Genomic DNA, 57,671 nt, shown 5'->3' on the forward strand with positions numbered 1-57,671 from the left:
GATTTTGAAATCGCCAATCACAGTTACAGGCACGGCTCTCATCCCCATATCCCAGACCTGCTGAGCAAAATCATCGTTCTGCTCGATGTTGCGCTCCTCGTAGGAAATGCCTTTCTCGCCGAGGAAGCTTTTTACCTGACGGCAATGCGGACAGTTGGTGGATGTGTACACAATTACGTTTTCCATCGTATGATCTCCTCCTGTTCAATATGGGGCGACAGCCCTCTTTTGTACCCAATATAACATCATCTATTGTAGCACCGCAGTGCGTAATATACCAAGTTACAGAATAACTGCGCTGTGCTCCAGACTCTCGATGTATTTCTCAGCATCCATAGCTGCCATACAACCACTGCCTGCTGCTGTAATAGCTTGTCTGTAGCGGGTATCCTGCACATCGCCGCAAGCGAATACGCCCGGGATGTTTGTTTCGGAGGTACCAGGATTAGTCACGATATAGCCGTTGCTATCCGTAGTAATCTGTCCGCCGAGGAATGCTGTATTCGGGTGGTGGCCAATCGCCACGAACACGCCGCTAGCTTCGATGATCTCTTCTTGTCCGGTCTCATTGTTCAGAACCTTCAATCCGTTCACGCCGTTGTCACCAGAGGTTACTTCCAGCGGATTACGGTTCAAGGCCCACTCTACTTTAGAGTTAGCGCGGACACGGTCCTGCATGATTTTGGAGGCACGCAGCTCATTCCGGCGATGCACCAAAGTTACTTTCGAGGCAAAACGGGTCAGGAAGCCAGCTTCCTCCAGCGCGGAGTCACCGCCGCCGACAACCACGATCTCTTTACCACGGAAAAAGAATCCGTCGCAAGTAGCGCACGTGCTCACGCCGCGTCCAACATTATCCTGTTCTCCAGGAATACCGAGGTATTTGGCTGTTGCACCGGTGGACAGAATCAGGGTATCCGTCTCCAGAACGCCCATACCTTCCACGTTCAGCTTGAATGGACGCTCGCCCAGTTCCACGCTGTTCACCCATCCAGTGCGGAATTCTGCACCGAAACGTTCAGCCTGCTTGCGCATATTGTCCATAAGATCCGGACCCATAATTCCTTCCGGGAACCCCGGGAAGTTCTCTACTTCAGTAGTTGTAGTTAATTGTCCGCCCGGTTGCGGTCCTTCGATAACCAGTGGGTTCAGGTTGGCACGGGCCAGATAAATTGCAGCAGTCAATCCGGCAGGTCCAGTACCCACGATAATAGATTTATACATGACTATATCCTCCTTATGACGGACGGCATTAGCGTCAGTTCTTATTTAAAATAATTATAATGTAGTACTTATTATGATAAAAGAAAAGGAATCTGTCAATATGCCAGACTCCTCCCTCGCGGACTATTTTGTGAACAATTCAATTTCTAGAAATTAATAGGCTGAACAAGGTGCCTTTACGTTATTTTCACAAGTTCAATTTAGGGTCAATACCAACATCAGAACTTGCCAGAACAACGAATTCAGTAGGAATCTTATTATAAAATATCCTCCACCCTTGACCTCAGCGCAGCAGCCGCAGTCCGTTCAGAATAACCAGAATGGTGCTGCCTTCATGGCCCACAACCCCGAGCGGAAGGGCGATGCCCTGAATCAAGTTGCTGATCACGAGTGTGGCGATTACTGTTACGGCAAAAATCATGTTCTGCTTCACAATGCGCTGAGAACGCCGGGCCAAAGCAATGGTCGAGGCAATCTCTTCGATATTGTCATTCATCAGAACAACATCGGCAATCTCCAGGGCAGCACCACTGCCCTTCATGCCCATCCCAAGACCCACCGTTGCCGTTGCCAGTGCAGGCGCATCATTCACACCATCACCGACCATGACCACATGTCCGTATTGTTCACGCAATGCCTGAACATGAGCCACTTTATCCTCTGGCAGCAGATCGGCAAAAATCAGATCCACTCCCGTCTTCGCCCCGATCGCTTCAGCCGTTGCTGACCGGTCGCCGGTAAGCATCGCCACTTTGATCCCAAGCTGCTGCAACTTCCGAACCGCTGCCTCCGCTTGTGGACGCAAGGAATCCTGCAATGCGATCATTCCCGCGATCTGCTCCCCGTCCATAATTAGTGATACCGTTTTGCCTTCGCCCTCCAGTCTGCGGCGTGTAGACATCCATTGTTCCAGATCAACACTGACCGGGGATGAAGACAACTCATCCATCAGATTGGACTTGCCGATCCGCCAGCTTTTTCCGTCAACTGTTCCTTCAATGCCCCATCCCGTCAAGGATTTACTGTCCTGCACGCCCCGCAGCTCCAACCCTTCTTCCTCGGCCTTGCGCACAATCGCCTCCGCCAACGGATGGCGGGACATATTCTCGATCGAAGCACTAACCATCAGCAGTTCTCGCTCGTCATACCCCTCTCCAGCAATGAAATCCGTCACTTGTGGCACGCCTTCGGTCAATGTCCCTGTCTTGTCAAAAGCAACAACAGCGGTCCGGGCCATATTCTCCAAGTGCAACCCGCCCTTGAACAGAATACCTTTGCGTGCGCTCTTGGAAATGGCCGACAGCATCGCAGGCATAATGGAGGACACCAATGCACAGGGTGAAGCCACAACCAGGAACACCATAGCTTTGTAAAAAGTATCGCTCCAGCTCCAATCAAGCAAAAACGGAGGGGCCAGCATCAGAACCAGGGTTGTTCCTACAACCACCCGGGCATACACCGCCTCCAGACGTTTAATGAAACGCTGCGAGTCCGGCACCTCGGTCTCTGCTTCTTCTACCATTTTGATGATTCTGGCAAAAAGAGTGTTCCCTGCAGCTTTGGTCACTTCAATATACAGCGGGCCTTCCCCGTTCACCGTACCAGCAAACACCTCATGCCCTGAAGACTTCTCTACAGGTAGCGACTCTCCTGTAATAGAGGATTGATCGACAGCTGATTCCCCCCGGCAAACCAGACCGTCGGCAGGGATCAGTTCGCCAGGGCGAACCAGCAGCAGGTCGCCGATCGACAGCTGCTCGATATCCACCTCGTTCATAGCACCCTGTTCAATCCGTACCGCAGTGGCTGGCTTCAAGGCCATGAGTGAGGAAATGTCTTTTTTGCTGCGCTCCATCGTATAGCTCTCCAGCGCTCCGCTCAAGGCGAAAATGAAGATTAGCATAGCCCCTTCGTTCCAGTATCCAATGGTCGCAGCACCCAGCGCCGCAGCAATCATCAGCAAGTTGACGTCGAGGTCGCGTTCCTTGATCAGTGTCTCCACGCCCTCCTTAGCCTTGATCCAGCCGCCGATCGTATATGAGATTACGTAAAGAACAATAGACAGAATCTGAGACCAGCCGCCTACTGCCCAAGCCAGCAGCATGATCAGCCCGCTGCCTAGCGCGGCTTGCATTTCTGTGTTGCTCAGCATGGCCCGGGGATCGAATCTCCGGGGTTGTGGTGCACCCGGTGGCTTAGCACCTCGAGATAAAGCCCCTTCGCGGGGTAAATGTTTAGTTGCTTGCATAGTAATCACCTTCCTGTAAAGTTTTGTGAAGCATAAGCTTCCTGTGTCCCTTCGCAACAAAACTTGCTTCGGGAGCATGCGCCCGCCTCTCACTGAGAATGAGAGCCATTCTTATGACCCCTAAAATGACACATGCTGCCCCGGCTTAGCCGGGACAGCATGTTAAAAAGAATATGGAATTGTATTCAGGTTGTCATTTGCCATAAGTCATGATGAGAACGCCATTGAGAACGATAATCATTGTTGCAACAGTACAAATATATTTCCTCGGTGCAACTTAAGGTCATAATACTCCTTTCCGCAAAAGAAGTAAAGCGCTAGATGATCCGAACAAAAGAAATTCACAAAAAGCAAAGATGTGCGAACAGGGAAGTTTGGAACTGTAGGCGTATAGCGCTTGCCTGAACGCTTTCCATAGGAGAGATAGCAACGGGTCATAGACTGTCGACTGATTTCAACCACCAGAAGCAGCCGCGCGCGGGGAGGCGCACGCAGTGCGGAATTCCCCCTTCATCAGTCGTCTTAACAGTAAGAAAGAGAGGTCATCTGCCCAACTAACGGCATTTTTGTACCTTATTTTTCTTAGATATAGACAAAATATTCAAATAAGGGCATTATTGTATCTTATTTTTCGGAAAAGCACGGTATACAGGGTATTCTGGAAGATTTAAGGTACAATATTGCACTTAATCTCCAATAACCCGTAGCTGCGGAGGATTTTAGGTACAAAAATGCCGTTAATTACACGTCGATGCTTCTTCTTATGCAGGCTCTCTTATTTCTTGGCTATGTTTGTTTTTTAATGCGTTCTATTATAGATGCGCCTATTTTATGTAGGCGTTATTGTACTGTTGAACGCAAAAAAAAGCAGGTCCATGGTGCCCGGACCTGCTCTTGCTCTGCTACAGCCCGCCTCCGGCAGCTGTATCCATGATGTCCTGCCGCGCGATCCACGTCAGGCAGGCCGCCCGCAGCAACGCCTCGGTCCGCTGACCGGCGCTGCAAAAGATCCCGCTAAGGCCGATCTCATACAGATCGGCCAAGGCCGGCGCCGCCGCAGCTCCGGCGGCGAACACCACAGCCGCCGGCCGCACGCGGCGCACGGCGGCCAGGACCTGGCCCGCCGCGGCGACGAAGTCTTGCGCGGCGTTCTCCTCCGGCGCGGCTTCGCCCGCCGCGCCGTCCAGCACGAGGAAATCGGCGATACGCGCGATTTCCCCGGCGGCGGCACGCTCGGCATCGGGCGCGATAAGCGCCCCGATGCGGCAGGCCGCCGCAAAAGCGTGGCCGAGTGTCTGATCGGCCACTTCCTCGATGAATTCGCGCTGTGCCGCGAATTCGGCCGCGCTGGCGGGTGATGGCGCCAGCAGATCCAGGCGGCACTCGCCGCCCTGGCGCTGCCGCTCCGCCACCGCAGCGAACAGCGCTTCCAGCTGCGCATCCTGAAGCGCGGTCAGCCGGGACCGCCGTCCCGCAAGCTCCGGCGGGGACAACAGGGTGACGACAGCCCAGTCACCGTCCGCAGACTCCAGCAGCTCGGCGGCTTCAGCCCGCAGCCGATAGTAAATACGCTGGAGCGCACGATCCGCAGCTGGACCATTCTCACTGACCAGCCAGCTGTCGTATAGGCTGGCCAGCTCCGGGGCCAGCAGCCATTCCTCGCTGCGGATCAGGCAAGGCCCTGCAGGCATGGTCCCGCCCTCCGGACGCGGGGCCGGGCGATCGTTCCTACCGTCACGCAGCACCAGAAAAGAGGGCTGCAAGCCGGTACGCTTGAAATACGTGCGGTTCAGCGGCAGCGCGGCTTCTCTGCGCACACTGCCAACTTCAGGTTCTGCAGGTGATGGAACTGCGGGACCCTTTCGAGCCAAGTCCCCTTCGCGAACCTGCTCATCTGCGCTATTCTTTAACGGGCGCTCCCCATTCTTTTGGATTTGATCCTGCTGCTGACGTTCACCCTTCATTTCCGCACCCACCTTTTCAGCTTTTGATTCCTGCCGGCACCTCACAGGACAACTTCCGGATTATCGGCAGTTTCATGCTTCACTTATAAATACTGGAATGCAGCCGGAAATATGCAAGCGTTACCAAATCCACCTGGAGCGGACAAAACCAAAAAAAGCATCCGGACTACGAAGAATCTTCCTTCTTCCGAAAGAGCCGGCAGGTCCCTCCCCCCCGAAATCGGGGCGAAGACTGCCAGCTGCTTGGAAAAAAGGCTGATAACCAAGTAGCACAGGATGCTTGGTGGAAGAGGATTACTGCTGACTTGCAGCGATGGCCTGTTCCAGATCATATAGAATATCGTCAATAGATTCAGTACCTACCGACAAGCGAAGCAGTTCAGGTGTTACTCCTGCCGAAGCTTGCTCCTCATCAGACAACTGCTGGTGCGTGGTGCTGGCCGGATGGATAATCAGCGACTTGGAATCGCCGACATTCGCCAAGTGTGAGAACAGCTTCACGTTCTCGATCACTTTGCGTCCAGCATCGCTGCCGCCCTTGATCCCAAACGTAAGAATGGCACCTTGGCCCTTCGGCAGATACTTCTGCGCCAGCTCGTAGGAAGGATGACTCGGTAGACCAGCGTAGCTGACCCATTCTACCGCATCATGGGCTTCCAGATACTGTGCCACCTTCAGTGCATTTTGACTATGGCGTTCCAGTCGCAGGTGCAAAGTCTCCAGACCTTGCAAGAGCAACCAGGAGTTGAACGGCGAGATCGATGCTCCCAAATCACGCAGCAATTGAACGCGTGCCTTGATAATGTAAGCGATTGGACCTACGGCTTCCGTATAGACTACACCATGGTAGCTTGGGTCCGGCTCGGTCAGGCCCGGGAATCTGCCGCTAGCCTTCCAATCGAACTTACCGCCATCTACAATGACGCCACCGATAGATGTACCGTGACCACCGATAAACTTGGTAGCGGAATGAACCACGATATCCGCACCATGTTCAATCGGGCGCAACAGATACGGGCTCGGGAAGGTGTTGTCAACGATCAGCGGAAGACCGTGTTCATGGGCAATCGCCGCAACCGCTTCGATATCCAGGACATTCCCCTGTGGATTACCAATGGTCTCCGCAAAGATAGCTTTAGTCTTGTCATTAATCGCACTGCGGAAGTTCTCCGGGTTATCGGAATCCACAAAATGCACCTTAATGCCCAGCTTCGGAAGCGTGGTTGAGAACAAATTATATGTACCGCCGTAAAGACTGGCAGAAGAAACAATCTCATCTCCCGCGCCTGCAATGTTCAAGATGGAGAAGGAAATAGCCGCCGAGCCAGAAGCTGTCGCCAGCGCGCCTGCTCCGCCTTCAAGCGCCGCAATCCGCTGCTCAAATACATCAGTAGTCGGGTTCATGATACGGGTATAGATGTTGCCGAACTCTTTCAGTGCGAACAGGTTCGCAGCATGCTCCGTATCGCGAAAGCCGTAAGAGGTTGTCTGGTAGAGCGGTACGGCACGGGACAAAGTAGTTGGATCGATCTCTTGGCCGGCATGAACGGCCAACGTTTCAAAGGACTGCTTGCGTTCTTCTGACATAGGTATTTCCTCCTTATAATTTAAAAAGTAATGAATTCAAATAATTGGTTGGACTTATTTTCTCACAAACCTTGTCATTTGAAAAGAAAAAAATCTTATTATTCCGGTGTGAATTATTGAATTTTATAAAAGTATCCCCTTATTCCTTCCAAAGGCCAAAACGCGTGGACAAAATTTAGATTTCCACCTAAAAGAAACCGTTATCATGAACCGGTTATAGAAGTCCTGCTGACAGGAGAACTTCAGACCTGCATGGCAGATAATTACTAAAGAGGTTGAATACATGTTACAACAGGCTGCAGTGCTTGTCCAACCTTTATGTTAGAGGTTGATTTCCCCCTTAAATTCATAGATAACAGAAAAGGCTGTCCCCGCCCCCTCCCAGGCATGCGGGACAACCTTCCATATAATCTATCGCGATCGGATTCAGATGCCTTACGGATTCTGTTGTGTGAGAGACTGAACATCCACGAACGGGGTAGCCCCTCCTGTCACGGTAGGCAGGACACCATTCCATTTATCCAGTGCCTTCTCCTGCACTTCGATTTGCTTCAACTGCACCAGTTCGGGAGTAACCTCCTGCTTCTTGAGCCGCAGCGATTCTGCTTCGGCTTGTGCTTGCGCAACCTTCTGCTTGGCCTCAATCTCGATCCGCCGCAGATCATTCTCGGCCTTGAGCGCCTGTTGCTGGGCAACCTGCTTAGCTTCAATCGATTGGTTGAAAGCGTCGGAGAATTTAAAGTTGACGATGTTAATATCATTAACGATCAGATCGTATTTGGCCAAACGGGTCTTGAGCTGGTCGCTAACCTCCCCGGACACCACATCACGGCGGGTGATCAGATCCTCGGCAGGATATTTGGCGGTAACTTCTTTGACAATCTCCTGAATGGCCGGACTGATAATGACTGTATCATAATTACCACCGATATTGTTCATCAGGTGAAAGACCGAAGCTTTGTTGACAGAATAGTTGACCGCTACATGAGTTGATACCGGCTGCAAATCTTTGGAAGACGCAGAGGTATCGGTCTCAGATTTGGTGACTTGTGTATTGACCTGAATGACAGTCTGGATAAACGGAATTTTAAAATGAATACCCGGTGCCAAGGTGTTGTCATTTAGCTTCCCGAAGGTTTTGTACAAACCGACATGACCATATTCCACCGAAGCGTATGCATTAGTTCCAAGCACAGCTACAACCAGTACAGCGACAATACCACCAATTAGTTTGCCAGGGTGGAACTGCTTTGTCTTTGGGTTCAACTCCACATTCATTTAATCTCCTCCTGCTTATCATGAGCAGCCGGTAGCCCAGCTGCTGGCTTAACCCTCTATACGGTGGTCGTAACTGATCAGTTTCAATAAATTGGATCTCAACAAAAACAGCCCTTTCCCCTAAGGAAAGAGCTGTTTCATTCAGGTCTGAAAATAGTAACACCTGATGTTCATATAGTCTAATGACCGCCGGATAAGAATAAGCCAACCCGCTTAAGCAGGCGCGAGCTTTCTTCATTCAGTCCTGTGATGATAACCTTCTTGTCATGCTGAGCATATTTGCCGATGATCTTCGCAATTGCACTCACTGCTGACTGGTCCCAGACATGGGAATGCGAGAAGTCGATGATGATCTCCGCCGGGTCGGCTTCATATTGAAAATGCTGAACGAAATGACTTGTTGTGCCAAAGAATAATTGACCGGATACCCTATAGGTTCTGGAAGAAGAGGCTTCCTTAACGGTAACACGGATAGAGGCGATTTTCCAGGCAAATGACAAGGCACTAAGCAATACACCGAACAACACACCTATGGATAAATTGTCCGTAGCTACAACCGTTACCACGGTTACAATCATCACCAGGGCATCGCTTACAGGTACGCGGGCCAATGTCTTGAGCGCACCCCACTCAAACGTGCTGATCGAGACCATAAACATTACACCAACGAGTGCGGCCATCGGGATCTGCTTGACGACATCCCCGAGAACGAGGATCAGGAACAACAAGAAGATACCTGATACGAACGTGGACAGCCGGGTGCGCCCGCCGGACTTCATGTTAACCATGGATTGGCCGATCATCGCGCAGCCTGCCATACCGCCGAAGAATCCGGTTACGACATTCGCCAGCCCCTGGCCTTTCGCTTCCCGGTTCTTGTCGCTCCCTGTACCGGTAATGTCATCAATCAGCGTTGCCGTCATTAGCGATTCAAGCAAGCCAACAACCGCGAGCGAAAGGGAGTAGGGCAAGATAATCAGTAACGTATCTAGTGTAAAAGGCGCCTGTGGAATATGAAATAACGGCAGAGCCGCCGTAATATTGCCCATATCCCCTACGGTTTTTACATCTAAATGCAGTGAGATGCTGAGGACCGAAACGGCGATAATTGCAAATAAAGCGGATGGAATGACTTTAGTAAGCTTTGGTACCACATAGATAATAACCAATGTCAGAGCTACCAGACCGTACATGATCCAGCCTTGTCCTTTGAAATGCGTGAGTTGGGCCATAAAAACCAGGATCGCCAAAGCATTTACAAATCCGGTCATCACCGGCTGTGGCACAAAAGTAATGAACCGGCCCAGCTTCAGGGTACCCATCAAAATCTGGATCAGACCTGTCAATACGGTAGCAGCGAACAGGTACTCGATTCCGTACTGTGCCACCAACGTGCCGACCAGAAGCGCCATCGCTCCCGTGGCTGCCGAGATCATGCCGGGTCTTCCTCCCGCAAATGCTGTAATCATTGCAATGCAAACGGAAGCGTACAGTCCCACCATCGGACTGACTCCCGCCAGAATGGAGAAAGCGATCGCTTCCGGAATGAGCGCAACGGCTACCGTCATTCCGGAAAGAATATCGCTGCGGGTGTTGGAGAACCACCCATTATTCAATGTAAGCTGCTTCAAGTGTCTGTGATCCTCCTATGATGTTAAGGGTATTAAGGACTTATCCTATAAGTCCGGGTCCGGTGCAACGCTGATGCTGCTTATTGTACCCGACTACCCGCCACCTTCACAAAAAGTCATTGCTGTCTTGTAAGCGCTTATAGTTCTCCTTCTCTCGCTTATTCTGCGAATTTATCTCAAATTCAATATATTTAACGGCGTTACATAAATTGATCTAAATAATTTATTGTTTGTACAAACCCGAAGCCTTCACTTGATCGAAGAACGTATTGAACTCATCAATATTCAGCTGCTGCGCCGCATCGGACAATGCTGTGGCCGGATCGGGGTGCACCTCAACCATAATGCCGTCGGCACCGGCAGCGAGCGCAGCCTTGGCACAAGGCACCAGAATGTCCTTACGTCCTGTGGAGTGGGTAACATCCACCAGCACCGGGAGATGGCTCTCCTGCTTCAAGATCGGCACAGCTGAAATATCCAGTGTGTTGCGAGTCCACTTCTCGTACGTACGGATGCCGCGCTCAATCAGCATGACCTGTGTGTTGCCACGAGACATGATGTATTCGGCTGCATGCAGGAATTCTTCCATGGTCGCTGCAAGTCCACGCTTCAGCAGCACCGGCTTATTCAGCTCTCCCGCCGCCTTCAACAGCTCGAAGTTCTGCATATTGCGGGCACCGATCTGAATAATATCCACATAATCCAGCGCTGGCTCCAGATGGGCCGGGTCTACAATCTCGCTGATCGTCAGCAGCCCGTATTCGTCTGCCGCTTCACGCAGAATCCGCAAGCCATCCATACCAAGGCCCTGGAAATCATACGGAGAGGTCCGAGGTTTGAAAGCTCCGCCTCGCATAACGCGGATTCCGGCTTTTTGCAAGGCTGCCGCTACGGTACGGGTCTGAAGCTCGCTTTCTACCGAACAAGGTCCGGCCACCATCAAGGAAGACAAACCACCCACAGTTACATCTCCAGGAAGAGTAATGACTGTATCCTCCTGCTGGCTTTTCCGGCTGACCAGAAGGGTCTTCTTATGTTCTGCTGATTGTAGATCAAGGGAGGCTGAGAATATTTGCTTGAACAAGCTGCGGATCGTACTGTCGGTAAACGGTCCCTTATTGCTCGCTACCAGCTTCTCCAGCATTTGCTTCTCCCGCTCAGGATCGAACTTCGGCACGCCCTGCTTTTCCTTCAAAGTACCAATCTCCTGAACAATCTTTGCCCGATCGGAAATCAGCTCTAACAATTGACCGTTAATTCCATCCAGACGCTCTCTCAGCTCATCCAATTCCACATTACTCATACCTTCCACTCCTCTTCTTCATCATATATTTGGAACGCAAAAAAGGCCCCCGTCGCAAGGGACGAGGAGCCGTGGTACCACCCTAATTTAGAATGACCTCCGGTAATCGGCATTTTCAAAGAAACCTGGCGGTTGCTTCTGCCGCGAAAGAACATTCTGTCTTTCACCCGGTAACGCGGGGCGCGGGCCACCCTACTCATGCTTGTGCCGATGGGCAAAACACTTCAGGGGCCGACTCGGAAGTGAACTTCAGCGCAGGCCGTCTCATGAGGGTGCTCTCAGTCTCCGGCACGCCTTCCCTGTTAAGATCCGCTTCTTGCGCTTACTCTCTTCGTCATTGTCCTTGCCTGTATATCAGTACTTTTATATACTGGTTGCTGCAATCTTAATCAAAAATCAAGCCGGTTGCAAGTGGTTCATTTAACGCTTTGTCGCTTCACTCAATCCTCTTTCGTATACATATTCTGATCCTGCAATCGAATTAGTACTTTGCCAAAACGTCCACCCTCATGAATGACCACTTTGCCGGAGGGATAGGCTTGCTCCAAATAGTCAGCAATAATGTTGCGATTCCGTTCATCTACAGGTAGACGGTGATTACGGAGCCAAGTCAGTGCTTCCTGCAAAGCCGCTTCCCTGGTGACTTCCGTTGTTTTCATTTCCCGCGTGATTAGCGATTCGTATGCATAACCTTTAAGATATAGCAGATGCAGCAAGTATCCCATTTCCATATGTTTCGTATGGAACGGCTGACCGGTGACGAGCGGCCAGATTTCATTCACTAGACTGTGCTCTGGGGGACTTGCCGGCATACTGATATAACAGAACTTCCGAGCGCATTGGAGTATCTTCTCCACGCTATCCCAATTGTGAATGACCGGGCACATCGAGACAAAGACGAGATCGAAGGCCTCGTTCCAGCCCCTGGTCTGCACATCAATATTTTCAAAAGGCTCGGGCACAATCTTTACCTGATCTTCGGCGAACTTCGAGATGTTTTCTTTCAGCAATTCCACCTGCGGGGGAGAGGTCTCTACGGCAGTTACATGAGCCCCTCTCTCCGCAAACGGCACCGAGAACACTCCAGATGCGGCGCCAATATCCAGAACGGAGGCGTTTTCGAATTGGACCCCTTGCCCTTCAAGCCAGTTCATGATCCGTTTGGTTCGTTTTCTTCCCTCTTCGCTAAACGATTGTTCGTTGAAAGTCTTGGCCTTATGGTCAAATGATCTCGTGGGATCGACTCCCGCCTTCTTCATTTTCTTTAAAAGAGAATCGTCTTTCCACGCTTTTTCCCAGTTAGCTGCATCAAAAAAATTATTCATGATCATTCCTCACATTTCTTTATGGGATATGGATTTTCCTAAACCGGTATCCCATGTTCGCGTTCGTCGCAGTGCTGCTGTTCGTGCTTTTGATGACCTTCTTCTCGTCGGCAATCATGCTTCCAATGTTTATGCAGGGCGTGCTGATGATGACGGCGTTCAAGTCCGGCTTGATCCTGCTTCCCGGTGGGGTCGTAAACGGGATTATGGCTCCAGTCTCAGGCAAGCTGTTCGACAAGTTTAGGCCTCGCGTTCTTGTTATCCCCGGGCTTGTCATTGCTGCCGCCTCAAACGCCCGTAAATCCATAATCGGCTCTTTAAGCAGTAATTGCCGCCACACGAATAGCGCCAAGGCGACGCCACCTGCCGCAATTGGCCAAATCACCTCCGGCACCGACCAGCCGAGCTCACCAGCCTTGCTGAACCCGTAGACAATTCCCCCGAAGCCAATCGTTGACAGTACGATGGATAAGAGGTCAACCCGTGGTTTTGTGACTTCTGACACATTTTTCAGGACAGCAATCCCCACGATAATCGAGAGCAGCGCAAACGGCAGTACAAGATAGAACAGCCAGCGCCATGAAAGTCCGTCAACGATCAAACCTGAAATGGTCGGACCGATAGCCGGCCTATTGATTCACCCTAATAGTTCCCACGTCGAAAAGCTTTATATCCATTTCAAAACAAAGCCTATATAGATCGACAATATCCATAATTAAAATAAAAAAATTCGTGCCTCTTCTCGATACTACTCCATGTAAATCAACATATATATTTATGCAGATCTATAATATCCATAATTAGAGCACAAGAAGCTCATCACTTCTTGTTTACATCGTGACTGCAACGCTTAAACGCCTCATCCAATACTGACTGAATCGTATGTTCCCGCAAATATTGGTGCAACTGTTGTTCCGCGCCGTTCATAACTTTTTCAACCAAACATGCTTTTCCCGGATACTTCTGATCTCTCTGTACAGCCCCTTCTTCCGCTAACAACTGGTGCTGCTGCGAACTCGAATTCGAACATTCGAATAGCTGCTGTCTTCCTTCAATCACTTGAATCACATCAAGAAACGTAATCTGATCCGCTGGCCGGGCAAGCTCGTAACCACCGTTCACCCCTGGCACAGCACGTACGATTCCATCCTGTCTCAGCTTGGACATGATTTTGGATAAATAGCTTTCGGATACACCTAGTATCCCAGATAACTCCCTAATCCCGACATTGTTGCAGCGCTGCGAGTGTCCCAGATGAATTATCGCATGTAGGGCGTAATCTGTACTTTTGGAAAACTGCAAGTCTTTCTCCTCCCTCCTCAATATCATCATTATTATAGATCTTTATTGTCCATAATAAACAATTAAACTCCAAATAGCAATGATATTTTTGGCTTATGGAACGCTGAAGGATAGGATAAGCCAACTTCTCGGCCCATCCTATCCTTTCCTTGTGCGCCCGCTTAAAAAAACTTTCGGATCACTCCCGTTAAGGTCTCACTCGTGACCGGCTTGCTAATATATTCATCCATACCTGTTGCCAGACATAGCTCCCGGTCGCCTTTTAGTGCATTAGCCGTTACCGCAACAATAATCGGCTGCTTCTCCGGCGGGAGCGTCTCTTTAATATATTTCGTAGCCTCTAGGCCGTTCGTCCGTGGCATCTGTATATCCATAAAGACCAGATCGAAGGATTCACAGGTTATCCGCTGCATGACGACGGTTCCGTCAGATGCCAGCTCCACAGAGTGCCCGCGTTTCTCCAGCATTTTTTTCAAAACAACCTGGTTAATCTCGTTATCTTCGGCAACCAGAATCCGCAAGGGACGATCCTCCGAGCCTGTCAAAGATTGTGTGTCATTCTGCCCTACTTCGGCCATTGTTACATTGGCGTCATCCAGAAAAACCGCAGTGAATACGAACGTCGCCCCTGGCTCCGCTCTCCTGTGTAAGGTAATTTGTCCACCCATAAGCTCCACTAGCTTCTTCGTGATGGCCAGCCCAAGTCCTGTCCCCTCATGCCGCCGATTCATAAAATGATCGAGTTGGTAAAAAGGCTCAAACAAGCGGCCCTGCAGCTCTTCCGGGATCCCAATTCCGGTATCGGAAACGGAGAATTCCAGCATACTTCTGCCTTCTTTCTGCTCTACGACCCTTACCTCGAGCAGGATGCCGCCGGTATAGGTGAACTTGACCGCATTGCCAACCAGATTGAGTAACACCTGCTTAAGGCGCTCCCCATCACCCACCAAATGTGTCGGCACCTCAGCATTGACCTGGGTCTCGATGTACAGTCCTTTAATCTCCGCTTTATGACTCAGCACATTCATTACAGAAGCAATGCAGAGCCGCAAGTCGAAACGATCCTCATGCAGCTCTGTCTTACCAGCTTCGATTTTGGAAAAGTCCAGAATATCGTTAATAATTGCCAACAGCGTATCTCCGCTCTGGCGAATAATCTCCAGGTATTCATGCTGTACCGATTGCGGTTCGCTCATCTCCAGCAGCAGATCGGTCATTCCAATCACTCCGTTCATCGGGGTGCGGATTTCATGACTCATCATCGCCAGAAAATCGCTCTTGGCGCGGTTCGTATGTTCAGCCGTTTCTTTAGCAATCATCAGCTTTTTCTGTTCAGTAATATCCTTAACGATAATGTAGAACCCTACCCGGCTTCCACTAATAACAATAGGCGCTATACTAGTCAGCACCTCGACCATATGACCATCCTTGTGCCTGATCTCTTCGATGTTCCGCTCTCCCCAGTGATTCCCGGAAGAGTGATCCAGAATGTCTTTCAGGTGCTCTGCGCCCACAATGCTCGATACGTTCATTCCGGCCAACTCGGAGATCGTATATCCCGTAAGTTCGCACGCCTTGTCGTTCCCGTTGATGATATCGCCTTCCAGCCCCAGGGAAATTACCGCATCATGGTTGTACTTCTTAAGAGATGTGTAGCGCTCTACCGATTCCTGCAACTTCCGTTCAACCATCTTACGTTCGGTAATGTCACGGCCTACTGCAACAATGCCCCGACCGCCTTCATCCTCTAGCACCCGCAGCGTATACTCAATCCACAAATAATGCCCCTCTGCATGCCGGGTACGCAACTGAACACTGCTATAAGCTAACGCGCCCGGCATCTGGAGCGCATTGAGATCATCCGGATGAATATAGCTGCTGACATTCTGCCCTACCAGTTGTTCCGGCTCATAACCCAGCACTTCATGAACTGAGGGTGAGCAATAGCGGCAGAGGCTGTCTGGTGTCGCCACGTATACGATATCCCTGATATTATCTGCAATGAGCCGGAACAAGTCAGCGCTATCCGATAGAAAATCCTCCTTGCACCCAGGCCCGGTTAGTCCCCTTAACAGCACCGTATAAAAGAGCAGCTTCCCCGTCGACGGTTCATTGATCCGCGTAATCCGAATGATTAAAGCTACAGGGTTCATTGCCTGGTGCACCAGCTTCAACGTACACTCGAAAAAAGAGATCTCGCTTGCTGCCAGCGCTCCCATCTGTTTGTGGTAAAGCTCCTTGTAGTCTCTGTGTAAAAACTCACTCAATGGCCGCCCCAGTAGTTGCTCTTCCGAATAACCCAGCAATCCAGTTACACCAGAATTAACACTTGTCCAAGTTTCTTCCGGGGAGAGAAAAGCCTCACCTGCTCCTACCCCGTCTTGCACATCTTTCAACCGGGAATCTTCTTTATCCGACTGATGCCCCAACATCTGTCCCACCGCCGTTTCGTGGAGTAAGGCTAGCATTAAGCAAGCTATTTAATAGTTTAATTCTTTACTATAAATATCTGGTATAACTGCATGAAAGTCAATGTGAATAGAGGAGTTTATCTGTTCAGAACAGACGCTGGCGATTACGCTCCAAATGTACGATAATAATTCCATTCTTAAGTATCGACGGACCGAAAGATCAATATGCGAAATAAAACAATAACTCAGAAACTTACAATTCGTAAGTGATTATGATATAATGCATGTATTCCATCCATACGGACATGCTTAACCAATTAATCTATGAATAGCAAGGGGTTCGGAAGTATGAGTAAGCCTATACAACAAGAGGCAGTTCCAGAATTTGAATTTGGCATTTATACACTTGGAGATATTGTGACCGACTGTCACACTGGAAAAACAATCACCCCGCGGCAGCGGCTGGATGAGGTGATTGCCGCTGCCAAGTTAGCCGATGAGGCGGGACTTGATGTCTTTGGTGTCGGTGAGCATCACCGGCTGGATTTTGTCATCTCCTCAGTGCCTGTCGTCCTGGCAGCTGTGTCGCAGGTCACGCGCCGAATCAAGCTGACCAGCGCTACTACTGTGCTTAGTACCATTGATCCTGTCCGGGTCTTCGAGGACTTTGCCACACTTGATCTGCTATCTAATGGACGAGCCGAGATCATTGCTGGACGCGGTGCTTTCCTGGAATCTTTTCCCCTGTTCGGCTATGATCTTGAAGACTATCATCGCTTGTTCGCCGAGAACATCCAGCTACTCCAGGAGCTAAATCAGCATGAAATTATTAACTGGGAAGGCTCGTACCGCTCCTCCCTCAGAAATGCGGAGATTGCGCCTAGGCCCGTACAGCATAAGCTCCCGCTCTGGGTTGGAGTGGGCGGTTCACCCGAGAGTGCAAAGAAAGCTGGAGCACTGGGCACGGGGCTTGCCATTGCCATCCTGAACGGAAATCCAGCGCCTTTCAAGGAGCTTGCCGATAGCTATCGCCGCTCCGGCATGGAGGCCGGTCATTCCCTTGAATCCCTGAAGATTGCTATTACAAGTCATGGCTATATTGCAGAAACTACACAACAGGCGCTTGATGAATTTTATCCATACTATTATAGCTACCGTAATTCCATTAGTCCGAGCCGAGAGCAGAGATATACAGTATCCCGCAGCGAGTTCGATCAATGTGCTGCCTTCGATAATACCTTAGCGGTGGGCAGTCCTCAGCAAATTATTGAGAAGATCCTTTACCAGCATGAGCTATTCGGACACAACCGCTTCATGACTCAACTGGATATCGGCGGACTTCCATTCGCCAAGGTGGCATCAGCCATCGAACTGCTAGCTACCAAAGTAGCCCCTGTCGTACGACGGGAAATTGCCAAAAAGACCTCTTCAGTCTCCCTTTAAAAGGGCCTTCTGCCGGATTTTTTTGTAGCGTCTCCATGGTATAATCTAAAGCTTCACGGGCATTATCCAATTCTTTCGTTCATGAATTGGGTAATGAGCCTAAGGCTGATTCTTTCAGATTCAGCCCCAGAATATTTCCCGGAAGCGAGGTACCTATGAAGAAACTATTAGGCATTGCTATGCTAGCCTTATGCATATTCAGCATAGGGCTGCAGCCTCCCAAAGCCGCTGCCGCGGTCAGCTATACTGCCAAAGTAAATGCTGATTCCTTGAATGTGCGCAGCGAGCCGGCCAAGAATGCAGTCATCACGGGGTCACTGAAGAACGGTACGGTGGTAAGTGTCACAGACGAACAACATGGCTGGCTGAAGGTCAAGTCCGGTTCAACTTCCGGCTGGGTTGCTGGCTACTATCTTCTGAAGACCAACGGAACGCCTACTGCCGGAACGACCGTAGCGGTCAAGGCAACGCCGGCGGTTAAGACATCCACCGGAAACAGCATGAACGCCAAAGCCACGGTTACCGCAAGCTCCCTGCGAATCAGGAGTGGCCCAGGCACCAGCTATAGCGCGCTGGGCTCACTGAAAGCACAGGATACGGTAACCATCCTGCAGCGCCAGAACGGATGGCTAAAAATCCGCACAGCCAGCGGAGATACCGGCTGGGTCTCGGACCAATACATCCGCAGCGGAGCAACGGTCACAAATAGCGCTCCGCCTCCTTCTTCCGGCGGCCTGAAGGGCAAGCTGATCGTGGTGGACCCCGGCCATGGCGGGAGTGATCCCGGCATGCTTGGCACCACCTACGGCACGCTCGAAAAAGATTTGAATCTGCAGACAGCCTTCTATGTCCGCGATTACCTGCAGGCGGCCGGCGCCCGGGTCGAGATGACCCGAACGAAAGACGTGAAGCCTTCGCTGGCTCAGCGTGCCCAGCTCGGCAAGACGCTCGGAGCGGATGCCTTTGTAAGCATCCATTATAATTCCTCACCGAAGAAGATATCCGGAACGTTGACCTTCTTCTATTCCGAAAGCACTGACCTGAAGCTGGCTCGGGCAATTGAAGCCCGGCTGGGACAAGGCATCGGCCTGAAGAGCAACGGCGTGTCCTTCGGCGATTATCACATCCTCAGGGAGAACTCGATACCGTCAGCCCTGATGGAGCTGGGCTTTCTCTCCACCCCCTCTGATGAGGCGGTGGCCCGCACAGCCTCCTATCAGAAAAAAGCCGCCCAGGCTATAGCCAACGGGCTGGCCGATTATTTCAGGCGCTAAGGCATTCGCGCCATGGCATATCAAAAGCCCAGGCCTCTTATCCGTTCTACAAGGATAAGAGGCCTGGGCTTTTTTGATCTTTTCATTTTAATACAACATTTCAAAGACTAAGAACAAGTTCAGCAGAACCACCAGAGCCGAGATAATCCAGCCTGTGATGGAAGTAATCCGCAGATTGACCAGCCCGCCCATAATTTGACGATTGCTTGTGAAGATAATCAAAGGAATAAGTGCAAAAGCAATCCCGAACGACAGCACCACCTGACTCATGATCAAGGCGTCTGTAGCGTTCACACCGGCAATAATAATCGCAAGTGGGGGAATTGTAGTGATCGCCCGGCGCAGGTACAGATTAATTCTTTTATTGATGAAGCCCTGCATAACAACGTCTCCGGCCATGGTGCCCACTGAAGAGCTGGATAATCCGGCAATGAGCAGCCCGAGTCCAAAGGAAACGGCCGTAACAGGTCCGGCTAATTCGCGGAACTGATGAAAGGCTACATTCAGATCCTCAACGACCATGCCGTTCTTGAAGAACAGTGCGGCAGAGACTACAATCATTGCCATGTTGACTGCACCCGCAATGATCATGGCGATGATAATATCCGCCAGTTCCAGCTTGAAAATCTTCTTCTTCTCCGCTTCATTCCGGCCGACCACACGGTCTTGCGTCAGCGAGGAATGCAGATAGATCGCATGCGGCATTACCGTTGCGCCCAGAATACCTGCGGCCAAAAGAATGCTGTCCACACCATCGAATCTGGGAGTAAACATGCCCACGGCTACTGCGCCCATATCCGGCTTGGATACAATCACTTGGAAAGTAAACGCCAGCACGACGATTAATACCATGGCGCCGATTCCCGCTTCCAATGAACGGTACCCGCGCCGCTGTAGCTCCAGTATGGCAAACGACCCAACGGCGGTAATCAAAGCGGCTGGCAGCATAGGAATGCCAAATAGTAAATATAACCCTAACGCCGCTCCTATAAACTCAGCTAAGTCTGTAGCAATAATTACAAGTTCACTTTGTATCCAGAGAAAAATCGATACGCCTTTGGGGAATCGGTCATGCGCAATTTCAGGTAAATTCTTACCGGTAGCGATGCCCAGTTTGGCTGACAGAGATTGGATCAGTACCGCCATCAGATTAGAGGCGACAATCACCCATAGCAGCAGATATCCATACTTGGACCCTGCTGTAATATTTGTAGCAAAATTACCGGGATCGAGATAGGCAACCGCTGCTATAAAAGCAGGTCCGAGAAATGGCAACAGCCGTTTCAGACCTTTGACTTCTCCGTCCAATACAGCTTGGGCAGATATCTTGACTTTCTTTTCTTTGATCAGTTTTTGTTCCGCAACTTGTTGCTCCAACATGTCTATCCCTCCTCTTGCCCGGGAAAGTTGTCTATATACACGAAAGTTTCCTCGATGCAACTTTATAGTTGAATTATAGTCCCTTCCATGTAAAATGTAAATAGATTTTCATTTCAAATCTTTTCATTTTAAATTCATTTATTTCTTCTGCAAAGAAAGCTTATCGATCATATAACTGGTCAGAGCATTCAGATGGTTGCCGATGGTGATGCCTGTTTCCTGCTCTGCCTGCCGGGCCGCAGGAGCCATGGAGAGCTGGGCAGCAACGATACGGATACCGGGATTCTCGTGAGCCGCGCGCTTTAATCCAGACGACACCAGCGCGGTATACTCATCTTTTTTCCCCTGCATAATCAGACTGAACGTATGCTCCAGCACGCTGGATTCTACAAGCACCTTACGTCCTGTGGCCTTACAATAATGCTGGAACTGCTCCATCGTCCCTGTAACCGTATTTGGATTGGTGAAAACGAAGCGAACAGGTTCATCAGACCGGCAGGCATCCTGAAATAATGGGTCATCTATCTTTATGACGGGAATAGGCAATGGGTGAAGACTTTCCCGATATACCGCGGTAAAAAAAGTGCAAGTGATCAGGATAGCATCGACATGGCAGGCTGAAATCCAGCTCAGGGTCTCCCTCACCTTGGTCTCCACAGTTTCATTATTAAAATCGGCGTCCATTTTTATGCGATCCAGACCTGGATCTACAAAATGTACCAGTTCCACTTCATGGCCAGCCAAAGCTTTCTCGATGTGCTCGATATTGGAATAATGCGCATGATAACAGCCTATTCTTGTCATGAGCTTGTTTCCCCCTTTTTCAATACATAAATCCTAAAACAAAAGGTCCCCTTCACACAAGTGAAAGGAACCTTACAAAGCCTAAGCATCATCTATAGGTGAACTCCATAATTTTAACTGAACAAAAAGGATGTACGGATGCTTCGATTGCTTTCCTATACTCCGGGTGGATACAATCGATTCAATACTTCACGCATTGCCCCTTTTATCTGGATATCCGGGCGTTTTTCTCTCGCTAAGTTTTCAGCTTCTTCTACCGTAGAAACTACCCCAAGTTCCATCAGCAGTCCCGTGGCAACCGTTCCTGTGCGGTTACGTCCACCTGCGCAATGGAAGTAGACGGTTTTCCCACTGTTTACAGCTTCACTGATGGCTAGGACTGCCTGTTGTACAGAGGCGTCTTGTCCACTTTCATGCTCCACAATCGGATGATGATGTCGGCTAACCTTATCCGGAAAACCCTCAGCTTTGGTGCCGTTGTCCCTCAGATCAAACACATCCGAAATCTCCTGCTCCTGAAGCGCCTCCAGCAAACCGTTCTCCCCGCCGATATACACTTTACCTTCAATAAGCTCATGATAGCCCGCCATAGTTATTCCCCTGTCTCCGCAAATTGCTTAATACGTGCGCCAATCTGGTCACGGACGCTTTGAAATACTGCCCATTTCTCCTCTTCCGTCCCCTGAGCCTTGGCTGGATCATCGAAACCCCAGTGCTCACGCTTTACCTTAGGCGGGGTTATTGGACATTTATCTGCGGCATCGCCACACAAGGTAACCACCAGATCTGCGTTATTCAAAAGATGGGAATCAATAATGTCGGAGGTTTGGCCCGAAATATCAATACCGGCTTCGCTCATGGCTTGTACCGCTTTGGGGTTCAGTCCATGGGCTTCAATTCCAGCGCTGTAGACATTCCAGTCCTTGCTCAAATATTGCTTCGCCCAGCCTTCGGCCATCTGGCTCCGGCAAGCATTTCCTGTGCATAGAAAATAAAGAGTCTTCTTATCCATTTTCATTGATCTCCTTTTACATTACAGAATAATTAACCATATATAGAGTCCTAACAGGGTAATAAACAGTGTGGGAACCGTCAGGATGATGCCTGTTTTAAAGTACGTTCCCCAGGATATTTTCACACCTTTAGTAGAAAGTACATGTAGCCAAAGCAAGGTCGCCAGCGAACCGATCGGAGTAATCTTAGGTCCCAAATCCGACCCGATAACGTTCGCATAAATCAAAGCTTCCTTCATGATTCCCGTCGTATGTGTAGCATCAATGGCGAGCGCGTCAATTAGAACCGTAGGCATATTGTTCATCACCGAGGAGAGGATCGCGGCTATAAAGCCCATGCTCATCGTGGCGACGAATAATCCCTGATCTGTTGCCGCCCGCAGCACCTCTGCCAGTAAATCTGTAAGACCGGCATTCCGCAGCCCGTACACCACGACATACATCCCAATGGAGAAAAATACAATCGCCCAAGGCGCTCCCTTGATCACTTCCTTTGTGTTGACGGACGAACTATTCCTTGCCATCAGCAGGAAGAAAATCGCAATCACTCCGGCGACCGCTGACACAGGGATGTTCAGGAATTCGCTGACGAAATAGCCAACCAGCAAAATCGCGAGCACGATCCAGGACAGCTTGAACATCTGTTGGTCTTTAATCGCCGCTTTGGGATTCTTTAGCTGAGTGCTGTCGAACTTCCTCGGGATGCTTTTGCGAAAAAAGAAGAATAACACCAGAATGCTTGCCACCAGCGAAAATAAGGTTGGGATGATCATCCGGCCCGCATATTCCATGAAGGTGATGCCGAAGAAATCGGCGGACACGATGTTCACCAGATTGCTGACGATAAGAGGCAATGAAGTTGTATCAGCGATGAAGCCGCTGGCGATGATGAACGGAAACACCTTTTTCTCATCGAATTTCAAGGCCCGCACCATGGCAAGCACAATCGGAGTGAGGATCAGCGCCGCACCATCATTGGCAAAAAACGCCGCCACCACTGCTCCCAGAATGGTCACATAGACGAACAGCCGAATCCCGTTCCCATGGGCAGCGCGGGCCATATGCAGAGCAGCCCATTCGAAAAACCCGATATGGTCAAGGATCAATGAAATCAGGATGATCGCAATGAAGGCTAATGTCGCATTCCACACAATCCCGGTGACATCAAGCACATCGTTAAGACTTACTACCCCTACCAGTAACGCCAAGATCGCCCCGCCACAGGCAGACCAGCCAATGGACAGGTTCTTAGGTTGCCAGATTACAAAAACTAGTGTGGCTATAAAAATTATAATTGCCCAAGCGGCCACTGCTATAACCTCCAGTTGGTTCTGATCCAATAAGATGAACTTAAAATATGAACATAAGGATCACTCTTCATCACACTAAATAACCATATAACTATATACTTATATTTAAGACATAGCTTTATTACTTCAAACGCATATCACTCGCAAGAAGCAACTATTTCTTTTTTATTCAAAAGGGCTAGTATCGTCTTGGAGTCCGGCATCTGACCCAGAACAGCCTGGATATGGGGCTTATCTTCGACGTTCAGGGAATAGTGTACCCATTGCCCGCGCTTACTCTCCTTAACGATGCCCTGTGTTTTTAGCTTTCTTAAATGCTGGCTAACCGCCGGCTGTGAAATATCAAAGATATCCACAAATTCGCACACGCACCACTCCCGCTCTTTCAACAATGAAAGCATCGCCAGACGCGTCTTGTCTCCCAGCAGTTTCATATCGTCTGCAATATCGCCCAGTGGCTCCATATTTATTTCCTCCTTCTACACTTATATAAGTCGATGCTTATATTCTAATCATCTGCCCCTACATTGACAAGAACTAAATAATCTTTAAGGTAGACCGTAGGAAATGCCACGCGAGGTGCCATGAACGATGATCCTACACTGAAAAAACCAGCTCAAGCACTTAATTAACGTGATGAACTGGTAATTAGGTAGTATTAAGCTGGATTAATCGTTCTCATTTTCCCCTGATCCCGGCATAGACAGCGTCTGTAAGATCTGTAGTGAACTTGCCTGACATACCTTCCAGTGCCGTATTCGTGAACGCTACCACGCTGAGCTCTTTCGAAGGGTCCACAAACCACGAATGACCATAGGTTCCTCCCATACGCCAAGTACCCGGTGATTCCGGGGTAGCTGCAGCAGCAGGATCTTTGAGCAGAATAAAGCCTAAGCCGAACCCTCTGCCTGGCCAAAAGGCCATTGGAAGGTCACCAATTTGATTGGTAGTCATCTCACGAACCACTGTCTCTTTCATTAGAGGTTCTCCCCCCTTGCGCAAGGTTTCCAGCAGCTTCAAAAAGTCGCCTGCACTGCCAACCATGCCCGCTCCACCCGAAGGGTAAGCTGTGGCATCCATTGCCCGGACAGGCGCTAGCCGGAAACCCGCCGTCCCCTCTACGAATGGTATAGTGTCAAAATCCCGCAAGCGGCGTGGCTCAGCAGGATCATCAGCGTAAGCAACAGCCAACCGCTCCGGATCGACTGCAGTAAACCCGGTATCGCTCATACCTAGAGGTCCTGTCACCAGTGAACGAACAGCGTCCCCAAGCGGTGCTTTGGCTACCTTTTCAATTACCGCGCCCAGTACATCTGTAGCTATAGAATATTTCCACTGTGTCCCTGGTTCATACAGAAGCGGCACAGAAGCAAGCCGGCGCAGGTTCTCGTCCAATGTGATATCCGCCAGATCCATCCCATCAGATACACCAGCAAGCTCATAGGAACCCTTCTCTTCTTGAAAAAAACGGTACGTCAATCCGGCGGTGTGTGTTAACAGGTGACGAATCGTCAATGCCGCAGATTCACCATTCTGCAGCCTTGGACGAAATTCCGGCAGCCAGCGATCTACACGATCATCCAATTGCAGGCGGCCTTGTGATACCAACACTAAAGCAGCTGTAGAAACAATAGGCTTAGACACAGAAGCCAACCGAAATAACGCATCCTCATGCATGGGCCGATTGTTCTCCCGATCAGCAAAACCGGCAGCACGGTTATACACCAACTCCCCGCCAATTGACACTTTAACAACGGCGCCGGCTAACCTTTTATCAGCAAGTGTAAAATCGATGACCTCATCTATACGTGCTTGTAAATTCGCTTGCGTCTCTTTGTTCCAATATAAATTATTCAATGACACTCATCCTCTCTGAACAATATCATGTTGCTTACTTTTCCGGGGTGAGTTTATTATATAAATCAAGTCTCTTTGATTACATAAGACAAACCAGTTAGTTGCTTCAGTTTACAAAGGAAAATAAGGTAGTTTGCAAGGAAATATTCGAAATTAAAGGAGGGCGTTTTCATGGACCATATAGATAAGCAGATTCTGTTCCATTTGCAAAATCAGGCGAGGATTTCAATGACCGAGTTAGGGAAATGTGTCAGCCTATCACAACCAGCCGTTACAGAGCGAGTCCGCCGTCTGGAAGAGAACGGGGTCATTGAGGCGTACCGCACAGTGATCTCCCCGGAGAAAATCGGCAAAGGTACTGTGGCCTATGTACTGTTTAGGACAAAAGAATGTTATCCCTTCCTTGATTTTTGCCGTTCTGCACCCGAGGTTGTTGAATGCTATCGCATCAGCGGAGAACACAACTACCTGCTAAAGGTTATGACTGACTCTACCAAATCACTAGAAGAATTCGGCAGCCAGTGCGATCCCTATGGAACTTACACCGTTCTCATCGTAATGTCATCCCCTATTGATCCTAAATTCCTCATCCCCTCGCTTGAAAAAGTAAATCTGATCGCCGATCCAGAATAACTCGCAGACGGTGTACAAACAAAAAGGAATCCGGCAACAGCCGGATCCCTGAGATATCAAATGAGAAAACACAGAACTTTATTAATATGTCCACCAGTTGCCTGACATCACAATCAGCGAGAACAACTTGATGCTGTCTTCGTAGTAGCCTTCGGCAGAACTACTTGCCGTATGGCTCCACACCGAGTTTAGCCAGCTTTGATAGCTCGGAGAGGTCATCGCACTAACGCCGAACGGTGCATAGAAGGCACCGCTGTTGTAGCTGCCGAACACAGTTCCATTCAGCTTATAGCCATCCTTGATGCTTCCGGGAGCGCCCCCTACTTTAGTTTGGATCCAACTGTTCATCTGATTAAGCTGCGACAAGGCACGGTTATCGCCAGTAATCAGGTAGTCCGTAGCAATCCGCCATGGAGTACGACAGGAGTTATAGTTGTAATTACCGTCATTAGCATCTTCTAAGAAGTTAGCCGCTGCGGGCTTGTACACACCACCTGAGTAAATCACGAAATCAGGCAGCAGACCGGTGCTTGCGCTGTACCCGCTATACAGGCTGTTGATAATCGTGTAGGTCTTGTCCGTAACGTTCTTCCAGCGGACATCTCCAGTAGCACTTTGGAAAGCCTTCAAATGATTCAGCATGAAATCCGAAGGCCGTGTAGCTGTATTATAGGAGCCACTGTTCGCCCAGTCGCCGAGACGGATGGTCCACTGGTTCTGGTTAATTTCTTTATCCATAATGGCATTAATAATATTCTTCGCCGCTTGTAAATAATTGATTGTACCGTTGCTTCCCCACTGCTTATCTGCTAACAGCAGCGAGAACGCGATGTCCATATCTCCGTCTGTGGCCGAATCCTGACCATCAATATTTTGAAAACTGCTGTTCTGCTTCCAGGACATTAAGTACGGGTTATTCGCGCTCGGATGTGCTTTGTAATAATTATAGAGGCCGTCAAAATAAGTCTGCGCACTGCTGTCATACCCGGCCATTAGCACGGTGAACAGCATGCCATAGCCATGGGCTTCGGATACGGTTTCCCCGGCCGAATTGTATTTAACATAATATTTACCGGTGCCAGCTGGCTTAAGGTAGGCTGCTTTCCACGCATCCCATTTGGTTTTCACTGTATTATCCATGCTCGTCTGAGTGACATTATTGGGCTTAATAGAACCGGCCGTATAAGTCGTATGCTGTGGAAATGGCTTATTTACTGCTGCGAATGCTGATCCCACCGGGAGTATAACAATAGCTAAACACATCATCATAAGCGTTCTCCAATTGAACCTAAGCTTTCCTATCCTTTTCACCATCTAATCATCTCCTCTTCAAATGCTGATTCGCGATCAACAAGCAGGGGCACAAGCCAACGCGTTAAAAGGCAAATAACATAAATAAATTGGTTAATTTGTTAAATAATGATTAGAAATCGCAATACCAATATATTCTGCAATCTAGTAACTGTCAATATCAAACGTACCGCAAGTCATAGTTTCCACATTCCTCCCGGTGTACTCCGCTCGCTCTACCGCATGACTTACTTTCCAGGCTCTCATCACAAAAAAAAGGATCACCCCTGTCCCAAAATGGAACAATGAAGTGATCCTTTATCAATAAACTTAGAACACGCTGCGAACCAAACCGCCGTCCACTCGCATGGCAGAACCATTAATTGCCGAAGCCAACGGGCTGCTGAGAAAAACGACAACATCCGCAATCTCCTCCGGACGAATCAGCCTTTGAATAATGGAGGTTGGACGATTCTCCTTCATAAATCTGATCTCCGCTTCCTCGATTGTAAGCTTCTCCTCTGGATACAAGGTATTCAGCATAGTCTCTACGCCTTCTGTTAAGGTAGAGCCCGGCATGACGGTATTCACCGTTACCTTTGTCCCTTTGGTGAGCTCAGCCAAACTGCGGGAGAGTGATAGCTGCATCGTTTTGGTTGCGCTGTAGTGAGCCATTTCCTGAGAAGGCATCACTGCAGCCTCACTGGCGATGAAGATAATTCTGCCCTCATTGCTCTCCAGCATGCCCTTCAAATAGTGACGGCTAAGCCGAACTCCGCTCATGATGTTAACCTCAAAGAACTTAAACCATTCTTCATCCGGAATATCAAAATATTCAGCAGGCTCGAAGATCCCCAGATTGTTAATAAGAATATCGACTTTCGGGAATTCCTCCACAAGCTTCTTGCATCCCGCCTCTGTTCCCAGATCCGCTACCGCTGAGTATACCTCAGCTTCAGGATGCTCCTTCTTAATCTCTTGAATCGCATCATTCACCTTGTCCTTATGCCGTCCATTGATCAGAACAGTTGCACCCTCCCGCACCAACGATTTGGCAATCGCTTTGCCAATTCCCGATGTTGATCCAGTCACCAGTGCGGTTTTGCCTTCTAAATGTAGCTTCATGCCCATTCCTCCTTTGTATACACTACCCTGATACAAGAGAGATCACTCCACTCATTCCATATAGAACGAGGGAGTGATCTTGTTCATGCACTATTACTCATGCGCTATTAAAAATCGAAATTATCCGGGTCTGGTCCGACACGCAGGTGTTGATCCAATCCGTCAATTCGTTTCATATCTTCCGCGGACAGCTCGAAATCAAAGACCGAAGCGTTCTCCACAATGCGGTGTTCTTTGGTTGACTTAGGAATCGTAACAACACCGTTTTGAAGATCCCAACGCAAAATGATTTGGGCAATGGATTTGCCGTATTTAGCAGCAATTTCTTGCAGCTCAGGGTTGTCCAGCAGTTGGCCCTGCATCAGTGGAGACCAGGCTTCGTATTGAATGCCTTGCGCTTTGCAGAAGGCTTGCAGATCTTTTTGCGTCAAGCGCGGGTGATATTCCATCTGGTTCACCATTGGCTTGATTTCAGCATCTTCGAGCAGGTCTTTTAACTGGTGCTCAAGGAAGTTGCTGACTCCAATCGCTTTGACACGCCCTTCTTTATAAAGAGTCTCAAGTGCTCTCCAGGCTTCCTTATATTTTCCTTTTACAGGCCAATGGATCAGATACAAATCGAGGTATTCCAGACCAAGCTTCTTCAGGCTCAGTTCATATGCAGCAATGGTGGACTCATAACCGAGATCCGCATTCCACACTTTGGAGGTCACGAACAGGTCTTCTCTGGAAATACCAGCAGCTTCAAGCCCTTGGCGAATTCCGTTGCCTACTCCTTCTTCATTGCCATAGATCGCAGCGGTATCCACACTACGGTAGCCGTGGGCAATTGCTGTTTTCACGGCGTTCTCCAGTTCAGCGCCTTCCTCTACTTGAAATACTCCGAGACCAAACCACGGCATTTTCACCCCATTGGACAGGGTTGTTGTATCTTGCAGATTGTTAGCCATTCTCTATCTTCCTCCATCTATGATTAATTGCTGAGCTTATAATATGCCACTCGGCCAAGCCCTAGTCATCAATGCTTGCAAGTGCTATGATAGGTTAAAACATTCAAAATGAATAGTACGCACTTCAAAGTACCATAGTAACTAAAAAGTACCTATGGGAATATTAAACTCTAACAAATGGAGGGATAACCATGACATTGGTTAAGAAAAAATATAATATTTCGGTGGAGGCCACCCTGGAGGTCATTGGCGGAAAGTGGAAATGTGTGATCCTCTGCCATTTGACCCATGGCAAGAAGCGCACTACCGAGCTCAAGCAGCTGATGCCTGCTATTACGCAAAAGATGCTGACCCAGCAGCTGCGGGAGCTGGAAAGTGACGGTATCATTAACCGGATTAGCTATAACCAGGTTCCGCCAAAGGTGGAGTACGAGTTGAGTGAATATGGGGAAAGTCTGAAGGATATCCTTGATTCGTTGTGCAATTGGGGAGAGCAGCATATTATCAAGCAATATGGCGACAAACATGCAATGCTTGAAGATAGTATTCTCAACAAGTAAGGCAAAGCATTCCTTGCAGGCTAAGGAACTGAAGATGCTGCTATGTTGCCCAGGATGGCAGCATGGCAGCATCTATTTGATTGAAGGAGCCGAAGAAGGATCGGATCAACCGACAAAGCCTAACTTCTGCTCATATTTGCAAATCGGGGTCCCGGGTAAAAGCCAACTTTTCTATAGAGGTTCTCTGCCTCATTGCCAACGGTCACACAAAGCTTAACGACCTGTGAATGCTCATGAGCGGTTGCTCTAACATAGTTGAGCATAGCTTCTGCAAGCCGTTTGTTTCTATACTTGGGAAGCACGCACAATTCCCCTATTTCCGCAAAACCGAGGGGCATTTTTTCATAGATACCAGCTATACAAAGTCCGGCAATTGCTTGCTCTTGCTCATCAAATACATAAATCGAAAGATTGCGGTGCTCATAGACCTTCATCAGATGCTGAACATCTGCTATGGCCTTAGCTTCATCGGGAGTACCATAAGTTTCATAGTCAATCCCCCCTGCATATCCCTTCATAAGGATCTTGGCCACCGTGATAATATCTGTTGTCTCATCTAGCGAGTGTATAGAAAATCCATCCGGCAACACTGCTGTTATGCTATCATCAGCCGGACAGCACATGACCAGCCGAATCACACCCAGCTTATATCCGAATGCAAGCAAAATACTGACATCTTGTTGTAAGACTCCATTAATGTGCTTAATATCATGACTGCAACTAAATAACGCTTTCCAAAAAGCCGTTCTGTCAGCAAAAGGTGAGATCAAAAAGGGGTACATTACCGTCCCATCATTGATTATTGCCCCGCCAATCCTCACCTCGTCACGCAGAATCCAATAACATCGGTCGCTGAATTGCGTATCTTGAATTCGTGTATTCCAGTCGTACCACATCTCAATATCCGTATCGGCATAGATCACCTGGTAGACGGCAAACTTTTCTTTATCTGCTAGCTCCAGTCTATATTTTGGCATATTCATCCCCACTTTAGATCGCTCCCTTCTGCATATCGACTTGATCATACAGCTTGTTCACATCATAAAGTAGTTATAGTTCTGCTATATTTAAAAATTCCCGCCTCTCGCTTTGCATTATGATTGATACGCATGTACGAGTTGTTGTAAGGCTTCCTTCACATCGCCGTGAAAAAGCCCCCCATGGTAGCAAACAACCTGCTCAATGTCATATTCCAGTAATCGCTGAACCGAATGAACAGCCTCCGGCAAATTCAATGTATATTGTGGATTGGCAATTTCAAGTCTGCCTTGCTCAATGACGACTGCATCTCCGGCAATTAAAGTTTTGCTGGCAGGAAGATACAGTGACATATGACCAGGCGTGTGCCCTGGCGTATAAATGATTTCTATCCCTCCGCACCATGGCAACCATTCCCCACCAGATACCGTCTGATCAACTGCTGCCGGCTCAATGGACTGCAAGAATTTAATAAATTGCTCCGCTTGCGGCTTGGATTCCTCTGGCAAAGCATCAAATGTCGATTCCGCCTGCTCCAACCGCTTTGACTTTGTTTTACCCTCAATAGATGGTGTTTCGATCTCATGGGCGATAATACTGATGTACGGGTATGCCCGTTTCAGCGCAGCAAGTGATCCGATATGATCCATGTCGTGATGCGTGATGATCAACTTGGTGAGGGAACGTAGTGTAACCCCATGTTTGTTCACTGCTGCTTCTAGGAGAGGCACAAAGTCTGGATAACCGCAATCTACAAGAATCGTATCGCGTTCATCTTGAAGCAAGACCGGGGTAATGATCTGTTGTTGTCCACTATATTCAAATTCAATGTCGAGCAGTTGATAAGGGTTCATCCGTACCTCCTGAATTCATGTCCTTTAAGAATAAGTGTAGAACATGACACGAGCGTTAGAAAGGACATAGATGATACAGAATCAAAGGTGTCCACCTTATTGACTGCGAATAATTCGTCTAATGCTGCGTTCACTCAAATAGTGATGGTGTGCAAGCTCCTTGACGGTTAGACCTGAACGAAAATTACGCATGATTTCTTCATTACGGTCTTGCAGCATTTGCTTATACCCGGAACATTCGCCCCATTGTTTTTTCTTCCCTTGCCGGGCTGGGATATACAGATATCCTGCTTGTACATATTCTTGAATGCTATGAAGTAATTCTTCCGGTAGCATCTCTTGTGCATTTTGATATTTCATTATTTTGCTCCTATCTATATAGCAGAATTCGGTATATAGAGAAGCAAAGAGTCCGCTCTTCAGTATGGCGAAGGCTCTAAGCAAAGTTCGCTTGAACGCGTTGGAACTCTTTGCTCAGAGCCACCTCCATCGATACGAAAAAGCATAGGGATCATGCCATTCACTCCCGTCTAAAGGCTAGTTATTGTGACAGTAATACGCCTCTATTGTGACACAACAGGCAGCGTAATCTCCAGCTCAGGGATATATTCCACTTTTACATGGTGGTCTATGTAAATCCAGTGGAACTAATGTCTGAGAGAATTCATGCAATCTGGCTGCATCTTCTGCTAATCTAAAGACAATCTGCGTAATGTTATCTTCCTCTAGCGTAAGTGCCGACCCTTCGATCCACTCAAGAAGTGTTGCGAATGTCTGGCCAAATTGATCGACCTGATTTTAAATTTCGTTCCAATACCCCATTTAAAGACAATTTATCAAATCTAGTTGACAAATATCGCATTAATATATTATCCTTATTTTTACATAGATACCATAGTTTTTAATGATGCTGCAACAAAACTCACACGACTGTAGCAGATTAACGTCTGTTATCTACCCTGTACCTCCCCCATCCTACGCACTCTATAACTTCCAATTATTATTGCCACTGTACTCTGTTGACTTACACTTTCCTCTTCCAGACCTACAACCTACCCACACTTATTTGCGTGTAACTCTATTTATGCTGTCTACCCCTGTCCATTTTGCTAGACTCGTTGATCTTCTAAAAACAATAGATAGCGCTTACATACTATGTTATATACCACTCACGATAGTCGTAATTCTGTGTAGAACAGAAAGGATGAGAGTGATGGGCGTCAATAGGCATGGCTGCGCAGCAAAATGGATGAGGGACAAAGAAATACAAATGAAAGGGCGTGGTCCGCCTGGAGAGGAGGGTATGGATAGGCTACTAGATTTTAAAATTCAAACCAAAAAGGAGAATTTGTGATGAACAAAAATCGAGTTAGCACTACCCCATCTATCAGTAAAATAGTTATGCTCCTCTTCTTGTCTTTCATTCTTGTGTCTTCGAGCCTTGTCGTGGGGCCAGCACAGCAGGCTGATGCCGCTCCTCTTCCTAAAAAAATCATTGCTTACGTGGCCGGCTGGGCCAACTTGACCGCGAATGATATCAAAGCAGAGCAATTGTCTCATATCAATTACTCCTTTGCCCTGATCTCCAACGGCAGAGCCACTATTACGAATAATGACCGTACAAATCTGCAAACTATGGTCGGACTGAAATCCAGAAATCCGGATTTAAAGGTTCTATTATCTGTCGGGGGCTGGGGTGCGAACGGTTTTTCTGATGCTGCACTTACAGACGCCTCCCGTACAACCTTTGCCGACAGCCTTGTGCAACTGGTGACCGCCAATAACTTGGATGGCGTCGATCTGGACTGGGAATATCCAACTAACCCTGCAGCAGGCACAACTGCACGGCCGCAGGATAAACAAAATTTCACCTTGCTTCTCTCGAAGGTTCGCGACAAACTGAACGCGCAAGGACAAATTAATGGCAAGCAGTACCTGCTGACTATTGCCGCTGGAGCCAGCAGCAGCTATCTGAATGGCGTAGAAATCAATAATATCACGCCCCTGCTGGACTGGATCAATCTGATGACGTACGATTTCCACGGAAGCTGGGATGCGACCACCGGTCACCATACGAATTTGTCCGGAAGAGATATTAGCGTAACCTCAGCGGTCAATTTATTCCGAAATGGCGGCGTTCCCGCAAGCAAACTGGTCATTGGCGGAGCTTTTTACGGCCGGTCCTGGACAGGTGTGCAGAATAGCAATAATGGCCTCGACAGACCTGGCTCCGGGGGCTTCGAACCCGATTACAACACGATTGTCAGCCAGTATTTGAATAAGAACGGATATACACGGTATTGGGACAGCAGTGCACAAGCCCCTTACTTGTTTAATGGAAATACCTTCATCTCTTATGACGATCCGCAATCGCTCACTCTGAAGGTACAATATGTGAAGAATAATGCTCTGGGCGGCATTATGTTCTGGGAGTACAGCAATGACAGATCTGGTGCACTGCTTCAGGCCATTTACTCCGAGGTAACTGGTAATGTGACACCCAATCCAACAGGATACTCCTATCTGGTTGCCCAAGCCAATCAGCAAATCGTCTCTGCTGAAAACTACGGTAATGAGCAATTGGTTGCCAACAGAGCAGCCGCAGGAGACTGGGAGCTTTTTGAATTAGTCACGAACTCGGATGGCACCGTGTCCCTCAAGTCCAAAATCAATAGCAGGTATGTCACCGCTGATCTCAATACAGGTGGTGCACTGATCGCCAAAGCTACAACCATCCAGCAGTGGGAGAAGTTTAATCGTGTGGATTTAGGGAATGGCACGATTGCACTGCAAGCACTGGCCAATAACCTTTATGTTACCTGTGATTTAAATAACGGAGGCAAGCTGGTTGCCAGCCGCACGGCTGTGGGCGGGGCCTGGGAGGCTTTCCGGGTGAGCAACAACTAATCGAGGGCATGGGAGCGGCAGACCTTCACCTTAATGAAAGGTAGAATCTCTCTATGATCTGCTCGATGAGCAGAGATATTTTCACAAGCACAGTAAAAGCCAGCCGGTCTCCAGTAACACGTGGACTCGCTGGCTTTTCAATAATAGGTATACATTTAATCGCCAAGAAACTCTATCAGCTGCTCCAGTAGCACATCCATCTCATCATCCGTCCCCACACTGATTCTCAGCTGATCCGAGAGCCGCGGGGCGTCAAAATAACGGACATAAATCTGCTTCGACTTCAAAAATTCGTAAATCTCACCGGCAGTGTGATGCTGTGGCTTACATAGCAGGAAATTTGCCTGCGAAGGCAGCACTTCAAAACCAAGGCTAATTAACGTCTCACGGACCCGTTCGCGGGTAGCAACAACCTGCTTAATGGTCTTTTGCAAATACAGCTGATCTTCAAAGGCCGCTGCAGCCATGAGTTGACTGAGATGACTGACATTGTAGGAATCCCGGCATTTATCCAAGGCATCCACCAGCATGGGGGCCGCTAAGCAGAACCCTACCCGAATACCGCACAGTGAATGAGATTTGGAAAAGGTCCGCAGCACCACTAGGTTCGGATAACGTGCAACTAACTCATAAGCTGATGCCGTTGCTGGCGCAAAGTCGATATATGCCTCATCGATAACTACTAGCCCCTCATAGTTCTGAAGCAGGTATTCAATCTCGGCGAGCGGTAACAGCAGTCCCGTCTGTGCATTAGGGTTAGCGATAAAGATGCCTTTAGCCCCTGTATTAATGAGAGCTTCTATATCAATGGAGAAATCATCACGTGTCGGCACATATTCGGTATGCACTCGATGAATGTCCGCGATCGTCTTGTACAGGGTGTATGTAGGATAAGGAGTGGCGATAGAATCTCCTTCTTCCAGACAGATTTGAAACAGATACGCAATAATCTCGTCAGAACCGTTGCCGCAGAACACATGCCCGGAACTAAGATTAAAATGCGTCCCGATTAACGTCCTTAATCTTTGGCTGGTGGCGTCCGGATAATAGCGAAGCTGTCCATAATCGAACTCACTCAGTATCTCCTTCACCCGTGGCGACGGCGGATATGGATTCTCATTGGCGTTAATCTTGATCACTCGCCCGTCCATCTGCGGCTGAATCCCCGGCACATAAGGCGCTAGCTGCTCTATCGTCTGCTTAATGTACATAGACTCTCTCCCCCAACTCAATAAATTGAGATCTTTTCAAAGAGAATACCAAGTACAGGAAAATAATTCAATTATAGAATGCTAGACCTTTGCAACAATCACCAATCCAAGCCGTGCGCTTCAATAAACTTACTGGTTGCATCTGCCCGTTATCTATAGATACCTTTCCTGATGTAACGTATAGATCTGCTCTAATTGCTCCTGAAGCCGGTCGAAGACTACAAACCGGTCGGCTCTGATGTACTCCCTCTGACCTGCCATTAGCAGCATCACAGGCACTGTGAAAATCAAAAATTGTGACGCCACCTCTTCCACTACATTAGCATCAATATGTCCGAGGTGAATTTGCGGGTATGCATCCAGCAGTTCTCTTAGCTTGGGCAGGATCGCATGGCATACACTGCACTCCGGTCTGGACACGTACAGAAAGCTCAGCTCATTCTTTTCAAGGAACTCATGAGCCATTTCAATTGAAGTTATTTCTGTAATTTCTTTCATACGGAATCTCCATTCAAAGGTTCATGAACACTGCTCAAGTGTTTGAGAACCGGGCCGCGAACCGCATATAATCGGCGAAATCCCCTTCTGTGCAGAATCCGAGCGGCCTTCTTGCTTTTACAATAATTATCCGCCAGGATCATCACTGCATCCCCGGAGGATAAACTCTGATTCCACACAAAGGGCAAGCGGCCCAGCGATATGTTAATCGTGTCAGGGATGTGTTCCTTGTCGTATAAAACGGCATCCCTGACATCGAGTACTTTAATAGAGGATGGCGCAACCATCAGACTGTCCTGTAAATTCATTCGCAAGCACGATAACGATGGAACCGGCCAAAGCTGAAGCACCATCCATACTAGAGCAATAATAAGGGCTGTATATATAACAGTCATGTCTTTGGCTATCGCTCAATGTCCCAACGCATCGACAAACTTCTCACTGTCAATGGCCGCCATACTGCCACTGCCTGCTGCAGTAATGGCTTGCCGGTAGCGGCTGTCCTGCACATCGCCACAAGCGAAAACCCCGGGAATATTCGTCTCAGATGTACCTGGCACCGTTATAATATATCCGTTATCATCTGTGGTGATCTGTCCATTCAGGAAACCTGTGTTAGGTCTGTGCCCAATAGCCACGAATACACCGTCCGCATGTATCACTTCTTCTTCCCCAGTAGTATTGTTGATGACTCTCAGTCCCGAGACTCCCCGCTCACCAGCAGCGACTTCTATAGGTGTTTTATTCAGCGCCCATTGTATCTTTTCGTTAGCGCGGGCACGGTCTTGCATAATTTTAGAAGCCCTCAATTCCTCACGACGGTGAACCAATGTGATTTTGGAAGCAAAACGGGTCAGGAAGTTGGCTTCCTCCAGCGCAGTATCTCCCCCGCCGACTACGATCAGCTCTTTGCCACGGAAAAAGAATCCGTCACAGGTGGCACATGTACTTACGCCACGTCCGACATTTTCTTGTTCGCCCGGAATGCCCAGATACTTGGCGCTTGCCCCAGTAGAGATAATCAGTGTTTCCGTTACAATCTCACCTTTGCCCTCCACTTGCAGCTTAAATGGACGTTCGGATAAATCTGCTTGGTTTACCCAGCCTGTAAAAAATTCAGCGCCGAAGCGCTCGGCTTGTTTACGCATATTGTCCATCAGCTCGGGCCCCAGAATGCCTTCTGGGAAACCGGGAAAGTTCTCGATTTCAGTTGTAGTGGTTAACTGACCTCCTGGTTCGGGTCCTTCAATCACCAGTGGATTCATATTGGCACGAGCCAGATAGATCGCTGCGGTCAGCCCGGCAGGACCTGTACCTACGATTACGGATTTATACATTTTGCACCCCTCCATGTTTTTTATCATGCTGGTACGCTTCATTTTAAATTTAATAATCACTCACAATTCGAAAACAACTATTCAATTGAATAATTGAATTATAATCCTGATGGGGTTCTTCGTCAAGCCACAAGTTACTATTACAAATTAAAGTGCTTCATCTTCGCTTCATAGGCTTCTCAAGCATCATTTACCAACAACAAAAGCACAGCCTTAAGCGGCCGTGCCCCGAAACAACTCTATAAGCGTACAGACTCATACATGTGTTTGGTACAACTGAATGACTTCGGAAACCACCTGTTCGGCTGACTGAAGCGCACCTTCCAGATGCCCGCCGTGTTCAGGCGAGGTTTCGGTTCCGGCAAAAAAGATTTTCTTGCTCCAAGCCCCCGCTCCGCTCAGACGCCCATAATTAGGGAAGTCGGCGAGTGGTGTGGAATCCTCCTCCACAGCTGTCTCCGGGTCCATCGACCAATCTTTGTAAAGGAGCCCGCTCATCGCTTCAGCAGATGGACCCAAGAGGCGAGACAGTTGCTCAACCACGAGGCTCAGGACTTTGTCCTCCCCAAGTTCCCGCCTCATCTCAGCCCTCATCCCGAAGAAGCCAAAGAGCGCACCGGAGCCTGTAGCTGGTGAGGCATCATGAATCTCCTGCAGCGGTCCAACCCAACTGGAAACAAGACCGGAAAGACCATCTTGCCGCCAAAAGGGGGTGTCATAGACTGCAACCACCTTGGCCTGTCCCGCCATCCAAGTCGGTTTGTCCATCAGACTGGCCATAAGTTCAGATGGAAGAGCCGGCGAAAATGTAATATGACGAGCCACGAGTCGAGGTGGTAACGCCAGGATCACTGCACTTGCGGCTATGCTTTTCTGTGTACCATCAGGAAAGTCCGCTCCAAGGGTAATGGTCTGATCCTCGCCAGCCCGAATCGAGGTGACCCGCGTATTCAGTTGAATCGTACCTGGTGGGAGCGTAGCTGCTACAGCATCGATAAGACACCGCACCCCTCCAGTGAGGCGCATAGAACGTTCCACTGTACCTTCTGCCAGCATAAAACGCTGCGCGGGTTCATTCTTGTATCGCTCAGATAACATGGCTCCTTCGGTATGCTGAGCAAAGACTTCTAAATCTAGCTCTTGAACCAGACTGGCGATCATCGGCTCATATTGCGGCCAGAACCATGTTGGTCCAAGGTCAAACTTGCCGAGTTCAGGCTTGTCCGGGGCTTCTAGGCTTAAGACTCTACCGCCGAACCGCTCTCGTGATTCCAGAACCACGCAAGGAATTCCTTGTGAAATAAGCAAAGACGCCGCACGCAGTCCACTTAAGCCAGCTCCGACAATGACCACTGGATCATTACTTTTCTCTTCTATCTCTACTTTCACCCTCATAAACCTCCAATAATAAATCAACAGGGTCGATAAATGCTGTCTACCTCACATCGCTGACATTCATCAGTCTCTATTCCATTCGTGTACGCCTTCATCTATGCGATAGGCTGTGAAGCCTCTATTCTGCATATGCTCTACAGCCTGTGTTGTATAAGAGCAATAAGGCCCTCTGCAATAAGCAGCCAGCTCAATATGACATGGTACCGTATGCAAATACTCATCCAGTTCCTCCAAAGGAACAGATAGAGCCCCTTGAATATGCTCGGCTTCGTATTCATCCCTTGGGCGAATATCCAGCACAATTACTGCATTCGTCTCCATCTTTTGCAGCAGCTCCTGCTTTGAAATCGTCTGTACCCCTTCATATTGCTTCAGCAGATCCTCTTTGATCCGCGGCAAATCAGAAAGCCGGTTCTCAGAGACGTTCCACAAAGACATTAGAAAATCTATAACTGCAGGATCGCCCAACGAATAGATGGCATAGGTCCCTTTTTTACTGAACTTCACCAATCTTGCTTCCAATAAAATTTGCAGATGACGCGATACATTCGCCACACTCATGCCGGTCTGCTCAGCCAAGCACTCGACGCTTTTGGAGCCATTGGAGAGAAGATCCATAATCTCAAGTCTTTTATCACTGGATAAACATTTACCGATGCGAGCATATTGCTGATAGACTCTCTCTTTGATAGATGTATCCGTATTGATGGAATTCATACAAATTCCTTCTTTCCTAATTCAATTGAATAATTGAATTATAACTTTTTTTCATTTATACTTCAAGTGTTCCTAATGTACACGGATATGCATACTTATTATTACCCCTAAGGAGGAAAATACATGAAGACGATGAAGGCCATGCAAATTCCGGCCAAAGGTGACAAGATGCAATGTGTCGAAGTACCGGTCCCTCAACCTGAAGCAGATCAAGTGCTGCTGCGTGTCGAAGCCTGCGGCGTATGCAACGGTGACGCATTAGCTATTAGAGGCGCTGCCTCACAATATCCGCGTATTCCCGGACATGAGGTGATCGGAATCGTTGAGGCACTTGGTACCGATGTCACGAAGTGGAAGATTGGGCAAAGAGTCGGCATCGGGTGGCATGGCGGACATGCACAGGTCACAGGGTTGACCATGGACGGTGGCTACGCTGAGTATATGGTTGCTTACGAAGACAGCTTATCCAGCATTCCAGACGGGTTAACTGCATTAGAAGCGGCACCGCTGATGTGCGCAGGAGAAACTACATTCACTGCTCTAAGAAATAGCAAAGCCAGACCTGGAGATCTCGTAGCAATACTCGGAATCGGCGGTTTAGGGCACCTGGCTGTTCAATACGCTCACAAAGCAGGCTTCAACACAGTGGCCATCTCTCGCGGGCCCGATAAGGAGGCCTTAGTGCGTGGGCTTGGAGCACACCACTACATTGATTCGGACACAGAAAATCCCGCTCAAGCACTACAGGCATTAGGCGGAGCCAAAGTCATTCTAGCCACAGCACCGAACGCCAAGGCCATTTCCGCGCTTCTGGGCGGACTGTCTTCTGACAGCGAACTCATTATTGTAGCCGGCTCCGGAAAACCACTGGAATGGTCAGCAATGGACTTTTTGAAGGGCCCTCATACCGTTCGCGGCTCATTTACCGGACATGCTCCAGAGGTAGAACAAGCCATTAAATTCAGTGTACTGACAGATGTAAGGCCGATGATTGAGACGTTCCCTCTGGAACGTGCCGGCGAAGCCTTTGACCGGGTGATGAACGCGGAAGCCCGCTTTCGTCCTGTGCTGCACATTTCCGGTTAATTATGTTGAGAAGTGGAGCGTTTTTTTTCAATAAAAGAAGGGCGTTCTTTTCATTACTACTACAGAGTTTCCCTATAGTACAAAAATCCCGACAGCGCTTGTACTAAGCACCGCCGGGATTTTTAACCCCTGGCAATTACACCAGGTTCAAGATTTTATCCTTCAAAACATTCTTCGGATTGACGCCGACCATTGTGTCGACCAGTTGTCCATCCTTGAACAACAACAGTGTCGGAATACTTCTCACGCCGAATTGAGAAGCCAATTCTGGTTCATTGTCCACATTCACTGTGGCAAGAGTTGCTTGACCGGACATTTCGCCTGCCAGCTCTTCAACGATTGGAAGCTGGATTTTACATGGCCCACACCAAGGGGCCCAAAAATCAACCAAAGTAACACCAGATTGAATTTCGTTTTGAAAAGATTGTTTAGTCAGTGCAGTTGCTCCCATAGGAATAGCCTCCTTGTGTATATGAATATAATATATTCAATTGAATAATTGAATTATAGACAAAAGAAAACTTTTCGTCAAGGGGTAATCTTTTTTCGATACAAATTTATACATAGAAAAGAGCCCATCCTCAGATGGACTCTCTTTCTGACACCTAACCAACAGGCACACGATCTTTATTTCAGACTCGACATACAACTCGATACCAGCGTATCAAAATAATGAATATCTCCTAACGAGCGTGTCATTAATTGAGCCCCCTGCACAAAGGCAACCAAAATCTTCGCCTGCTCTCCAGTACTGATCGAGAAATTAAAGGCTCCCTCTTCTTGCCCTTGTGCCAGCACATCCTCAACCCAGCTTTCATTCGCACGGAAAAAAAGATTGAGCTCAGCACGTATCTCCTCAGGAAAAGAATGAAGCTCCGCAGCCATCATCGAACACAGACATAACTTGGCGTTATCCTCCAGTGTCTCCCGGTACAATCCAAAAAAGCCGGTAAGCTTGCCTTGAGAATCAAGGTCTTGCTCCTTTACCGCCTGTAGCCGGTCCATAAAATCCTTGCGATACTGGAGTAGCACAGCCTGTACTAAGTCCTGTTTAGAAGGAAAATGGTAGTGAATGCTCGCTTTGCGAATGCCAACAGCCTCGGCAATATCCGCATAGCTGAAGCCGTTATATCCGCGTTCCTGCACCAGCTGCAGACCAATATCCATAATACTTTGCAGTGTGTTTTTTTTCGTATTCATACAAAAAATCTACCATTCAGTAAGTATGCTGTCAACTTCCTTCCTCTTCTCTCCAAAAAAGAAGGGCCAATCACGATGGCGATTGACCCTGACATAACATTTATCTCAGACGGGCTGTTACCCCTCCGTCGAGTGGCATGACGACACCCGTAATCCAGGCCGCTGAATCACTGGCCAAGAACAAAATAGCTTCCGCTACATCCAGCGGACTTCCGTTGCGTCCGATCGGATGGAATGCGTTGAAGCTTGGCAGTACTTTTGCCACCTCTTCTTCACTCATAAAGGTGTTATAGATCGGAGTTTCCACCACAGCTGGTGCTACCGCGTTCACCCGAATTTGATCCCCAGCCAGTTCAATTGCCAGGTTGCGTGTCAGAGCGTGACGTCCTGCCATCGCAGCAGAGTACGCTGAAGACGGCGTAGCTTCTACAGCTTGAATCGCCCACATCGAGCCAGTGTTCACAATGGCACCGCCGCCTCTTTTCTTCAATTCAGGCACTACGGCTTGCGAAGGATAGAACGTTCCTTTAACAATCGTATCCAGATAAGATTCCAGATCGTCTGGCGTATGGTCCAAGAATGGAGTTGGATTAAATTTGCCGGTGTTGTTGACCAGCACATCAATACCGCCGAAGTTTTCAACGGCTGCTTTCACAAGATTGGCTGAGGTTTCAGGAAGGCTAATGTCGCCGGATACCGCCAGCACTCTTTTACCAGATGGATCGATTTCAAGGGCCGTTTGCTTCAAAACATCATCGCGGCGGCCGTTAATGACAACATTCGCTCCTTCTTCAAAAAAACGCTTAGCTGTAGTCTTACCGATGCCTGTTCCTCCACCTGTAACGATAACTGTTTTATTTTCAAATTTCATTGGATTCACTCCTCAAGTTGATTAGTTAATTAGATTAGTTAGTGTTTCATCTATTCTTCAATGATCAATTCACTATTCAGCCGAATCGCATTGGCTACATTCCAACGGTTGGGCGATGTGCGCGTCACGTTCTCATGAATTCGTTGCCATTGCTCAGGCGTTCCATGCCCAGACACAGTCACTTTATACTGCAATTCTTCATACCCAGGCTTAATATTCTCATCCAGACCTAGAAAGCCGCGAAGATCCAGCGTGCCTTGCTCGGATCATCTGCAACGCTTCCTGCAAATTGCTTGAGCGCATCTACATCAATCCCGTTAATGAGCTGTCGGTTTGTATTCATTTTGTTGACATCACTCCTTTTTTACCTACTAATAGGTAGTTAATCGTTATAATGATTCCTCTATAATTCATTTTCTTGAATCTTACTTCTTATTGCTTATCGCTTACTTCGTATTCCCAATGTCGAGCAATGTGCGGATCACCGAAGTACACGTTTATATTACCTACTAGAAGGTAGATTGTCAAGATGGGATTGTTTTCTATTCTTTTCACTTTTCAAATTGTATTAAAAAAACTCCTACCAGAGAAAGCTCTCTAGTAGAAGTTATGTTGTTTAACTCTAATCCTCCAATAAAATGCTTAGCAACAGCTAGTTTTAGGTCCACAGCAGCCCTCATTGGTGCGTGATCCCGGCAGTATCGAGACTCCGTCTTTATTCATCTTATGTTGCTGCTCACCACCGTGCTCCTCGTTGGATTGCCAAGGCAATACAACATAGTGGCTACCCGAGATTTCTTCCACTCGCTGGATCCAAGTTCGCTCACTTGCTGCGCGTTGCTGTAGAATGGCATCTTTGGTTCCGGTAAGGGCCATGCTTTGGTTAATCAACCACCACTTGGGATGAATCCCCGCTCGTCTTAGATCAGCCGTGAGTCTTTCCGCTTCGAACACCGGCGTAACTTCTGCATGGGTGACGATGATGACTGCCGTCTCCTCTTCGTTTCTCAACCGTGGCAATAATTTTTTCACAGATGGCGGCACTTCTCCCGAAGCATTCGCAATTTCCTTATGATACGATTCTGTCGCATCGAGCAGTAACAGCGTATGACCGGAGGGCGCCGTATCAATCACTACGATTTCGTTATCTGCTCTATCCACCAGATCAGCAAACGCACGAAACACTGCGATTTCTTCAGTACACGGTGAATTTAATTCTTCCTCTGCATAGGCGATACTTTGTTCATCCATAGTTTCTCGCGCTTTATCCAGGACTTCTTGACGATACTTCTCCACTTCAACTTTTTGATCAATTTTGCTCATGCTGAGTAGGCCTTTAATGTTGTCGTGCATGATTTGGTCTAGCTGTGTTGCAGGATCTGTCGTCGTAAGATGTACCTTTAGACCGCGTGCTGCCAAACCAACAGCGATAGCGTTCGCAATCGTGGTTTTCCCGACGCCACCTTTTCCCATTGTAAAAATAACACGTTGACCCTTAGCTTCAATGTCGTCCAAAATTGCGGCTAGCCCTGAAACCTTTAATTCTGCCGTGTTCATTTCAGGATTAGAAACATCTTGCTCATCAGCGAATAAACGACGAACATTGGCGACCCCGGCCACATTAAACGACACCAATGGTACGGCATAGGTTGGCAGAGATTGCAGTAAAGTAGATTGTTGAGCTAGTGCGTCTTGTTGCCGCTTCGTATACGCTGTCGCAGTGCTATCACCAGTTAGTGGCTTCATTAATAGGCCGTTGACAATAAGCATTTGATTCTTTATTCCTGTCTCCGCCAATTCCTGGGACGCACGTGCAGCTTCCTTCAGCGGTGCGTGATCCGGCCTTGTTACAAGCACAAGAGACGTTTGCCGTGGATCGCTGAGCACATCGACCGTTTGCTTATACACTTCTTTTCGCTTATCCAATCCAGCAAGTAATCCGCCCTGAGTTGTGCCTTCCTTACTGTTGTGCAGAAACTCATTCCAAGCATTAGGGAGTTGCAGAAGACGCAGAGTATGTCCCGTTGGCGCTGTATCAAAAATAATATGATCAAACGATTCTGTTAACGCCTGATCGGTTAGCAAATGAGAAAATTCATTAAAAGAAGCAATCTCAACTGTGCAAGATCCGGATAGCTGTTCTTCCATCTGATTAATCACAACTTCCGGCAGCTTACCGCGATAGGGTCCCACAACATCCTCACGATAACGGGCTGCAGCCTCCTCCGGGTCCAGGTTAGTGACGAACAAATTAGGAACTTCCGGGATCGACTTATAGTTCATATCCAAATCCATTTGAAAAACATCCTGCAAATTAGAGGCTGGATCGGTGCTGACTAATAGCACTCTTTTTCCCTGATCCGCTAAGGCTACTGCTGTCGCACATGCCGTTGAAGTTTTTCCTACGCCCCCTTTTCCTGTGAAAAATAAATAAGGTGTAACTTGGATTTGGCTCACATCAAATGAAGGTATCATATCGATTCTCCTTTGCCTTCAAGTCGTTCAAGGGACATTGTCGTCCACTCAGATAGTTCCTCATTGGTAGGTAATGAACGTGTCTTCACAACAACGCCATTGAGTAAAGTAATAGGCAGGCTGCTGGGATCACTCGCTAGTGCTTCCTTAACTGCCTCATTCTCTTCAAACTTCGTTGTATCACTCAGAAGGTTATATCCACTAACATCGAACCCTGCTTGAGATAACTGGCTAACGGCTACCGCAAAGCGAATCGATGCCCGTTTTTCTTCCGGGTTAGTGACACCTGTTGAGCAGCAGCCTCCGGATTCGAACACTTCTATTTTGATCATTTAAAAAAGACCTCCAATTCATCAATTTTTTTTGATGTATTATTTAAAAATTTTACCCGCTTATCCTTTCGGCGGGTAAAAAATACAACAAACGTCGTCAGACAATAAATACTGCATGGCCTCTTCATTAATTCTGTAGTAATTCCAGCGGCCTTCTTTGCGGCATTTCAGCAAATCTGCATCGAGCAACAATTTGAGATGATAAGATAGCTTAGATTGCGGCAGATCCACGATCGCCTCCAAATCACACACACATACCTCAGAACGCTTATTGATCTCATATAGAATCGACAAGCGCTTCTGATCTGCTAACGCTTTGAACTTTCGTTCATAGTTAGCAAACAGTAGCGAATGCTCCATGGTTATTATCACCATCCAATGCATCAATTTTTTTTGATGTATTCATCATATGCTACATAACTGGATAAGTCAAATCATAATACTCAATCGTATCAAGTTCATCCAATTCATAACTACAGTCCGGCTACCAAACTCCATATATACAGTTGTATGTATGTTTTAGATTATTTAGTGAACCCTTATGCGTGAAAACGGCATACTTTGAGCTAAGTATTGTTCTTTGGATCATTCCGGAAGGGACTGGTTTAAGATCGATCCCCTCAATGCTTGCAATATAAGTAAAGTTACTTTCGTCCGTAATCTCTGGATAGTTTAACGAGAACAAATCATTTCCTGGCTAAATACAAGTCGATCGTATCATAAACATTTAACACATCACCAAATTTTATAATGGCTTCTTTAATCTCAGTTTCAAACCTTTCTTTTGTAATGGATGGCATAGTTCTATGGTCTGAGTATGTATTCAATAATGCGATGTAGTCAGTCGAAGAAAAGCTTCTAGTTAAATGATATAGCTTAAACACAACATCTCTAAATCCATAAGCTTGAATAGTTTTGGATATGTTGTTATATCTTGCAGTGTCATGTTCTATAATCTTGGTATTAGAGGGTCTATATTTTTGATAGATGGCTTGAATATGCTGATGTAATTCATCATTTTCTCGTGCTACAAAGGGCCGGTTCCAAAATAATGCTAGTGTCCCATCGTTCTTTAATAACTTCAAGACTTTAGGATAGCTCACTTCTTCTGGAATCCAATGAAATGCAGTAGCTGAATAAATTAAATCTATGCTGTTATCGGGGCATTCAAACTCTTCAAATGTAGTATTGCATACCGTAAAATTTTCAAACTCTCGGAACTTTAATCTTGAATATTCTGCGAGGCCTGTTCCTAATTCAATTGCTGTTAATTCACAGCCTGTTTCCAAAAAAGGTCTTGTAGCCTGACCTGTGCCAATACCAATCTCAATTGCTTTGTTATCTTGTTCAATTTGAGCGTGGGCCATAATATCTTGGAATAACTTATCACAATAGGTGGGTCTCCACTTATCGTAGTTCTCCACATCCTCATTAAATGTAAGTCGCTTATCCATAAATATCATCCTCCCGCTCACTCACTCACTTATATTCTTCATCATAATAATATCTCTGCCGTATTCTTCAGATTCAACTACATCGATTTTATGATACCCAAGCTTCTCATAGAAACTTTGTGCCGTTATACTACTAGGTAGTTTAAGCGATGTGATTCCAGTATTACGGGCAACTCCTTCAATGAAATTAATAAGTATCCGTCCAATGCCTAAATGATGATGGTCTTTATCAACAAAAAGCGTATAGATAGTATCCCTATCCAAACTAATAGTTCCGATAATCGTATTATTCATAACAGCCACAAACACTTTCCTACGCTCTGATAAACTGACGAGATACTCCGGCGTAAAAATACTATACATATTAGTAATGATCTTCTCGGGATAATCTTTACTGTTAACGTGTGCTAGATTGTCTCGAATAATGGTTGAGATTTTTTGACTATCCTCTTTAGTGAATTCTCTAATTTTAATTTTTTCATTCATGAAACCCACCCCTGTTTATTCTAATGGAACAAAATGTTTCAATTCCGATTTAGTAATACCTTTTTCTCTGCCTTCTTGTGTCAATCTATGACTAAACTGCAGTACTTCATTATGTGCAAAATATACATATTCAACATCTGGTTCATCTTTAAAAATGACTACCGCATAAAATGGCGGTAATTTTATTCCCCATACTCCTTTTACGGACGCTATTTCTTCTCTACTATATTTCTTTTCTTCTATCAGATAGTTCGTTACTCTATTTGCATATTTAATTTTGTTTACCTGAACGTAAGCAACAGGTGTTATTACTAATGCGGTTACTAGAATGCCTACTATGATTATTAGAATTTTTATTTTCGTCGTCATTACAATAATCCTCTCACCTTTCTCAATTTTTATTTTGAGATTTTCTTTTCTTGAGACTTCATAATTTAGCCACCTCATCTCCACAAAACAACCCAGCCTTAGATAACTCTTATCTTAAGCCGGGTCGTTTGTTGTCTCTATCGAATTATTTTATTTTTTTCATAAGGTCATTTAAGTTTCGTACTATTGAATGTCTGGGACTAGTAATCCTAGTATATAAATACTGCTTTATATCCCGGCTCAATATCATAGAGTGAATTCCAAGCCGCTCGGCGCCATCACAGTTGCTAATGTTATCATCAACGAATATAGCCTCAGATGGAGAGACTTCCAGCTCTTCAAGAGCAGCCTTGTACATTAACTCATGTGGTTTGCTGATCCCTTTTATTGAGGAAATAATAAAGGATGAAAAGTAATCCCTTAACCCAGCTTGTGTAAATACATTATCCAAAGATGGCCAAGCATCCGAAACAACAGCCAGCTTATAAGTTTTGCTCAACTCTGGTATTAATTCTATAGCATCACTATAGAATTTGTACTTAGCATAATTAAAAACTAAATCAGACGCGATAGCTTTGATCAGTTCCTCATCTAATCCTAACTGAGGTAATTCAGCTGCGAAAATTCTATAGAACTCAATGAAATGATGGAATTCTTCCTCTTCATTTCTAATCAAGTTCTGCTTTGATATATATGTATTTGCTTTATGAAATGCTTTATTTCTAATCTGCTTGTCTATTGATCGGAATATCTTCTCATCGATAAAGTTAAAAAAGTTGGGGCTAATAAACCAATGCCCTGTAACAGGACCATTTAACACCTTACCTGAATCGAAAAGGATTGCTTTAATACCGGTATTAGAGGTTCGATAACTCATATTCTTATACCCTCTTCTCGAAAATGTATAGGTCATCTTCTAACCTAACTTTGCTGAATCCGCATCCGGCAATTCCTTTCAAGCTGGCTCGCCTAGAATTCTCATTTAATTGTTATGTTTTGCCGCCTTAGCCATGCCTTCAAGTCATTTCTATGCGTTTCTTTTTCTATGCCCTTAAAATCAAACCGGATTACACGTTGGGACCACCTTTTCTTACTGGTTTCAAATTCTATATAATATTTATTGATATTGGTATATTTTATTTCATTAGCTTCAAGAGATACACCATCAATGATCACATTGCTATCTGTTATAACAATGCTTCGTTTTTTCCTAATCTCTTTTATCATCGATACTCCAACGACACTTATCAATGCTATTAATATTACTATGTAAATTTCTTTCCATTGCTCCAGGTCCCAAATCTGATGAATTAATATTGAAAAAATGCCCATCATACTAAAAAATGCTGCGTATTTAGCCCCTAAGTACGGCAAACTAATTTGATATTCATTGTTATTTATATAGTCTTTCATGCTGTCCCACCTTTTGATCTTGCTTTTCTAAAAATCCACCACAAAATTATTTTTTCCTTTCTAACTCTTCATCAAGTTCTTTTAAATGTTGTTCAGTTTTTATAATCAAGAGTGTGAATGGTACAAAGATCAATCCAGTAATAACGAGTGAAAGATAAGTCCCTTCAAATAGAAAGCTTAATATCAGACCAATTAATGTATACACCAGCCCGTATCTGATCATTAATTCTGCACTGTATCTATTGGCTTCATCCCATAATAACTGACTTTTCATCGATCTCCTGGTTCTGTATCCATATATTGAGTTTATCGTTTCCGGAGGTTTTTTCTTCACAATGAGTCCAGTTACACAAATGATTAATCCGATTAGAAGGGTGATTATTAAACTAGCTATTTGGCTATCGTTCATGAGTTACCCCACTCTATTCAAGTTTTTAACTCACTGTTTGAAAATCAGTTCAATTACCGGCGGTCCTGATTCTTGAGGATAAACATTTAAAGCTATTGATATCGTTATCACTATCAACATGACCCATATCATAAAATTTAGAAACGGTTTAAATTTCTTAACACTCTATTCAATTCTGTTCTCCTATCTCATTTCCTATTAGATTCTTATTCCTTACATGCTTGATTATGCTTATATTTTGGTTATCTTGTTTTAAAAGTACATCCAATAGTCCATCTGGAACCAACCTTACATCTGAATCTGTTTTGAAAAAGTTCAAAGGTTTCCATTGAGCTTTATATTTAATATCTCCTTCTATTCCCTCAATTTCATCAAGATCATATAATCTCTTTTCCTTCAGTTTCACTTCATAAATGAAATCCACCTCATGTCCCATATCGTCCTCAGTACCAAAAATGTTTTCTATGACGGAAATTAATTTTGGTTCTTCAATTTCTTGATTAAGTTCTTCTCTAATTTCTCTTATCAATGCTTGTTTGCTAATTTCACCAAACTCTATAGTTCCACCGATAGGTCGGTAGAAAGTTGTACTTATCCCAGGATAATTAATTACTTGAACTAAAATGTCCTCTTCTCTTCTAATGATTCCTAGGGAAACTGATCTAATTTTCATATGATTAGGTCCTCCATCTATTCAAATATATTTTATTTGTTTTTTTAATCCATCAAAGTTACCACTATATTTCATAATCATACAAATTTATCATTATATACACTTAAATTCTATCTAATAATTAATTTTAACTCCATTAATTTCATATATATCTATAATTAGAAAAGGCCCAGTTGACGAACTCGACTGGGCCTTTTCTACATTAAGTATGGAGTCAGTTTATCTTAAAATACTTTCAGCTTAAAGATCCTCGTATAATCGCAATGCCTCACATCCCGGCTTACGTGAAAATAAGCCCACTACGCCTATACGGGCATTGTGGGCTTCTCTGCTTAACCTTACTTGTAAATTGAAGTATCTAGCGGAATAATGAACCCGCCGTCAACAGCTTGTGTCACATTTATTGCGATGTTCTTTACTCCAGAAATATCTACCTCAATCGTCTGGAGATCACTATTAGGCGAAATCTTCTCTACTTTTTTAAGGAGCACATTCTTGTCATTATCCCTAATTTCAAGAGACTCCACTTCCTTGCCAACTGCAGCGAATTGCAGAACAAGCTTCTGATATTTGCCGTTAGGGCTGAGCGCGGTATATTTAATATTGGAATTAGGTGCGCTGTACAGAACTTCCTTATAATTCTTGCCGCCGTATTTGGTCAGTGCAGGGTCCTTGGTATGCAGACTGGTGTTAAAATCCTCCTGCTTCACGGGAACGCCTGCCTGCTGTTCGCCAATAATCACCTCTTTGGCTGTTCCGTCATAATTCACCGGAACATCCAGCAGCTCAGAAACAGATCGTACCGGAAGATACGTAGTTCCTTTATAAGTAATGGGAAGCACCGCTTTGCCATTGCCATCTTTGAGAGGGGTAATCTCCCCGTTCACTCTGATTTTTATATCTCCGTTTAACAACGCTTTAATTTCTTGGAGATGCGAGCTCGCGAAAGCACCTGTGCCCATGCCCACTAAAAGTATCATGGTACCGCATAAAGTCGTAACAACCTTCTTCTTCATTTCTGTTTTCCTCCTCTTGGGATTTCTTCAAATCCAGGAACTCCGGAAACAATGGTTATTGAGAGATAGTCTCTCTGAAAGATGACGCTACATGTGGGATAGTCTCTTCGTTTTGGAGTTGAAGATTTTACCTCATTATATCACAAAGCCCAATGCTTCATTTCTATTCCTCCCTTCTTCCAAGCTAATGATTAACCCAGCCCTTTCTATCATCATATAACTATATTCTGCATAAATTGATTTTATCAGTAAAACGTAAACAGCTTGTCGTATACCATGTCGAAGCTCCGGAAGGATCACGCTGGCTGTTTATTTCCCTACTTCTCTCATTCCGGCTGTTCTCTCTTGCATAGAAAGGTAGAAGGTGCTTTCATGGTTTTCACAAAATCGGAGCTTCTTCTGTGCATTATCATCATAACAACGAAAAAAGGCGCTCCCGGCAATAGTCCAGAAGCGCCTACTACATATTCAATTGTATATGGCCGGAACTTCTTTCACGATGGTTCACCTTATGCGTACTTCATTCCCATAGCAGTGCCAACTACTCGCCAGATCCGTCCCATCTCTTTTGGGTCACTACAATGATGTGACGGTGCATCCAAAAGAGTCAGGAGCTCGAGCTGCAGGCTCGCTGCTCAGCCGTTTGCTAATCGCCATGCCAGTCTACAAATTTATTTTCCGAGTTTATCAAGAACTAAATTTAAGAGATTCAGATATAATAAAGGGTTTCACATATTAGTCATGACTAATATGTGAAACCCTTTATGTTCAACTATCGTTCACCGTTAGTTGAACGGATGATGTATCATTTCGGCTGTTTAAAGCATCGCGAACATGTCACTAGCTTTCCGAATTTAAGCGAATTCCTCATGTAAGTTCACCAACGTCATCTCGTGGATTTGCTCGGGGGAGTAATACGTCCTGTCAGGACCGAGGCGACCGAACGTAGCCCAGACATCCCATTATCTAGTATTTATCATGTCTTCTTTCATAAGTTCTTGGTATAGGGCAAGCTTCTCTTTGGTGAGGGAAATAATGTACTCAAGTTCCTGCCGCTTGGCTTCCAGTTCCACCAGATGCTTCTCAAGAATTTCAATCCGTTTGTGTAAGGTGGGAGTAAAATTAACAAGATCTTCCCCGTGTTGAATTTTATCCAGCACACATCCATCACGAGTAAATTCCGTAATCTCCTCAAGCGAAATACCCAATTTTTTTAATCTATTCAAACATTGTATATACGAAACCTCGCTTTCTGAATAGACACGTGCCCCTCCATTTCTACGCTTAGCTTCATGTAGCACCCCAATTTTTTCATAATAACGAATCGTATAGGGAGTTAATCCCGTTTTTTCTGACACCTGACTTATCGTAAACATCCGATTCCTGCTCCTCCTTTTTTATGTTGATATTAAAAACTATAATACAACTTAGAGTTAACTCAAGGTCAATATTTACAATCGCCCCTAACTTTACCCTAAAAATCTCTTGACTTCTAGTTGACTCTAACTTGTAGGCTAAAGTTGCTAATGGAAATACAAGTGACAACAAACACTAAAGGGGCATAACAATGAACAACAAATATTTCACGATTCAACAAGCATCGGAAGGTATCTGGGCTGCTATTTCGGTTCCAGGTAGCGGTTCTCTGGGGAATGCAGCAATTATTGATCTTGGGGATTTAACCGTTGTAGTGGATACAACCAACCTGCCGCATTCTGGTGCTTTCTTACGTCAAACGGCTGAACAGTTAACAAACAAACCGGTTAAATATGTAGTGAATACACATTTTCATGGAGATCATGTTAACGGCAATCAGGCATTTATGAAAAGCGAATTTATATCTACCGTTTGGACAAGAGATTTGCTATCTGATATGGGCGAAGTGAATATTGATCTCATGCAACAAAACACTCAGAAGTTAATAAATAGCCTAATTCAAGTACGTTCACAACAAAGAGGTCCGCACATGCTTACCGAAATCGACTATGATCTTTCCGTGCAGAAAACCCTGTATGATGCTATCCCTTCCCTTCGAAGGGTGATACCCACGATAACTTTTGACGATAAACTAGTTATTAAAGGAACAAAGCGCACTATCGAAGTTTTATCCTACGGAGGCGGCCATTCTTTAAGCGATGCCGTTGTGTACGTTCCTGAAGAACGAACCTTGATTACTGGTGATTTGATAACCAACAAGACGATTCCGGTCATGCCACACGGTAATCCATACGCTTGGATACGCATCCTTCGGCGCATTCAAAAAGACCTCAAAGTAGATACTGTCATTCCGGGGCATGGAGATGTGTCCACTCCAGATAGAATTCCAGATGTCATTCGCTTTCTGGAAGAAACAATCAGTTATGTGTCTAAAGCTGCAACGAGCGGGAAATCAGAGTCTTACTGGTTGGATCAAGGCGTATTGAAAGACTATGAAGATTGGCATCTACCCCAATATTTCAGATGGAACTTTCGCTGGCTCTTCAATAGTATGCTTATTCAAAATAATAGATGAGATACAACAAGTACCACTCGTTTGCAAATGAAATATAGAAAAGAGGGTAAGTATGGAATATGTGAAGCTCGGCCGTACTGGTCTGGATGTATCCCATATCGTACTTGGTTGCATGAGCTATGGCATTCCCGAGCGTGGAAACCATACATGGGTAATTGAGGAGACACATAGTCGCTCTTTTATTAAAAAAGCTCTGGATTTAGGCATTAATTTCTTTGACACAGCTAATATATATTCTGACGGAACGAGTGAAGAGATTTTAGGAAGAGCATTAAAAGACTTTGCGAAGAGGGATGAAGTCGTGATCGCAACCAAGGTAGGCAATCCCGTTCATACTGGACCCAATGGGCGCGGGTTGTCGCGAAAAGCAATCATGACTGAGATCGATAAAAGCTTGAAAAGACTCAACACCGACCATGTAGATCTCTATCAAATCCATAGATGGGATAGCACCACGCCGATCGAGGTAACAATGGAGGCTCTTCACGATGTTGTCAAAGCTGGAAAAGCCCGATATATTGGAGCTTCCTCCATGTATGCCTGGCAATTCCAAAGGGCGAATCACGTCGCCCAAATAAATGGTTGGACGCGATTTGTATCGATGCAGAATTACTTAAACTTACTGTATCGGGAAGAAGAACGTGAAATGCTGTCTCTATGTCAAGCAGATGGAGTGGCTGTCATACCATGGAGTCCTCTGGCTCGTGGACGATTGACTCGGAAATGGAACGAAATAAGTGAACGCTCACAGAAGGATTTCTTATTTAAAACTTTATTCTCCGCTATGGAGGAATCAGATAAAAAAGTCGTTGAAATAGTCGGTGAGATTGCAACAGAACACAACGTTCTCCCTGCTCAAATTGCACCGGCTTGAGTTATGCAGAAATCAGCCGTAACTGCTCCAATTATAGGTGCAACAAAGCTCAATCATCTTGATGATGCAGTCAAAGCGTTGGCAATCAATCTTACGCCTGGAGAAGTCGCACGTCTTGAAGCGCCTTATGTTCCTCATCCTGTGCTCGTAATCTGAGAGGAATCAAGGTCATTACATCGTAGCTCTTCTCTTCGCCCTATTCAGAGGTGGAAGGGGAGGGCTGTTGGAGTGTAGCTAATCTTTTTAGCTACACTTATAATCCTTCTGCCATATACGCTCATAGTTACGTAGAAGACGTGAGGCCTTCTTGTCGGTGAACCGACAGTGGAATTGACAAACGTTCGCTGCGTCACATCTGAAGCTCCGAAAGAAATTACCGTTAGATACAAAGCGGTGAACCTTATCTTATTTTCAAATATTATGGCTGCGCTAAACTGCCCGTTAGCCATACATGCAGCGCAAGATCAGCGCTGCACCACAGAGGATGAAAATGGGTGAACTCTGTCAATACTTCTAGTAGGGCTGGGAGAAGAAGGTCTATGAACTATGGTGCCATTAGAGCCCAACCGTTAGTCTGACTCCAACCATCACGGTGCATCACAGAATGTCGCACCCAATAGGGGGAGCACTTATGGGAGATTAATCCTTTTTGACTGGTTGCACCAGCCTTAAAGTTTATTTTCATGGGAGCTTAATAAGGTAACAGACATTTCCTCAAATCTTTTGATATACCTCCGCATAGGAATTTTAAATACTTCATCACAGGAACAACTGGAACACCTACCTCATCCAACAGTAACTATCTCTTTTTATTATCATTAAGAATTACTTCTGGTACTCTCACAGCTCCACTCCCAACGAAATCCTTTCTCCTCAATATATTAAATAAATTATACTAAGCTTTAAACCCTTAGTTTAAATTTCTATTAAACAAAAAATAGAGGAGATTAGCTCATATATTGAACTAACCATCCTCTATTTACGTTACTACGATTAACCGAGTCTAACACTTTATTTAGTCTAGAACTTTATTTTCTTTTTACAACAACAACTGTCAGGTGAAGTAACTGTCGTGAACTGATTTTGTTGATTTTATTGGGTTTTTGAAGGCATGTGATAAAAGCGAAATAAAGAAAATCGTGAACCGCTAGAAATTCCCATGTAAAGAAAGTTGTGAACCACCCTATTTAAAGTATCCATTCTCAAATAACATTGCTTACAAATTCTCCATTAAGCAAACACATCCGCATGTGTGCGTACTTCCGGTAATTTATGATTGCGTATATATTCTTTCCATTCATCAAGTCTGTTTCCAACGAAATCAGATTTGTTTTTACACATATGAGAAACAAGATTGGAGAAACTTGAAATCAGTTCAAAATCATCTCGAGTTGCGATCTCTATATTAGTTTCTTTAATTCCTTGTAAGTAATTAGATGCATATTGAACAAGGAATTCACAGTCACTAATATTAAAAATATCTATTTTATTTTTTAGTGAATGACTGATTGAATCAAAGGTTATTTTCTGTAGCTTAGCTGATCCATATTTCATCATATTAAACAACTCATTCTTAATAACAGTTGAATCTCCATAAATCTCTGATTTGTAAATAAAAACCAAATAATCATATAATATAGTTGCTGCTGCCTTCACATTCGTCTTATTACTATCCCACAACCAGTTTATAACATCTTTTAGAGAGTATTTAATATTTATATTTAACCTGTTTAAACATGGTATTAAATATATCGATACATCTGGTCTTTTTTCATCACTTTCATTAAATATTTGAGCTATTTTAGTTCTATCGTCTTCACTTAAATATTCTTCAGGTATAGTGCCCCATATATTATTTTTAAGTGTTGTGATTACTATTATAAAATAATCTGAAATTGGCATGAATGAGTTCCTGTCTTGCTCTCTTAAAAGCCCTTCTTTTTGACTATCCCACCATAGATAGAACTTTTCCAACCATGTTTTATAAATTGTAAGATCAGGTACATTTTCCTCATTACATCCTATATAATCTAAAAAAACATTTCTAATTTCCCTGAAATAGTTATCTAAATCACTAGTTTCATTTATTGATGATTTAAAATAGAACACTGGAATATCTCTTTTTAAAAACTCAATCTTTTCTTCTCTACTTAATACTCTTTCTGATTGAATAATCTTATCAAATGTAGTGCTAAATATAAAATCGCTTATCCCAAATTTCTTGTCTCGAGGGAGCATTTGTATATATCTTATGAACTGGTTATAATGCTTTTCAGAAAAATTATTAGTTAACGCAAGAAATGTTAACCTAATCAATGCGCTCTCTCTCATACTTTTATAAGTATTTTCGTAGCTGAGGTGTTTAAATAATAAATCAAGCTGTTCCTCTAAAATTTTTATTTTCGTTTCATTTCTCTTCTCACCTAGTAGTATTAAAAAAGGCTCAAAAAAACTAGAGTTGTATAGAAAATAATCAGATTTATCCTGAACCTTAATTTCAATGTTGATTAACTGTTCACAGAATATTTCAAATTCCTTTTTATTTTTAGCACAAGATATCCTTGTTATCAGTTTATTTAAAACTTCTATATCTTCAATACTATAGTTCTCTTTATTTTGTATATATCGAAATATTATTCCATCTATTTCTTTTTGTATTTCAATAGATACTGCAAAATAAATACGCGACAAA

56 protein-coding genes and 2 pseudogenes (2 of these 58 cut by a window edge) are annotated in these 57,671 nt (G+C 46.0%); 8 read left to right on the forward strand and 50 right to left on the reverse strand.

Annotated elements, in window-relative coordinates:
* The 12 genes from HPT30_RS12655 to HPT30_RS12710 all read right to left on the reverse strand — a co-directional run.
* Positions 1 to 186, reverse strand: partial view of a glutaredoxin family protein gene (locus HPT30_RS12655; protein ID WP_066365963.1) — the 5' portion only. It extends 48 nt beyond the left edge of the window; only the first 186 of its 234 coding nucleotides appear in the window; it begins with the start codon at positions 184 to 186; the stop codon falls past the left edge of the window.
* Positions 187 to 282: 96 nt separating this feature from the next.
* The gene (gene trxB / locus HPT30_RS12660) at positions 283 to 1,224 is read right to left on the reverse strand and encodes a thioredoxin-disulfide reductase (protein ID WP_175371748.1); all 942 of its coding nucleotides are present in this window, start codon (positions 1,222 to 1,224) and stop codon (positions 283 to 285) included.
* A 283-nt stretch (positions 1,225 to 1,507) separates the two neighbouring features.
* The gene (locus HPT30_RS12665; protein ID WP_175371749.1) at positions 1,508 to 3,472 is read right to left on the reverse strand and encodes a heavy metal translocating P-type ATPase; all 1,965 of its coding nucleotides are present in this window, start codon (positions 3,470 to 3,472) and stop codon (positions 1,508 to 1,510) included.
* Positions 3,473 to 4,374: 902 nt separating this feature from the next.
* Positions 4,375 to 5,436, reverse strand: coding sequence for a hypothetical protein (locus HPT30_RS12670; protein WP_175371750.1), 1,062 nt, complete (start codon positions 5,434 to 5,436; stop codon positions 4,375 to 4,377).
* Between the two features lie 294 nt (positions 5,437 to 5,730).
* Positions 5,731 to 7,023 carry a homocysteine synthase gene (locus tag HPT30_RS12675; RefSeq protein WP_175371751.1) on the reverse strand — a complete coding sequence of 431 codons (1,293 nt, stop codon included), beginning with the start codon at positions 7,021 to 7,023 and terminating at the stop codon, positions 5,731 to 5,733.
* A 435-nt stretch (positions 7,024 to 7,458) separates the two neighbouring features.
* Positions 7,459 to 8,301 carry a prohibitin family protein gene (locus tag HPT30_RS12680; protein WP_175371752.1) on the reverse strand — a complete coding sequence of 281 codons (843 nt, stop codon included), beginning with the start codon at positions 8,299 to 8,301 and terminating at the stop codon, positions 7,459 to 7,461.
* A gap of 179 nt (positions 8,302 to 8,480) precedes the next feature.
* Positions 8,481 to 9,932: a SulP family inorganic anion transporter gene (locus HPT30_RS12685; RefSeq protein WP_281364490.1), complete on the reverse strand. Its 1,452-nt coding sequence runs from the start codon at positions 9,930 to 9,932 to the stop codon at positions 8,481 to 8,483.
* 223 nt (positions 9,933 to 10,155) lie between these two features.
* On the reverse strand, positions 10,156 to 11,235 hold the full coding sequence (locus HPT30_RS12690; protein ID WP_175371753.1) for a bifunctional 3-deoxy-7-phosphoheptulonate synthase/chorismate mutase: 1,080 nt from the start codon (positions 11,233 to 11,235) through the stop codon (positions 10,156 to 10,158).
* A gap of 440 nt (positions 11,236 to 11,675) precedes the next feature.
* The gene (locus HPT30_RS12695; protein ID WP_175371754.1) at positions 11,676 to 12,560 is read right to left on the reverse strand and encodes a methyltransferase domain-containing protein; all 885 of its coding nucleotides are present in this window, start codon (positions 12,558 to 12,560) and stop codon (positions 11,676 to 11,678) included.
* 19 nt (positions 12,561 to 12,579) lie between these two features.
* A complete protein-coding gene (locus tag HPT30_RS30960) occupies positions 12,580 to 13,161 on the reverse strand; it encodes an efflux MFS transporter permease (protein WP_175371755.1) in 582 nt (193 codons plus the stop codon).
* A 218-nt stretch (positions 13,162 to 13,379) separates the two neighbouring features.
* A complete protein-coding gene (locus tag HPT30_RS12705; protein WP_175371756.1) occupies positions 13,380 to 13,862 on the reverse strand; it encodes an RrF2 family transcriptional regulator in 483 nt (160 codons plus the stop codon).
* 161 nt (positions 13,863 to 14,023) lie between these two features.
* Complete coding sequence (locus tag HPT30_RS12710) at positions 14,024 to 16,249, reverse strand: PAS domain S-box protein (RefSeq protein WP_312876335.1); 2,226 nt, start codon at positions 16,247 to 16,249, stop codon at positions 14,024 to 14,026.
* Positions 16,250 to 16,621: 372 nt separating this feature from the next.
* Here HPT30_RS12710 and HPT30_RS12715 point away from each other — a divergent pair, with 372 nt between their 5' ends.
* A complete protein-coding gene (locus tag HPT30_RS12715) occupies positions 16,622 to 17,716 on the forward strand; it encodes an LLM class flavin-dependent oxidoreductase (protein WP_175371758.1) in 1,095 nt (364 codons plus the stop codon).
* 155 nt (positions 17,717 to 17,871) lie between these two features.
* Positions 17,872 to 18,990: an N-acetylmuramoyl-L-alanine amidase family protein gene (locus HPT30_RS12720; protein ID WP_175371759.1), complete on the forward strand. Its 1,119-nt coding sequence runs from the start codon at positions 17,872 to 17,874 to the stop codon at positions 18,988 to 18,990.
* Positions 18,991 to 19,077: 87 nt separating this feature from the next.
* Here HPT30_RS12720 and HPT30_RS12725 read toward each other — a convergent pair whose 3' ends face one another.
* The 7 genes from HPT30_RS12725 to HPT30_RS12755 all read right to left on the reverse strand — a co-directional run bounded on the left by HPT30_RS12725 (position 19,078) and on the right by HPT30_RS12755 (position 25,354).
* Positions 19,078 to 20,370: an Nramp family divalent metal transporter gene (locus tag HPT30_RS12725; RefSeq protein WP_175371760.1), complete on the reverse strand. Its 1,293-nt coding sequence runs from the start codon at positions 20,368 to 20,370 to the stop codon at positions 19,078 to 19,080.
* Between the two features lie 138 nt (positions 20,371 to 20,508).
* The gene (locus HPT30_RS12730; RefSeq protein WP_175371761.1) at positions 20,509 to 21,174 is read right to left on the reverse strand and encodes an aspartate/glutamate racemase family protein; all 666 of its coding nucleotides are present in this window, start codon (positions 21,172 to 21,174) and stop codon (positions 20,509 to 20,511) included.
* A 155-nt stretch (positions 21,175 to 21,329) separates the two neighbouring features.
* Complete coding sequence (locus tag HPT30_RS12735) at positions 21,330 to 21,764, reverse strand: protein-tyrosine phosphatase family protein (protein ID WP_175371762.1); 435 nt, start codon at positions 21,762 to 21,764, stop codon at positions 21,330 to 21,332.
* A 2-nt stretch (positions 21,765 to 21,766) separates the two neighbouring features.
* A complete protein-coding gene (arsC, locus tag HPT30_RS12740) occupies positions 21,767 to 22,186 on the reverse strand; it encodes an arsenate reductase (thioredoxin) (protein ID WP_175371763.1) in 420 nt (139 codons plus the stop codon).
* Positions 22,187 to 22,207: 21 nt separating this feature from the next.
* On the reverse strand, positions 22,208 to 23,497 hold the full coding sequence (locus HPT30_RS12745; protein WP_312876332.1) for an arsenic transporter: 1,290 nt from the start codon (positions 23,495 to 23,497) through the stop codon (positions 22,208 to 22,210).
* Between the two features lie 137 nt (positions 23,498 to 23,634).
* Entirely contained in the window at positions 23,635 to 23,961 is a 327-nt protein-coding gene (locus HPT30_RS12750; protein ID WP_175371764.1) for an ArsR/SmtB family transcription factor, read from the reverse strand.
* Positions 23,962 to 24,175: 214 nt separating this feature from the next.
* On the reverse strand, positions 24,176 to 25,354 hold the full coding sequence (locus HPT30_RS12755; RefSeq protein ID WP_175371765.1) for a serine hydrolase domain-containing protein: 1,179 nt from the start codon (positions 25,352 to 25,354) through the stop codon (positions 24,176 to 24,178).
* A gap of 171 nt (positions 25,355 to 25,525) precedes the next feature.
* Between HPT30_RS12755 and HPT30_RS12760 the strand changes: the two genes are divergently transcribed.
* Positions 25,526 to 25,987 carry an Lrp/AsnC family transcriptional regulator gene (locus HPT30_RS12760; RefSeq protein ID WP_175371766.1) on the forward strand — a complete coding sequence of 154 codons (462 nt, stop codon included), beginning with the start codon at positions 25,526 to 25,528 and terminating at the stop codon, positions 25,985 to 25,987.
* An 81-nt stretch (positions 25,988 to 26,068) separates the two neighbouring features.
* On the opposite strand, the gene HPT30_RS12765 is transcribed toward HPT30_RS12760, so the two are convergent.
* The 3 genes from HPT30_RS12765 to HPT30_RS12775 form a co-directional block, all read right to left on the reverse strand.
* Positions 26,069 to 27,256: a family 8 glycosyl hydrolase gene (locus HPT30_RS12765; RefSeq protein WP_246317056.1), complete on the reverse strand. Its 1,188-nt coding sequence runs from the start codon at positions 27,254 to 27,256 to the stop codon at positions 26,069 to 26,071.
* 351 nt (positions 27,257 to 27,607) lie between these two features.
* A complete protein-coding gene (locus HPT30_RS12770; RefSeq protein WP_175371768.1) occupies positions 27,608 to 28,402 on the reverse strand; it encodes an SDR family NAD(P)-dependent oxidoreductase in 795 nt (264 codons plus the stop codon).
* A 107-nt stretch (positions 28,403 to 28,509) separates the two neighbouring features.
* Positions 28,510 to 29,352: an aldo/keto reductase gene (locus HPT30_RS12775; RefSeq protein WP_175371769.1), complete on the reverse strand. Its 843-nt coding sequence runs from the start codon at positions 29,350 to 29,352 to the stop codon at positions 28,510 to 28,512.
* A 197-nt stretch (positions 29,353 to 29,549) separates the two neighbouring features.
* On the opposite strand from HPT30_RS12775, the gene HPT30_RS12780 reads away from it, so the two are divergent.
* The gene (locus HPT30_RS12780) at positions 29,550 to 29,912 is read left to right on the forward strand and encodes a winged helix-turn-helix transcriptional regulator (protein ID WP_281364491.1); all 363 of its coding nucleotides are present in this window, start codon (positions 29,550 to 29,552) and stop codon (positions 29,910 to 29,912) included.
* A 119-nt stretch (positions 29,913 to 30,031) separates the two neighbouring features.
* On the opposite strand, the gene HPT30_RS12785 is transcribed toward HPT30_RS12780, so the two are convergent.
* The 3 genes from HPT30_RS12785 to HPT30_RS12795 form a co-directional block, all read right to left on the reverse strand.
* The gene (locus HPT30_RS12785) at positions 30,032 to 30,895 is read right to left on the reverse strand and encodes a GNAT family N-acetyltransferase (RefSeq protein ID WP_246317060.1); all 864 of its coding nucleotides are present in this window, start codon (positions 30,893 to 30,895) and stop codon (positions 30,032 to 30,034) included.
* Between the two features lie 111 nt (positions 30,896 to 31,006).
* Positions 31,007 to 31,744, reverse strand: a complete 738-nt coding sequence (locus HPT30_RS12790) for an MBL fold metallo-hydrolase (protein WP_175371772.1) — start codon at positions 31,742 to 31,744, stop codon at positions 31,007 to 31,009.
* A gap of 96 nt (positions 31,745 to 31,840) precedes the next feature.
* The gene (locus HPT30_RS12795) at positions 31,841 to 32,104 is read right to left on the reverse strand and encodes a CD3324 family protein (protein WP_175371773.1); all 264 of its coding nucleotides are present in this window, start codon (positions 32,102 to 32,104) and stop codon (positions 31,841 to 31,843) included.
* Between the two features lie 993 nt (positions 32,105 to 33,097).
* Here HPT30_RS12795 and HPT30_RS12800 point away from each other — a divergent pair.
* On the forward strand, positions 33,098 to 34,651 hold the full coding sequence (locus tag HPT30_RS12800; protein WP_246317057.1) for a glycosyl hydrolase family 18 protein: 1,554 nt from the start codon (positions 33,098 to 33,100) through the stop codon (positions 34,649 to 34,651).
* Between the two features lie 155 nt (positions 34,652 to 34,806).
* Here HPT30_RS12800 and hisC read toward each other — a convergent pair whose 3' ends face one another.
* The 6 genes from hisC to HPT30_RS12825 form a co-directional block, all read right to left on the reverse strand.
* Complete coding sequence (gene hisC, locus HPT30_RS12805) at positions 34,807 to 35,862, reverse strand: histidinol-phosphate transaminase (RefSeq protein WP_175371774.1); 1,056 nt, start codon at positions 35,860 to 35,862, stop codon at positions 34,807 to 34,809.
* Between the two features lie 153 nt (positions 35,863 to 36,015).
* Complete coding sequence (locus tag HPT30_RS12810; RefSeq protein WP_175371775.1) at positions 36,016 to 36,360, reverse strand: thioredoxin family protein; 345 nt, start codon at positions 36,358 to 36,360, stop codon at positions 36,016 to 36,018.
* Positions 36,357 to 36,755 (reverse strand): rhodanese-like domain-containing protein, encoded by a 399-nt coding sequence (locus tag HPT30_RS30965; protein ID WP_376767033.1) that lies wholly within the window; start codon positions 36,753 to 36,755, stop codon positions 36,357 to 36,359. Before HPT30_RS30965 ends, HPT30_RS12810 begins: the two co-directional genes overlap by 4 nt.
* A 15-nt stretch (positions 36,756 to 36,770) precedes the next feature.
* On the reverse strand, positions 36,771 to 37,697 hold the full coding sequence (gene trxB, locus HPT30_RS12815; RefSeq protein WP_175371776.1) for a thioredoxin-disulfide reductase: 927 nt from the start codon (positions 37,695 to 37,697) through the stop codon (positions 36,771 to 36,773).
* Positions 37,698 to 37,952: 255 nt separating this feature from the next.
* On the reverse strand, positions 37,953 to 39,086 hold the full coding sequence (locus HPT30_RS12820) for a flavin monoamine oxidase family protein (protein WP_312876333.1): 1,134 nt from the start codon (positions 39,084 to 39,086) through the stop codon (positions 37,953 to 37,955).
* A 69-nt stretch (positions 39,087 to 39,155) separates the two neighbouring features.
* Positions 39,156 to 39,809: a metalloregulator ArsR/SmtB family transcription factor gene (locus HPT30_RS12825; RefSeq protein ID WP_175371778.1), complete on the reverse strand. Its 654-nt coding sequence runs from the start codon at positions 39,807 to 39,809 to the stop codon at positions 39,156 to 39,158.
* A gap of 123 nt (positions 39,810 to 39,932) precedes the next feature.
* On the opposite strand from HPT30_RS12825, the gene HPT30_RS12830 reads away from it, so the two are divergent.
* Entirely contained in the window at positions 39,933 to 40,895 is a 963-nt protein-coding gene (locus HPT30_RS12830; RefSeq protein WP_175371779.1) for an alcohol dehydrogenase catalytic domain-containing protein, read from the forward strand.
* A gap of 136 nt (positions 40,896 to 41,031) precedes the next feature.
* Here HPT30_RS12830 and trxA read toward each other — a convergent pair whose 3' ends face one another.
* From trxA to HPT30_RS12920, 18 genes and pseudogenes are all read right to left on the reverse strand, one after another.
* On the reverse strand, positions 41,032 to 41,346 hold the full coding sequence (gene trxA, locus HPT30_RS12835) for a thioredoxin (protein WP_175371780.1): 315 nt from the start codon (positions 41,344 to 41,346) through the stop codon (positions 41,032 to 41,034).
* Between the two features lie 176 nt (positions 41,347 to 41,522).
* Positions 41,523 to 42,095 carry a TetR/AcrR family transcriptional regulator gene (locus HPT30_RS12840; protein ID WP_175371781.1) on the reverse strand — a complete coding sequence of 191 codons (573 nt, stop codon included), beginning with the start codon at positions 42,093 to 42,095 and terminating at the stop codon, positions 41,523 to 41,525.
* A 100-nt stretch (positions 42,096 to 42,195) separates the two neighbouring features.
* A complete protein-coding gene (locus tag HPT30_RS12845; protein ID WP_175371782.1) occupies positions 42,196 to 42,966 on the reverse strand; it encodes an SDR family NAD(P)-dependent oxidoreductase in 771 nt (256 codons plus the stop codon).
* Between the two features lie 50 nt (positions 42,967 to 43,016).
* Positions 43,017 to 43,160, reverse strand: coding sequence for a hypothetical protein (locus tag HPT30_RS12850; RefSeq protein ID WP_175371783.1), 144 nt, complete (start codon positions 43,158 to 43,160; stop codon positions 43,017 to 43,019).
* A gap of 448 nt (positions 43,161 to 43,608) precedes the next feature.
* Positions 43,609 to 45,441, reverse strand: coding sequence for an arsenical pump-driving ATPase (gene arsA / locus HPT30_RS12855; protein ID WP_175371784.1), 1,833 nt, complete (start codon positions 45,439 to 45,441; stop codon positions 43,609 to 43,611).
* Entirely contained in the window at positions 45,438 to 45,773 is a 336-nt protein-coding gene (locus HPT30_RS12860; RefSeq protein WP_175371785.1) for an arsenic metallochaperone ArsD family protein, read from the reverse strand. Before HPT30_RS12860 ends, arsA begins: the two co-directional genes overlap by 4 nt.
* A 60-nt stretch (positions 45,774 to 45,833) precedes the next feature.
* Positions 45,834 to 46,133, reverse strand: a complete 300-nt coding sequence (locus HPT30_RS12865) for an ArsR/SmtB family transcription factor (RefSeq protein ID WP_246317058.1) — start codon at positions 46,131 to 46,133, stop codon at positions 45,834 to 45,836.
* Between the two features lie 124 nt (positions 46,134 to 46,257).
* On the reverse strand, positions 46,258 to 46,458 hold the full coding sequence (locus tag HPT30_RS30970; protein ID WP_175371787.1) for a GyrI-like domain-containing protein: 201 nt from the start codon (positions 46,456 to 46,458) through the stop codon (positions 46,258 to 46,260).
* Position 46,459: 1 nt separating this feature from the next.
* The gene (locus HPT30_RS12875; RefSeq protein ID WP_175371788.1) at positions 46,460 to 47,227 is read right to left on the reverse strand and encodes a class I SAM-dependent methyltransferase; all 768 of its coding nucleotides are present in this window, start codon (positions 47,225 to 47,227) and stop codon (positions 46,460 to 46,462) included.
* A gap of 21 nt (positions 47,228 to 47,248) precedes the next feature.
* Entirely contained in the window at positions 47,249 to 47,713 is a 465-nt protein-coding gene (locus HPT30_RS12880; RefSeq protein WP_175371789.1) for a GNAT family N-acetyltransferase, read from the reverse strand.
* A gap of 15 nt (positions 47,714 to 47,728) precedes the next feature.
* The gene (locus HPT30_RS12885; RefSeq protein ID WP_246317062.1) at positions 47,729 to 48,160 is read right to left on the reverse strand and encodes a DUF3139 domain-containing protein; all 432 of its coding nucleotides are present in this window, start codon (positions 48,158 to 48,160) and stop codon (positions 47,729 to 47,731) included.
* Positions 48,161 to 48,227: 67 nt separating this feature from the next.
* The gene (locus HPT30_RS12890; RefSeq protein ID WP_175371790.1) at positions 48,228 to 48,959 is read right to left on the reverse strand and encodes an HAD-IA family hydrolase; all 732 of its coding nucleotides are present in this window, start codon (positions 48,957 to 48,959) and stop codon (positions 48,228 to 48,230) included.
* A gap of 101 nt (positions 48,960 to 49,060) precedes the next feature.
* On the reverse strand, positions 49,061 to 49,495 hold the full coding sequence (locus tag HPT30_RS12895) for a hypothetical protein (RefSeq protein WP_175371791.1): 435 nt from the start codon (positions 49,493 to 49,495) through the stop codon (positions 49,061 to 49,063).
* 46 nt (positions 49,496 to 49,541) lie between these two features.
* On the reverse strand, positions 49,542 to 49,904 hold the full coding sequence (locus HPT30_RS12900) for an SdpI family protein (RefSeq protein WP_175371792.1): 363 nt from the start codon (positions 49,902 to 49,904) through the stop codon (positions 49,542 to 49,544).
* 169 nt (positions 49,905 to 50,073) lie between these two features.
* Complete coding sequence (locus HPT30_RS12905; protein ID WP_175371793.1) at positions 50,074 to 50,577, reverse strand: NUDIX hydrolase; 504 nt, start codon at positions 50,575 to 50,577, stop codon at positions 50,074 to 50,076.
* A gap of 338 nt (positions 50,578 to 50,915) precedes the next feature.
* Positions 50,916 to 51,593, reverse strand: a complete 678-nt coding sequence (locus tag HPT30_RS12910) for a stalk domain-containing protein (RefSeq protein WP_175371794.1) — start codon at positions 51,591 to 51,593, stop codon at positions 50,916 to 50,918.
* 854 nt (positions 51,594 to 52,447) lie between these two features.
* Positions 52,448 to 52,552: pseudogene (locus HPT30_RS12915) on the reverse strand (cysteine hydrolase family protein); the annotation flags it as partial.
* A 3-nt stretch (positions 52,553 to 52,555) separates the two neighbouring features.
* The gene (locus HPT30_RS12920) at positions 52,556 to 52,969 is read right to left on the reverse strand and encodes a MerR family transcriptional regulator (protein WP_175371795.1); all 414 of its coding nucleotides are present in this window, start codon (positions 52,967 to 52,969) and stop codon (positions 52,556 to 52,558) included.
* 191 nt (positions 52,970 to 53,160) lie between these two features.
* Between HPT30_RS12920 and HPT30_RS12925 the strand changes: the two genes are divergently transcribed.
* A complete protein-coding gene (locus tag HPT30_RS12925; protein WP_175371796.1) occupies positions 53,161 to 54,105 on the forward strand; it encodes an MBL fold metallo-hydrolase in 945 nt (314 codons plus the stop codon).
* A 52-nt stretch (positions 54,106 to 54,157) separates the two neighbouring features.
* Positions 54,158 to 55,135 (forward strand): annotated as a pseudogene (locus HPT30_RS12930) (aldo/keto reductase).
* Between the two features lie 1,074 nt (positions 55,136 to 56,209).
* Here HPT30_RS12930 and HPT30_RS12935 read toward each other — a convergent pair.
* Positions 56,210 to 57,671, reverse strand: partial view of an SIR2 family NAD-dependent protein deacylase gene (locus tag HPT30_RS12935; protein ID WP_175371797.1) — the 3' portion only. Its footprint extends 2,057 nt past the window's final position; the window shows 1,462 of its 3,519 coding nt (coding positions 2,058–3,519); its start codon lies off the right edge, out of view; it ends in the stop codon at positions 56,210 to 56,212.

Source organism: Paenibacillus agri (genome assembly GCF_013359945.1).
Classification (GTDB): Bacteria; Bacillota; Bacilli; order Paenibacillales; family Paenibacillaceae; genus Paenibacillus_AQ; species Paenibacillus_AQ agri.

Coding starts and splice junctions, on each gene's coding strand:
- trxB (WP_175371748.1), bottom strand. CDS start 1,224: ATGTATAAATCTATTATCGTGGGTACTGGACCTGCCGGATTGACTGCT.
- HPT30_RS12665 (WP_175371749.1), bottom strand. CDS start 3,472: ATGCAAGCAACTAAACATTTACCCCGCGAAGGGGCTTTATCTCGAGGT.
- HPT30_RS12670 (WP_175371750.1), bottom strand. CDS start 5,436: ATGAAGGGTGAACGTCAGCAGCAGGATCAAATCCAAAAGAATGGGGAG.
- HPT30_RS12675 (WP_175371751.1), bottom strand. CDS start 7,023: ATGTCAGAAGAACGCAAGCAGTCCTTTGAAACGTTGGCCGTTCATGCC.
- HPT30_RS12680 (WP_175371752.1), bottom strand. CDS start 8,301: ATGAATGTGGAGTTGAACCCAAAGACAAAGCAGTTCCACCCTGGCAAA.
- HPT30_RS12690 (WP_175371753.1), bottom strand. CDS start 11,235: ATGAGTAATGTGGAATTGGATGAGCTGAGAGAGCGTCTGGATGGAATT.
- HPT30_RS12695 (WP_175371754.1), bottom strand. CDS start 12,560: ATGAATAATTTTTTTGATGCAGCTAACTGGGAAAAAGCGTGGAAAGAC.
- HPT30_RS12715 (WP_175371758.1), top strand. CDS start 16,622: ATGAGTAAGCCTATACAACAAGAGGCAGTTCCAGAATTTGAATTTGGC.
- HPT30_RS12720 (WP_175371759.1), top strand. CDS start 17,872: ATGAAGAAACTATTAGGCATTGCTATGCTAGCCTTATGCATATTCAGC.
- HPT30_RS12725 (WP_175371760.1), bottom strand. CDS start 20,370: ATGTTGGAGCAACAAGTTGCGGAACAAAAACTGATCAAAGAAAAGAAA.
- HPT30_RS12730 (WP_175371761.1), bottom strand. CDS start 21,174: ATGACAAGAATAGGCTGTTATCATGCGCATTATTCCAATATCGAGCAC.
- HPT30_RS12735 (WP_175371762.1), bottom strand. CDS start 21,764: ATGGCGGGCTATCATGAGCTTATTGAAGGTAAAGTGTATATCGGCGGG.
- arsC (WP_175371763.1), bottom strand. CDS start 22,186: ATGGATAAGAAGACTCTTTATTTTCTATGCACAGGAAATGCTTGCCGG.
- HPT30_RS12750 (WP_175371764.1), bottom strand. CDS start 23,961: ATGGAGCCACTGGGCGATATTGCAGACGATATGAAACTGCTGGGAGAC.
- HPT30_RS12760 (WP_175371766.1), top strand. CDS start 25,526: ATGGACCATATAGATAAGCAGATTCTGTTCCATTTGCAAAATCAGGCG.
- HPT30_RS12765 (WP_246317056.1), bottom strand. CDS start 27,256: ATGATGATGTGTTTAGCTATTGTTATACTCCCGGTGGGATCAGCATTC.
- HPT30_RS12770 (WP_175371768.1), bottom strand. CDS start 28,402: ATGAAGCTACATTTAGAAGGCAAAACCGCACTGGTGACTGGATCAACA.
- HPT30_RS12775 (WP_175371769.1), bottom strand. CDS start 29,352: ATGGCTAACAATCTGCAAGATACAACAACCCTGTCCAATGGGGTGAAA.
- HPT30_RS12785 (WP_246317060.1), bottom strand. CDS start 30,895: ATGAATATGCCAAAATATAGACTGGAGCTAGCAGATAAAGAAAAGTTT.
- HPT30_RS12790 (WP_175371772.1), bottom strand. CDS start 31,744: ATGAACCCTTATCAACTGCTCGACATTGAATTTGAATATAGTGGACAA.
- HPT30_RS12795 (WP_175371773.1), bottom strand. CDS start 32,104: ATGAAATATCAAAATGCACAAGAGATGCTACCGGAAGAATTACTTCAT.
- HPT30_RS12800 (WP_246317057.1), top strand. CDS start 33,098: ATGAACAAAAATCGAGTTAGCACTACCCCATCTATCAGTAAAATAGTT.
- hisC (WP_175371774.1), bottom strand. CDS start 35,862: ATGTACATTAAGCAGACGATAGAGCAGCTAGCGCCTTATGTGCCGGGG.
- HPT30_RS12810 (WP_175371775.1), bottom strand. CDS start 36,360: ATGAAAGAAATTACAGAAATAACTTCAATTGAAATGGCTCATGAGTTC.
- HPT30_RS30965 (WP_376767033.1), bottom strand. CDS start 36,755: ATGACTGTTATATATACAGCCCTTATTATTGCTCTAGTATGGATGGTG.
- trxB (WP_175371776.1), bottom strand. CDS start 37,697: ATGTATAAATCCGTAATCGTAGGTACAGGTCCTGCCGGGCTGACCGCA.
- HPT30_RS12825 (WP_175371778.1), bottom strand. CDS start 39,809: ATGAATTCCATCAATACGGATACATCTATCAAAGAGAGAGTCTATCAG.
- HPT30_RS12830 (WP_175371779.1), top strand. CDS start 39,933: ATGAAGACGATGAAGGCCATGCAAATTCCGGCCAAAGGTGACAAGATG.
- trxA (WP_175371780.1), bottom strand. CDS start 41,346: ATGGGAGCAACTGCACTGACTAAACAATCTTTTCAAAACGAAATTCAA.
- HPT30_RS12840 (WP_175371781.1), bottom strand. CDS start 42,095: ATGAATACGAAAAAAAACACACTGCAAAGTATTATGGATATTGGTCTG.
- HPT30_RS12845 (WP_175371782.1), bottom strand. CDS start 42,966: ATGAAATTTGAAAATAAAACAGTTATCGTTACAGGTGGAGGAACAGGC.
- arsA (WP_175371784.1), bottom strand. CDS start 45,441: ATGATACCTTCATTTGATGTGAGCCAAATCCAAGTTACACCTTATTTA.
- HPT30_RS12860 (WP_175371785.1), bottom strand. CDS start 45,773: ATGATCAAAATAGAAGTGTTCGAATCCGGAGGCTGCTGCTCAACAGGT.
- HPT30_RS12865 (WP_246317058.1), bottom strand. CDS start 46,133: ATGGAGCATTCGCTACTGTTTGCTAACTATGAACGAAAGTTCAAAGCG.
- HPT30_RS12875 (WP_175371788.1), bottom strand. CDS start 47,227: ATGGATAAGCGACTTACATTTAATGAGGATGTGGAGAACTACGATAAG.
- HPT30_RS12880 (WP_175371789.1), bottom strand. CDS start 47,713: ATGAATGAAAAAATTAAAATTAGAGAATTCACTAAAGAGGATAGTCAA.
- HPT30_RS12885 (WP_246317062.1), bottom strand. CDS start 48,160: ATGAGGTGGCTAAATTATGAAGTCTCAAGAAAAGAAAATCTCAAAATA.
- HPT30_RS12890 (WP_175371790.1), bottom strand. CDS start 48,959: ATGAGTTATCGAACCTCTAATACCGGTATTAAAGCAATCCTTTTCGAT.
- HPT30_RS12895 (WP_175371791.1), bottom strand. CDS start 49,495: ATGAAAGACTATATAAATAACAATGAATATCAAATTAGTTTGCCGTAC.
- HPT30_RS12900 (WP_175371792.1), bottom strand. CDS start 49,904: ATGAACGATAGCCAAATAGCTAGTTTAATAATCACCCTTCTAATCGGA.
- HPT30_RS12905 (WP_175371793.1), bottom strand. CDS start 50,577: ATGAAAATTAGATCAGTTTCCCTAGGAATCATTAGAAGAGAAGAGGAC.
- HPT30_RS12910 (WP_175371794.1), bottom strand. CDS start 51,593: ATGAAGAAGAAGGTTGTTACGACTTTATGCGGTACCATGATACTTTTA.
- HPT30_RS12920 (WP_175371795.1), bottom strand. CDS start 52,969: ATGTTTACGATAAGTCAGGTGTCAGAAAAAACGGGATTAACTCCCTAT.
- HPT30_RS12925 (WP_175371796.1), top strand. CDS start 53,161: ATGAACAACAAATATTTCACGATTCAACAAGCATCGGAAGGTATCTGG.